We start from the raw sequence: 57,671 nt of genomic DNA on the forward strand, positions 1-57,671 counted from the left end.
CTATGTGCATCAGATCTTCTCCATAGGTAGGAAAGCGTGAGTATGCTGTTTTCGCTGAAATAGTAATCCAAACCTCCTCTGATGTTGTTATTCATGCTTTTGACTACTCCTTCATTGCTTTGGTTGAGAATAAAGGTGGTGTCTTCGCCGTAAGTTTCCTGGTACAGTTCGCCCACATTTGGCGAGTGCCTGTAGGTAAGCCCGTAGTTGATGAACCAATTGATTCGCTTATGTCGATAATTGAGGTTGGCTGTAAAACCAAGATTGGTAGGAGTTCCTCCCACTACTTCAAAGGATCCATTGAAGCCTTGGTTGTTGTCTTTTTTCAGGATAATATTGATCACGCCGGCCATACCCTCTGCCTCGTAACGCGCTGATGGATTGGTGATGACTTCTACCCGTTCGATCATATTGGCGGGCAATTGGCGGAGCCCAGCGCTACCCTTGAAACTGACCAGTCCGGAAGGTTTTCCATCGATCAGGATACGGACATTTTGCGATCCTCTCAGGCGTACATTTCCCTCGGGATCCACGGCGATAGAGGGCAGGTTCATCAGGATATCACTGGCATTTCCGCCGGCATTTGCCAGGTCTTTTCCCACATTGAATATTCGCTTGTCCAGCGAAAGTTCCATGGTTGTTTTTTCGCCTTGTACTAAAACTTCATCCAGATTTTCGGCAGAGATTTTCATTGGGAGCAAGCCTAATTCGTGGGTGGGAGATGCCTTTGAAATCGTGAAAGTGGCCGTTTTATGCGGCTCATAGCCCATGAATTCCACCAAGGCATAGAACTCACCATTGGGAATATCTATTCGAAATTTGCCGTTGTCATCGGATAACCCACCTGAAACCAAACTGTCTGCCGCAGTGTAAATGCCTATGGAGGCAAAGGGTAGGGGTGTTTCCGAACCTTCTTCCAGCACAGTTCCATTGATAGTTCCCTTGGGGTTCTGCTGCGCAACTAAAGGAAGGCACAGTAAAAAGCTCAAGAATTGGAGAAGTAGGAATTTACCGTTTTGGGGCGGAAATGGGAGAGACATCAGGAGCCGGTTTAGGTATTGGGTTAAGCCGATTTCTTCCAAAGCAAATGTGGTTTGGTTAGAAAATTATGGGAAGATATTTTGATTTATCTTTAAATACATTGGAAAAATGACTAAAGGTCTAAATTGCCTGATGAAAGTTTGCGGTACGTTGGTACATTGTTCAATTTTTTTGGGGAAGGAGGCCTACTTTTATTCCTACCGAAATATGAGGGATGTAATCTCTTCCATTGAATCTGTATCGGTCACTGCTCAAAAAATACTCCTCTTCCTTCTCTTGAATTGGAGAGAGTTCCAGCATAGTTATTTTTCTATTTCTAGATCGAAATCCTATTCCAATGAAAGTGTCTAAGAGTAAATTTTGAGAGATAAATTTCTGCTTCCCGAATTTCAATCCCGACCCTAAAACCTGAAAGTCAATATGCGCTTTGTTATACCAGATTTTAGTATTTGAGGAAAAAAAGTAATCATCTGTTCGAATAAACTCCTTGTTCACAAAAAATAATTCTAGTCCCCAATAATGGTTATTGGTATGAAATTTCAGTTCGTTTTTGCTTCTCCATAAGTTGAAATCTTCGTTTTTGCCTCTGCCTGAAGGAATTTTAAAAATTCCACCGTTAACTCCTAACTCTGTTTGAATACTAAATTTGGGACTGAAAAAGTATTCGATTCCTCCTTGAATCACAATGGTTTCAGGATCCAATAATGCGAGGGGAGAAGTTTTTAGTAAAAGTGTTTGGTCGAGCTCCAAAGACTGCTGTGCGTAGTTTCTGAAGGGTAATATCCCGAAAAATAGACTGATTAAAATGCTAAGCCAGAACCTCTCTTTCATTACAGGTCTAAGTTAACTAACTGTCTCATTTTTCTTAAATATGTATCTCTTATTTCCTTCGAAAAAGGCTGCTTATTAATTTACTCGTATAGTCTAGCCTTTCAATAGGTCCAATCAGCGACCCGTGGATCATTTCCATTCCATCCATTCCTCCGGCTTTGGGTTGGTTAGGATAGATTAAAATAAAGCTATTATTCTGTAACCATGTATTAATCAGACTTGGGACTTGCTCCAGTTTTGGATGGTAGGAAACAGTGCCCTTTCTGCTTAGCACCATAATTAAATTGTCATCTGGCTTCAAATGAATGTTCAGATTAGAGACTTCGTCCCATTCAGGAAATGTCCTGAAATTGACTCTAATGGGATGTTTTTTTAGAATGTCTGCAAGGTATTCCCGAGTTTCTGGAGCTGCATAGAATATGATTCGTGCTCCTGTATTTCTGGCAATGTTCCAGATTTTCACTAACCAAAAAGGAAACCCTAATTCCTTTTCTGCATGAGGAGGTACAAAGATTAAATGCCTTTTATGCGTATCAAAAGGCTGATGTGATTTGTAGATAAAAGTAGTTGTATTTGATTTGCTCAGCAGTCCTTCGGTAAGATTTCCCAAAAAACTATCGTTCATGCCTTGTTTTTCATGAAACCCCAAAACCAAATCAGTTATTTTGTTTTCATGAATAACCCCGCTAATCCCTTGTTCCACATTGGTGTCATACCGTAGGAGTTCTATCAGAAAGTGATCCGTAGATGCAGCTGTTTCACTGGCTTTGTTTAAGATTTTTTGCGCTTTCATTTCAGCAGCAGAATCCTGCAGATCAGGGTTGATAATGCTCAGCGCATACATGCTACTTTTCTTTGTAGGAGACTGAATCAGAATACTTAGTTTGATGAGTTCGTCTGAAGTCTCTTGGGATCTTATTGGGATGAGGATCCTTTCTTGAATTTCTTTCTCACCTGATCCATCATCAAATGCCGATTCCGCGAGCGCTATATTTTTTGCTCCTTTTTGGGCTGCCAAAGAGGCTATGGTACAAGTGACCAAAATCATGATAATTGTACCATTCAAGATAGATTCTGACAAAAGTCTGATAGGTTCACCAGAGCTGTTTAGACCTATATTGGTGTTGTAGCCAATAATAACAGCAGCTAAAGTGGCTGCAGCCTGAGCATTGCTAAGACCAAAAATAATTCTACGCTCATCTAAGGTGAATTTGTATGTTTTTTGGGTGGCAAATGCTGCGAGCCATTTTGCTGCGATTGCAACAGTAGTCATCACAAAGGCTACCCAGATTGTCTCCCAGCTTTCTAAGAAAATTCTAAAATCTACTAGCATTCCCACCCCTATCAGAAAGAATGGGATGAAAATCGAATTGCCTACAAATTCCACCCGATTCATCAGCGGGGAGGTATGAGGTATGAGTGAGTTGATGGACAGCCCTACTAGAAAGGCTCCGATTATAGCTTCGATTCCGGCGATTTCTGCTAGGGTAGCTCCCGAGAAGACTAAGACCAGTACAAAAATATATTGAGAGGAATTATCTGAATATTTCTTGAAAAACCATCTTCCAAGTCTTGGGAATCCTACAATTATCAGCAAGGCAAAAGCAGAGATTGACAGGATGAGTTTTACCCAAAATAGCGCATTTACCTCTCCCTTGGTAGAACCAATGATTATAGCCAAAATCAACAATGCAAGCGTATCTGTGATCAGCGTTCCACCGATAGTGATATTGACAGCTCTATTTTTTCCAATCCCTAATTTTGATATCAAAGGATAGGCGATCAGCGTATGGGAAGCAAACATGCTGGCCAGCAAGACAGAAGAAATTAAAGATAACTTTAGAAGTATTAGCCCAGCAATAATTCCTAGAATCATCGGAATCAAAAAAGTGTACATTCCAAAAACCAGGCTTTTATTTCTGTTTTTTTTAAAGTCTTGTAAATCAATTTCTAAGCCTGCAAGAAACATGATGTAGAGCAGTCCGGCAGTCCCTGAGAGTATTATGCCGCTATCTCTTTCGATTAGTCCTAAACCTTTCGGGCCAACTACCGCCCCGGCTAAAATCAAACCTAAGAGCGGGGGTGTTTTTATTCGATTAAATAGGATAGGAGCGAGAAGTATGATCAGTAGGATCAATAGGAATTTGATCACCGGATTGGTAAGTGGCAATTCGGAGGAAAAAATTGATTCTAGGATCATATTCGATGATTTTCAAAAGTTCAAATCTCCATACTTACCAAGTAGGTGGTATATCCTATGTATGCCAGCAAAAGAATTGCAGCCTCCCATCTGTCCAGACTTTTTCTTTTGCCTGTGAACATGGCAATAAAAAGAGCTAGTGTGCCTCCGAGGAGAATATAGATGTCGGTGTTAAAGGAGATTTGATAGGACAAGGGATTAATGATGGAACTAACGCCTAGGATCAGGAAAATATTGAAAATATTGGATCCTATAATGTTGCCTATAGCGATGTCATTGTTCTTTTTCATTGATGCTACTACAGAAGTAGCCAATTCTGGCAGGGAAGTTCCTGCTGCAATGATGGTCAGCCCAATGATTTTCTCACTTACGCCTAAGCTCTGAGCTATGCTTACAGCATTGTCAACTACCAATTTTCCACCAATGACCAGTGCAGCTAATCCACCCAAAATCAGGATCCCTATTTTTAGATTAGAATAGACTTTTAGTTCTATTTCTGTAGATGCAGGCTCCGATTTTAACTGTGTAAAAACGTAGTAAAGAAAAGCTCCGAAACAGATCAATAAGCCTATGCCTTCGATCATCGATAAACCAGACTCTGTTCCAAGGAAAAAATTATTGACCATGAACAATAGGATGATCGCAGCTATAAATGAAAAAGGAATCTCTTTCCATACCGAACTGGATTGAACGGATAAAGGGGTAATGATCCCGGCTATACCCAAAATGACAAAAAGATTAAAATTGTTGGAACCGATTATATTTCCAAAAACTATATCCGGATATCCTCCTGAGGAAGCTACTGCATTTACCACAAGCTCTGGAGCAGAAGTACCAAAAGCCACGATTGTTAGTCCAATGGCAAGATCTGAGACCTTATGTTTTTTTGCGAGCACCGAGGCTCCATCTACTAACCAATCTGCTCCTTTAACTAAAAGTAAGAGGCCCGCAATTAGAATTATACTCTGAATAATCATATGGTGTTTGATTTCCTTTAAAAACGTAATGCATCCAAAAATCAATCAAAAGTAGATTGAAAACTGTGGGTAATTTCATGAAGTGGCTATAAATATTTTTTGCTGGAACCTGGATTGATTTTATTCACTTGAAAGTTTTTGATTGCTTTGTTGTTTTAATTGCATAAATTTCATAACACGCTAAATAATAAAGGTTTATGAAACTGTTTCACATATCATTTTTCCTCATTTTCTCTGTTTCCTGGTCTTCTTCTTTCGCTCAAGAATCCTTGCCGCCTCATATCAAAGACAATATTATTTATCCTGTTTTGGATTTTCATCCGTGGGTTGGTGTGATGCCAGTTGCAAATCCGGCAATGGCATATGATCCTAGTCTAGATTATAAAGTTGCTTTAGATTTATATGGGAAGGTAAAAGACTCTACGGCTATTCACCCTGCGATTTTGGAAGTTGCCAGGACTTATAATCTTACGATTGCTAATGGAGTACCTGCGGGAAAAATTCAAATTGCAGCCGTTATCCACGGTGGCTTAGTTCAAGCAATTCTTTCAGAAGAAGAATATCACCAAAAATACCAGACTAGTAATCCCAATCTAGTTGCATTAAAGAAATTGGAGGAGGTGGGCGTTAAATTCTATGTCTGCGGTCAAAGTCTGGGGTTTAACAATATTGAGGTAGAAAAAATTACGCCGATTGTTAAAGTTGCGATTTCTGCGAAAACATCTTTTGTGACTTTGGACCAAAGAGGATATTCTTACTTGAACGTGAGTGAGGATTGATTTCTTTTACCTATTGCGAAGGAATTGATTTGAATAGTTGAATTCTTACCAATTGCATAGTGATGCTCAGCTATAATTTCAGTCAAGTCGGAGACTGTGGTCTGCTTTAATAGGATTTGACACGAAATCATTTTCAGTAGTTTTCTAAAGCTTTGCTGACGCAAAACTTTGTCTTATGTGCCTGTTCTTAAACCATGGGCCTGTGGTAATCTTTTCGGGATCAGAAAGGAAGTTTTCTTCCTTCACGTTTACCTGATTTAGGAAAAAGTTTTTATCGAAAGAATTACTACGTTATTTAAAAAACGAAAAGGGCTCGAAATTCATCGAGCCCTTTCAATATTTGCGTGCTTAAGTGCTAATTACTTCACTTCGAAGCTAGCTCTTCTAGCCATTTGTCTTGCATCAGCAGAAGACTTATCTACGCTAGTATCTTCGCCATAACCTTTGTAAGAAAGTCTTGAAGCGTCAACTCCAGAAGCTACCAAGATGTCATAAACAGCCTTAGCTCTTCTTTCAGAAAGTTTCATGTTGTAATCTTCTGGGCCTAATTCGTCGGCATATCCTTTGATCTCAACACTTACACCTGGATTCTTTTTCAAGAAGTTAGATACATAGTTAGCTGAGCTAGTAGAGTATCCAAGTGGCTTATCGCTATCAAATGCATAGTAAACATTTACATAACCATCGTTGATCGCTTTCTTGAAGAAATCAAGTTGCTCTACTACTTCTTCAACTGGACATCCATTAGTGGATGCTGGACCAGGAAGGAATGGACACTTATCCATGTGATCAGGAGTGCCATCACCGTCAGAATCCAAAGTCATACCTGCAGAGTTAACTCTTGCTCCAGCTGGAGTATTAGGCTCTTTATCCAAGTAATCAGGAACGCCATCACCATCTGAGTCTTTCAACATGTCTTTAATACCGTTGATCTGAGTAGCAAGTTCTTCTTTAGTGGCATACTTATCAGCTGCGATGAACCAGTCAGCGTGCTCTTCATTTTTACCTAGATAGAATTGAAGACCGATTGTACCAGTCCACCAAACACTGTTAGCGCCAAAGAAACCGTTGTCGATAGCAGGCCCGATTGGAGTAGAACCGTCCCAAGTTACGGTTTGACGACCATTGATGATAGTACTGATATCACCGTACAAGGCAATACCCTTACCTAATTTCAGCTGAGGAGTAACACCTACAATAAAGTTGTACACGTCATCTGTTTCACCAGCATACAGGTTCTCTTGTGGTTTAACGTTTCCGATACCTCCACCGAAGTGACCCAATAAACCTAGAGATCTAGTGAATGATTCGAAGTTCATAATTCTACCAAGATTCGAAATCATCTGAAGATCTAAGCGGTAATATTTGGTGTCAAATGAACCGGTGATGGCATCTTCATTACCAGCTTCTTTCATAGATCCAAATCCGTAATCCAGTTTCAAACCGAATTTTTCATTGAACATATACCTTGCGCCTAGGTCAACGTGACCTAAATTCAATGTAGGTGAAAGGAAACCTGGAGCAATTGGCGCCATTGGTTTATTAAAACCTCCGCCAACCTCGAGAGAGAATTTGTCGAATTCTTGTGCATTTGCCCCGAATGCCAGAGCGCCTGCGATAACTGTTGATAGTATTAGTTTTTTCATAACAAAAAATTTTTGTTCAAATTTTAAGTGTTGATTGATGTGAATACAAATTTATAAACTTTTAATTTACTACAAATCTAGCTGAATTATTTAAAACCCATGGTGGATAAAAAAATAATTCGTGTCTTTTTTCAAATATAACATCGAAATATTAACATAATTTATGCCATAATGAAATTTTTATTCGAAATCCTCAAACAAAATAGTGTTTCGGGAGATGAATCCAAAACGTCTGAATTCATTTTAAAGTATATAGCCCAACGAAAGAAAAGGTGGAAAGTTTTGCCTGAGATCTATTCTGGAGAAGATTTTCATGACTGTATCTTATTGAAATTTGGTGAACCCAGAACTGCTGTCTTTGCACATATAGATACCATTGGATTCATGTCAAGGTATAATAATCAGTTGATTAGCATCGGCGGTCCGGAGATTATTGAAGGCACCTCGTTGGTTGGGGAAGACTCGTTGGGCGAGATTTCATGTAAATTGGCAGGCGATGAAAATAATATTTCTCATGATTTTCCTAGAGGAATTGATCCAGGGACTCGGCTTTCTTTCGCTCAGAATATTCGTATAGATGAGGAGTTCATTCAGGCAGCTTACCTGGATAATAGATTGGGTGTATATTCAGCTTTGGAACTATGTGAAAATATTTCCGATGGTTGGGTGGTTTTTACCACATATGAGGAACATGGAGGAGGCAGTATGCCTTTTTTACTCAAATTCATCCAAGAAACTGCTCCGGTTAAGCAAGCTTTGATCTCTGACATCACTTGGATTACCGAAGGAGTCCAGTTTCATCAAGGAGTGGTGATCTCTATTCGAGACAAATTTATCCCCAGAAAAAAGTTTATTGATAAAATTATTAGGCTTGCTAAAGAAAGCGGAATTCCATTTCAATTAGAAGTAGAAGAATATGGAGGAAGTGATGGTAGAGAAGTTCAGTTTTCACCTTATGCGATAGATTGGTGCTTTATAGGTGCGGCAGAAGAAAATGTACATTCGCCAGATGAAAAGGTTTCCTTGTCCGATTTTGAAGCTATGCTGAAGATTTACCCCTATCTGTTAGAAAGATTATAAAATATTGATATGAGTATTACAGTAAAAGACAAAGAATTTGAAGTTTACCTCAGTGCTAAGCAGATTGAGCTAAGGAATGCCGAGCTCGGCAAAGCAATTACTCTGGATTTTGCCAGTGAGGAGCTGGTTGTTATTGGGATTTTAAATGGCTCCTTTGTTTTTATGGCAGATCTTTGCCGGTACATAGACTTGCCAATTTCCACGTCGTTTATAAAACTGAGTAGTTATTCAGGGACAGAATCTACCGGGAAGGTGCATTCTATTTTAGGTTTGGAAGAAAAAATTGAAGGAAAGAGTGTGCTTATAGTTGAGGATATAGTTGATACAGGAATCAGCATGGATTATTTATTAAAGGCACTTTCTGAGTTCAATCCCGCTAAAGTTTCCATCGTTACTTTGCTTCACAAACCTGAGGCTTTTCAGTTTAATTACAGTTTAGATTATGTGGGTTTTGAAATTCCCAATAAATTTGTGGTTGGTTACGGCCTTGATTACGATGGTTTGGGTAGGAACCTACCTGATATTTACCAACTCAGTACTCCTTAAATAATAGACTTACGAATGTATAATATTGTATTATTTGGTCCTCCGGGTGCAGGCAAAGGCACTCAAAGTGAAAAACTTATTGAGAGATACGGACTTACTCATTTATCCACCGGAGATCTTTTCCGAAAGCATCTTGGAGAAGGTACAGAACTTGGCCAACTCGCAAAAAAATACATGAATGAAGGTCGCTTGGTTCCTGATGAAGTAGTCATAGGAATGGTGGAGGATAAGATAAATGAGACGAATAACGCTAAAGGGTTTATTTTTGATGGGTTCCCCCGCACTACTGCACAGGCAGAAGCTTTGGATGAAATGCTTTCGAAGCATGGAATTTCAATCAGTGGCATGATTGCACTTGATGTGCCAGAAGAAGTGCTTAGACTAAGAATCAAAGAACGCGGTAAGACTTCCAATCGAGTAGATGATCAGGACGATGAGAAAATCAGTACACGTATTAAGGTGTATCTAGATGAGACGCTTCCAGTGGCGGATTACTATGCTTCTCAAGGGAAACTTCAGAAAATCAATGGAGTAGGTGAGATCGAACAGATCTTCTCAGACATCACTTCGGTGATTGATAGCTACTGATTGCCTTTATTTTCCTAATTTTGCAATTCATATTTGGCTAGGCTAGTAAGCTTAGCCTTTTTCTTTATCAAAAAATGGCTGATTCAAATTTCATAGATTACGTAAAGTTCTGTTCCCGATCAGGGGCAGGAGGACCAGGATCGACACATTTTCGAAGAGAAAAGCATGTTCCCAAGGGAGGGCCTGATGGTGGCGACGGAGGTAGAGGTGGACACATTATAGTAAGAGGTACTACCCAAGTTTGGACATTGCTCCATCTAAAATATAAGAAACATGTAATCGCCGAGGCGGGCAAAAGTGGAGAAGGAGGGAGAAGAACTGGTGCCGACGGCAAGGATATTATTTTGGAAGTGCCGTTGGGTACCATTGCAAAAGATGCTGAGACTGGTGAGAAGCGCTTTGAAATCACTGAAGATGGGCAAGAGGTAGTCCTGACCAAAGGTGGAAGGGGTGGACTGGGCAATGACCATTTTAAATCTGCAACTAACCAAGCGCCTCACTACTCACAACCTGGTGAAGAGGGAATCGAGGAATGGATAATCCTTGAGTTAAAGCTTTTGGCAGATGTGGGCTTGGTAGGCTTTCCAAATGCTGGTAAGTCAACGTTGTTATCTTCTATTTCTGCAGCTAGACCGGAGATTGGAGATTATCCTTTCACTACCCTTGTCCCTAATCTAGGCGTGGTAGCTTATAGAGGAGATCAATCTTTTGTCATGGCAGATATTCCCGGGATTATCGAAGGTGCTGCAGAAGGGAAAGGACTAGGGATTCGATTCCTTCGTCACATAGAAAGAAATTCGATTTTACTTTTTATGGTTCCTGCTGATGCTGCTGACATCGGTGAGCAATACCGGATTTTGCTCGGAGAGCTGGAAAAGTATAATCCAGAACTTTTGGATAAACGCAGGCTCCTTGCGATCTCTAAAGCGGATATGCTAGATGAAGAACTGGTCAGGGAAATGGAAAAGGAAGTTCCCGAAGGAATTCCCCATGTATTTATCTCATCTGTCTCCCAATACAATCTTGACAGGCTCAAAGATCTAATCTGGCAGGCTATTCACCAGGGGTAAGGTGTCAGTTTGTCAGAGAAAGCGCTATGGCAACAATATTGTTGAAGCCTGTGCGCCAACTATTGTCTATTTCAATTATGAATAATAAAGAACAAGTGGATCAAGAAATGAATCTCAAAGACGAGAATATCAATGAGGAAACAGTAGAAAACACTTCCGCTGAAGTGGATTTTGAAGGTGCAGAACCTCAAGCTGAATCAGAAGAAAATAAATTGGAATACGAAGTAGCCGATCTGAAGGATAAATACCTTCGTCTTTATTCGGATTTTGAAAACTACAGAAAGAGAACTGCCAAGGAGCGATTGGACTTAATATCCACAGCTTCAGAAGAGGTATTGAAGGATTTGATTCCTGTAGTGGATGATTTTGAGCGAGCTTTCAAAGCAAGTGAGAATGAAGTAGAAGGATCAAAAGTGAGAGAGGGTAACCTTCTTATTTTTCAAAAATTGGTAAAAATTCTAGGTTCTAAAGGTTTGAAACCAATGGATGACCTTGTAGGTAAGCCATTTGATCCAGAGACGCAGGAAGCAATTACGCAGATACCTGCACCAAGCGAAGAATTGAAAGGGAAAGTAGTAGATGTAATCGAGAAAGGTTACGTATTAGGAGATAAAGTAGTACGCTACGCGAAAGTGGTGACAGGAGCATAATATTATGGCGAAAAGAGATTATTACGAAGTACTTGGAGTAACGAAGTCCGCATCTGCCGATGAAATAAAAAAGGCATATAGGAAACTAGCGATTCAATATCATCCGGATAAAAACCCTGACAATCCAGAAGCTGAAGACAAATTCAAAGAAGCAGCTGAGGCCTATGAGGTGTTAAGTAACCCGGAGAAAAAGCAACGTTATGATCAATTTGGTCATCAGGGTGTAGGTGGTGCCGGAGGATTTGGCGGTGGCGGAATGAATATGGATGACATCTTTTCCCAATTCGGCGATATTTTCGGCGGCGGTGGCGGAGGTGGTTTCGGCTCGTTCTTCGGCGGCGGTGGCGGCGGAAGACGTACCAAAAAAGGAACGAACCTTCGCGTGAAGATGAAACTGACTCTCGCTGAGATCGCAAATGGCGTAGAGAAGAAGATTAAAGTGAAGCGTCATCTAATAGCAGATGGGGTTACTTTCAAATCTTGTTCTGCCTGTCAGGGATCTGGACAAGTGAAGAAAGTAGTCAATACCATGCTTGGTCAGATGGTTTCGGCAAGTACTTGTGGTGTTTGTGGTGGCAGCGGTCAGATCGTTGATAAAAAACCTGCAGATGCTGATGCAAGAGGTCTAATCGTAAAAGAGGAAGTTATTTCTATCAATATCCCAGGCGGTGTGGCAGAAGGAATGCAGCTTAGCATGTCTGGAAAAGGAAATGAAATTCCAGGCGGAATTGCCGGAGACTTGCTTATCGTTATTGAAGAGATCGAAGATAAAGTTCTTCAGCGTGATGGAAACAATGTGATCTATGATCTATACGTTTCCTTTATCGATGCTGCACTTGGAGCTTCTATAGAAGTGCCAACTATCGAGGGTAAAGTAAAGATCAAAATTGATCAGGGAACCCAAAGTGGGAAAATGCTTCGCCTTAAAGGGAAAGGCATCAAAGATATCAATGGGTATTCTAAAGGTGATCAGCTGATCATGGTGAATGTGTGGACTCCAACTCATTTATCCAGAGAGGAAAAAGAAGCCTTAGAAGGCTTAAGGGAATCTGATAATTTCAAACCTGATCCAGGAAACAGCGAGAAATCCTTTTTCGACAAGATGAAAGAGTTCTTCTAATATAAAAATAGCCAGATTTAATTCTGGCTTTTTTTATATTTTTAAAAAACCTTTTTAAAGTCGCCTCGTAACCTAACCGTATGCTTAGAAAATTGTGTCTGCTTTTTCTGATGATGATTGGATGGGTGGCTGTGGGTAAGGCGCAACTCGTCAAAGAGTTCAAGGCGACAGAAAGAGACGGTTTTGACATGGTTGCTCTGGAGTTCACTTCCTATAAAAGTGCTACTCAACTTAAGAGAACAAAATCTTCCGACCCTGTCTATATTCATGGACACCTCAATCAAACGAACATCCTTCCTGTATTTTCCCAGAAAGTATCTAATAATGTGCTTCAGACTTCTCTGATCCATAAAAATGTGGAGTCTGAAAACTTGGGGAAAAGCATTACTTCAAAACTCTTTTCGGGTTCTTCTGATGATTTCGATCATAGCTGGAATGTAGGATTAAGCACAAACTTTCTTTATCATCTCGATTTTAATTTGGGCATGGGCAAGTCAGACTTTGATCTGTCCAATCTCACCATCAGTCAGCTGAAAGTAAAAAGTGCCAGCGCTGATGTGGCGATCCATTATGGAAGTGATTCTCCAAATCAAGTTCAGATGGATACCCTTTTGGTCACGCTGAATATGGGTTCCGTGGTGATAAATGACGCCAACTTCTCGAATGCAAAGAAAATGATTTTCGAAGTGAACTATGGCAAAATCGATTTGAACTTTTCCGACGGTATGCATAATGCCAGTCATATCATTGCAGCTGTTGGTGCAGGTACACTTCATGTGCAATTGCCCTCGGACTCTTTTCCCATCAAAATAAAAATGAGAACAACGGCAATGTGTAAAACCTCCTTGCCAAAATATTTAAAAACCTTAGAGAAAGGCACTTACATTACCAAAGGCTATAAAGCTAATGACCCGAGATTGATGGAATTAATCGTTGATGTAGGAGTTGGTTCATTAACTGTAGAATAATCCCTATTTTTTGGAATATGCTGAAAATCAAAAAGCTTAATAAATCCTACGGAGCCAATAAAGCGCTCAGCGATGTGGATTTGAATGTATCGGAAGGAGTGGTCTTTGGGCTTCTCGGGCCAAATGGAGCAGGAAAAACCACCTTGATCCGGATTATTAATCAGATTATCGATAGTGATAGTGGGGAAGTTTACATAGGAGGAGAACTGCTGGCACCAAAGCATATCGGGTTGATCGGATATTTGCCTGAGGAGCGAGGCTTGTATAAGAAAATGAAAGTCTGGGATCAGATGCTTTATTTCGCCAGACTCAAAGGACTTTCTCCGCAGGAAGCCAAAATCAAGATTAAATACTGGCTGGAAAAGCTGGAAATGGAAACTTGGAGAGATAAGAAAATCGAGGATCTCTCGAAAGGGATGGCGCAGAAAGTGCAATTCATTTCTACTATTATTCATAATCCTCCTTTGTTGATTCTCGATGAACCATTTTCTGGTTTTGATCCAGTAAATGCCGAAATCATCAAAAATGAGATTTTGGAACTCAAGGAGAAAGGCACCACAGTGATCCTCAGTACTCACAGAATGGAGTCTGTAGAGCTGCTTTGTGATCAGGTCGCAATGATCAATCGCTCCAAAAAAATTCTTGACGGTACCATTAAACAAGTGAAATCCATCTATAGACCAGAAGTGTATTCTATTACTTTAGATCATCTGAAAATGGATTTACCAATTGAATGGATATCCAAGGAAGATGAGGGAAGTCACAGTTTTACGCTCCCTCTTAGTGGTAAAACGCCAAACGAGCTTCTCAATGAATTAATGCAATATGGCGAAGTGAACCGGTTTCAGGAACTGATTCCGAGTATGGAAGAAATTTTTATTCACCAGGTAAAATCAACAGAAAATGGGTAAGATCTGGTTAGTAATTCAGCGGGAATATGTCGCCCGTGTCAAAAAGAAATCCTTTTTGCTCGTCACTTTATTGACTCCTTTGATTTTTCCTGCCATCATGGGGGTTTTCGTTTGGATTGCTTTGGAAGAGGAAGACAATCAGGCACTTCGTATCATAGAAGTGGTGGATGATAATAAGCTGTTCTTCTTGGAAAGTTCTGAGCAATATGCTTTTTCATTTTCGGATGCAAGTCCCGAGGAAGCCAAGAAACTGGTGCAGGATGGAGACCGCTATGGCTTTCTTCATATCCCAAAGTTTGATATCAAGGATCCAAATGGGATTTCCTTTTATGGAGAGGATAACCCAAGTATGAGTTTGATCAGCTATTTGGAAAATAACCTTCGGAAGAAAATCGAAGAACAACGACTTTTTGAAAGTGGAATAGATCCAAAAATTATCAATGAAGTTCGCACGAAAGTGGGGATTAAATCCATCACGCTAGATGATGAGGGGACAGAAACGGTAAGTGATGCCACGGTGAATTATGCGATTGGATTTGTTGCCGGTATTTTGATTTACATGTTTATTTTCATCTATGGCAATCAAATCATGCAGGGCGTCATTGAGGAAAAGTCCAGCCGAATTGTAGAGATATTGGTTTCTTCACTGAAGCCGTTCCAGCTGATGCTTGGGAAAATAATAGGTATTGCAGGAGTTGGACTTACTCAACTTCTTATTTGGATCGTACTTATCGGAACCTTGACCACGATTGTGACTGGTTTCCTTGGCATGCAAATGCCACAGCAGCAAGCCATGGAATTGGCTAATCCCGAATTAGCTGAAGGTCTAGCCCAAAACACTGAAATGGGTGAGATCCTCCAAGTAATCGCAGGGATTAATTATGTTCAGATTGCCTTAAGTTTCGTGTTTTACTTTTTAGGCGGATACTTATTGTATGGAGCTTTGTTTGCAGCTATTGGATCGGCTGTAGATGCACCTTCAGATGCGCAGCAGTTTATGTTGCCAGTGACTATTCCTTTGATTGTTGCTTACATGGGCTTGTTTGTTTTTGTGTTGAATGACCCGAATAGTACCACCTCATTCTGGTTGTCCATTGTTCCGCTGACATCGCCGATTGCTATGATGGGAAGGGTGAGTTATGGTGTCCCTTTTTGGGAGCTAGCTTTATCCATGGGCTTATTGATCGCTGGTTTTCTCTTCACTACTTGGGTAGCGGGAAAAATCTACCGAATCGGGATTCTTATGCATGGGACAAAGCCGAGCTATAAGACACTTTGGAAATGGATCAAGACGAATAATTGAGAAGATGAATATTAGTATCAAGTAGCAATACATAAGTATTTAGATGATAGAGCCAAGAATCAAGAAGTTTGAATCAAGGCTATAAAAAAAAATCCCGATCGGTAGCTGATCGGGATTTTTGTTTCTTGCTAGAAAAGCCTTTATCTCAAATAGGCAGAAAGCATCCAAACCACTTTTTCTTTGGCCGTGATGTAATCACTCATTAAAGATGCTGTTCCTTCATCGCCAGATGCTCCTGCCGCTTCCAGGGTTTCTCTTTCAAGTTGCAAAAGTGTGTTCATATTGGATCTGACAGTTTCTACCATTTTCAATGGATCTTTGATCTCCTTTGCTTCCTTGATAGATGCGGTGTCGATGTATTCTTGGTAGGAAGAAAGAGGTCTAGCTCCCAAGGTCAAGATTCGTTCTGCAGTTTCATCCACAGCTAGATTTGCAGCATTGTAAAGCTCTTCGAATTTGGCATGTAGCTCAAAGAAATTTAAACCGGAAACGTTCCAATGAAAATTTCTCAAATTCTGATAGTAAATCTGGTAATTGGCGAGCAGATCATTTAGCTTTTCCACCAAAACCTTACTTTCTGTGATTTCTAATCCGATGTCGTTCGTTTTCATGTGTATATAATTTGATTTTTTATGGACTTATGCCAGCCCGGCTTCCGCCAGTCGGACGGGGAATCTCGCAAGTTGGATAAACATCCATCTGTTTGTCGATTGAGACATGCCTGTCTGCCTCAGGCAGGCTCGATTTCATATTTCAGTTATTAAATTTTCTCTGCTTGAATTAAAGTATAAATTTACTCAATAGAGCGATGTCTTCCCAACTGATAAATTCTATCCTCAAGTCATACTATCTATGTGATTAGGAAGTTAGTAACGGTAGTAATTGAAGTTTAATTAATGAAAAAAAGATTTCAGGATCTTACTTCTTTGGATTTTTATACCAATAAGAAGCAGGTCAAATGGATTGTAGTTGCAGCTTCCCTGATCATAGGGGCAGGATCAATTTGGTACACGAATAGCCTAGTGGAGGAATTGCGTGAGCGGGAAAGAAGACAGATTGAGCTGCTTTCCAGTGCGCTGGAGTATGCTGCTACTACGATGGAGAATCTCACTTTTATCAATCAGGAGATCATCCAGCAGAATTACTCTATTCCTATCATCATGGTGGATGATTCCGCCAATCCCATAGAATTCAGAAATATTCCTTTCAAAAATAATTCAAGTGCAGCAGATTCGGTAGAAACCCTTAAAAGGGAACTTGCCGAAATGCGTGCAGAATATGAACCTATTTTGCTTCCTGAGGCAGATATTCAGGTGTATTATAGAAATTCCGAGTTACTGATTAATCTCAAATATTATCCCTACGTGCAGCTGGGGATTATTATGATTTTTGGGGTATTGGCTTATGCGCTTTTCAATCAAAGTAAAATCGCCGAGCAAAACCGAGTGTGGGCTGGACTGACAAAAGAAACAGCGCATCAATTGGGTACCCCGATTGCTTCTTTGATGGCTTGGATAGATTACCTGAGAAATTCTCCTGTTTGGGATGAAAACAAGGAAATTATCACCGAGATGGATAAAGACGTGGTGAAACTTCGGATGGTAACAGAGCGCTTTAGCAGCATCGGTTCTAAGCCTGTGATCCAATCCGGAAATGTATATGAGTCAATAGAAGATACCATCAACTACCTACGACCTAGGATTTCTACCAAAGTTGATTTGAATATTCACGCAGATTCCAAGGATCTGGATGCGATGATGAACAAACCGCTATTTGAATGGGTGATTGAAAACATCTGTAAAAATGCTGTGGATGCGATGAAGGGGAAGGGTAAAATTGATATAGAAATTCTTCAGGACAGTGACAAATTTGTAATAATCGATATCACCGATACCGGCAAAGGAATGGAAAAGCGAATGTATAGACGTGTCTTCAATCCTGGATTCTCTACTCGCCAAAGAGGTTGGGGCTTGGGATTGACTTTAGCAAAAAGGATTGTCGAAGGATATCACGGAGGTAAAATTTTCGTCAAACATTCTGAAGTAGGGAAGGGAACCACTTTCCGGATTTTGCTTCATGGAAGCCATGAGGGAGCATCGCAGTTTATTACTGAAGGAATCCTTGAATACTGACGAATTACGATTTTGGATTTACGAGGTCAATTGGAACCTCGGCTATTTTGGATAATAGTTAGCTTTTTAATGATGAATGTAGAATGAGAAATAGTGAATGATGAAGTGTACCAAAGGAAGGCCTCAATTCTTAATTTTTCAATTTTAAATTCTTAAATCCCCTTCACCTATTTTTTCCCTACCTTTGCAGCCTTAATTTGATGTCTCCCATGAGTTTGAAAGAAGAAATCCAGAAGCGTAGAACCTTTGCAATTATTGCTCACCCCGATGCAGGAAAGACTACTTTGACTGAGAAGCTATTGCTTTTTGGTGGTGCAATCCAGACTGCCGGTGCAGTAAAATCGAATAAAATCGACACGGGAACGAAGTCGGATTGGATGGCGATTGAGAAGCAAAGAGGTATCTCTGTGGCTACTTCTGTCATGGGTTTTGAATACAAGGACATCAAAATCAACTTACTTGATACACCCGGTCACCAGGATTTTGCGGAAGATACTTATCGTACTTTAACGGCGGTCGATTCGGTGATTATGGTGATTGACTGCGTGAAAGGTGTGGAGATTCAGACGGAGAAACTCATGGAAGTTTGCCGGATGAGGAATACTCCTGTTATCTGTTTTATAAATAAACTCGATAGAGAAGGTCGTGATCCATACGAACTGATCGAAGAAGTGGAGCAAAAACTGAACATTCAGTGTCGCCCGCTTTCTTGGCCTATCGGGATGGGGAAGACATTCAAAGGAGTTTATAACCTGTTTGATCACAAGCTTAATCTTTTTACCCCATCTCAGCGAAAGCTGAGTGATGTTCGGCAGTCATTTGAAGACGTAAATGATCCAGAACTGGAAGAGTTGATCGGAAAAAGCTATGCAAATCAACTTCGGGATGACGTGGAATTGATCGAAGGTGTTTACCCGGATTTTGATCCTACGGAGTATTTGGAGGGAAAAGTTGCGCCAGTATTCTTTGGATCTGCAGTGAACAACTTCGGTATCAATGAGATGCTGGATACTTTTATTAAGATTGCGCCGGCACCTAAAAGCCGTAGAACGGAAGATCGGGAAGTGACCCCAGATGAGAAGAAGTTCTCAGGTTTTGTGTTTAAGATCCACGCCAATATGGATCCCAATCACCGAAATAGAATTGCTTTCTTGAGAATATGCTCGGGAACTTTTGAACGGAACAAACCATACAATCATGTCCGTGGGCCAAAGCCACTTCGCTTCTCCAATGTGACCCAGTTTATGGCGCAGGATAAGGAAATGATCGATGAGGCGTTTCCGGGTGATATAGTCGGGCTGTATGATACTGGAAACCTGAAAATCGGGGATACGCTGACCGATGGAGAGGATATGCAGTTTGTAGGTATTCCAAGTTTCTCTCCGGAAATTTTCCGGGAAGTAGTGAACAAGGATGCCATGAAGACCAAGCAACTCGAAAAAGGCTTGAAGCAACTCATGGAAGAAGGAGTAGCTCAGCTATTTACCTTCGATATGGGATCAAGGAAAGTAGTCGGTACGGTTGGTCAGCTTCAGTTTGAAGTGATTCAGTTTCGATTGAAAAACGAATACAATGCTACGGTAGAGTTTCATCCAATGAACCTGTACAAAGCCTGCTGGATCACCAGCAAGGACAAAAAGCAACTGGAAGAATTTGTCCGCTCAAAAAACCGCCACATCGCGCATGACAAAGATGGTAAGCTTGTCTTTATGGCCGAGTCAAAAGCCTGGCTTCAGATGGTAATGGATAACTATCCTGAGATAGAGTTTCATTTTACTTCGGATATTTAATCAAAAACCCTCCAGGTTTCCAAAGCCTGGAGGGTTTCGTTTTATATGAGTCTTGTTGTAATAATGGAAAAATTCGGAATTGGATTCCGGATTTTTCCTTAAATTACATAATGATTTCTCGAAAAGCGACCGAAAAACTTTTAGAACTATCCACTTTCTTCAAAGTAATTGCAGTAGTAGGGCCAAGACAATCTGGTAAAACCACTTTAGTTCGTGCTATTTTTCCTGAAAAACCGTATGTCACACTTGAAGATCCAGATCAGCGCAGATTTGCATTGGAGGACCCGAGAGGGTTTTTGTCTGCATTTCCCAAGGGAGCTATTCTGGATGAAGTTCAGCGTACTCCGGAGATCTTTTCCTATTTGCAGGGAATCGTAGATTTCAATCCCGCACCTGGGCAATTTATCCTTACTGGTTCCAATAATTTTCTATTGCAGCAATCAATTACGCAAAGTCTGGCAGGTAGAGTGGGTTATTTGCAGTTACTTCCGTTTGCCATAAATGAAATTTACCCATCGGGAGATGATATTCCAGCTGAAAATATTCTATTGCTCAAAGGAGGGTATCCACCTTTGTACGAACCTGGAATTCCTTCTTCAGATTGGTTTCCTAATTACCTCCGGACCTATATTGAGCGTGATGTAAGGCAGATCAAAAATATTAGTGACCTAATAGTTTTTGAGCGGTTTGTACGCTTGTTAGCGGGGAGAGTCGGGCAGGAGCTGAATATGACTTCTCTGGGAAATGAAGTAGGAGTAGATAGCAAGACAATCCAATCTTGGATAGGAGTTTTGGAAAGTAGTTTTGTGATTTATCTATTACGGCCGCATTTTAAAAATTTCAATAAAATGATTGTCAAACGCCCAAAAGTATATTTTCTTGATACGGGCTTGGTAAGCTTTCTACTTGGAATAAATACTTCAGAACAGCTCAGTCAGCATCCTCTTCGGGGTTCACTATTCGAAAACTTGGTGGTATCCGAAATGATAAAGCTCCGAACAAACCGTGGAGAGGAAATTAATCTTTATTTCTGGAGGGATAAGACTGGGCATGAGATTGATTTACTGGTTGATCGTGGACTTGAATTGCTACCTATTGAGATTAAATCTGGTATGACCATTAATTCAGACTATTTCAAAAACTTGAAATTTTGGCTCCAACTTAGCGGTCAAGAAAAGGGGGTGGTCTTATATGCAGGCAACCAAAGACAAACTAGGTCAAATGGTGTTCAGGTAATGAATTGGAAGGAGATTTTAGAAAAGGATTCCTAGTTTCAGAAGTAGGAGTTATTACTTTTATGGCTGAGTCAAAAGCTTGGCTTCAGATGGTGGTGGATATTTATACTGAGATAGAGTTTCGTTTTACTTCGGATGTTTGATGATAGCCCCTCCTGGTTTCCAAAACCTGGAGGGGTTTTGCTTTATTGTCCACCTAGGTCGTAGCGAGTCAAGTTGGGCTTCCCATCGTCATGATAGGATATTAGAAATTCATCATTTGAAGAAACTGCGATCTGATTTACCTCCTGATCAAGTAGAAATTTTTTAATTAAATTCCCATCCCAGTCAAATACCCAAATTTCATTAGCGTAATTTTCATTTTCTTGAATTCGTGTTTTTCCAGAGTACAAAAGATAAATGAAATCATCTGTAGTGCTGCTTCCGACAAAACCGTATTTGTTTTCATCAGTCATTACTGCGCTCATTGATTTCGGACTGTCTGAGCCTATGAAATCTGGTGCTTCTCCTTCCATTCGAAATTTTAAAGTGATGTTGTTATTCTCTATTTCCAGAATGTCAAAAAATGGATTTGAACTGTGTGTAAATAATAGGCTTGTCCCATCAGGCTTGATTCTAAATTTCCCTTGCTGAGACATAGGGATTGAATTGGGTATAGATTTCATCTCTGGAGACAAGTAAGGATAATCAATAGCTAGTTCTTCATAACTCTGTTCACCTATTTTGAATGAGGCATATTTTTTTTGAAAAATACCTGTTCCTACAAATAATGAGTCAGCTACTTTGACATAATTCATGAAATCGAATGCGATCTTTTCTATCCCATTTTTGCAATTTGTTTCCTCTGATTCATCAAATGACAATAACGACATCTCTTGATATCCGAAATTTGATTTGAGTACAAGCCCAATGTCTTCAAGATTATTTGGAATTGCTTGTATGAAAGTTGGAAACCCTATTTCACATGGTCCTTCTCCTATTTTCCCGAGATTCCCTTCGAATTTTTCTTCCATGACATTGAAGACCTTAAAATAATATTCATCATCCTTATCACCTATGACCAATTTGTCCTTGATAATGATCATGTCCGACGATCTATTTATTTCATCAGATAGGGATAGGCGCTTTCCATTGTTTAGGGTAATGCTTTTATCAAAACCTAAATCTGATTTCTCTTCAACTGTCTTTTGAGAACAGGAACAAGTGAAATACCGAAAAGACTATAATGTTTCTATTGGACATGCGAATCTGTTAAGTCAACTCAATAGATGGATAGTGTCAATGTATAGATAAATTCTGAATCCAATTCCGGATTTTGCCACTTAATGCAAATTGACCTTTTTAAATCACCATAAGCAGAAGCAGCACAACGTTAATGACAATTCTGATTACGAAAGCAGTTATATTTTTATGCGAATTCTCAATTTCTTCCTTGTGCTTTATCGTCTGTAAAAGGAAGTAAGCTGAACCTATAATCGTCAAGGAAATGAGGATGAGCAAGGGAATGATCAGAAATTCCAACGCCCTGATTCTACTTACAAAGACATTTAAGACAAAGGATATCAAGGTCACTATAGATCCAATGGACTGGGCTTTTTGGATTTGATCTAGACTATTGACGTTCGTGTTTTTCACTGTTTTTATATGAAATTGCTGTTTTTGAAAAGAAAAGGAAGCGCCTTAGGATAAACTTTATACTAGGTTTTAAGCTTCATCGGTCACCCAGCATCGGGTATCGGGCTATTCAAAAAACACCTCCTCAAACTCAAATCGCTGCCCATTAAACAATCCCTTATCGCTCAACTTTAGATCTGGAATCACCAGCAAGGCCATAAAGCTCAAGGTCATAAATGGAGAATTTAACGTGGCTCCCATTTCTTTGGCTAGTTTATCGATTCGCGTGTAAGCAGCGGCCACTTCATAGCCATCCGATGCTGACATAATTCCTCCTACAGGAAGCGGGAGTATTTCTTCCTGATCTCCAGACACAGCCGAAACTCCTCCTTTTGCTTCTATGATCAGATTAACTGCTTTGCAGATTGATTCGTCGTCGATTCCTACTGAGATGATATTATGTGAGTCATGACCTACGGAGGAAGCAATGGCTCCGGTTTTTAGTCCAAAGTTTTTAATAAAAGCCACAGCTGGCCGAGCATCTTCGTAGCGATTGACCACGGTGATTTTTAAGATGTCTTCGTCAGGATTTGATTCAGCAAAGCCATCTTTGAGGAGTATTTCACCTGAGATTTCCGGAGTGATCAATTGTCCATCCAGAGCCTCGATGACTCTAACTTTGGATCCGCTTGCTTTGAGCTGAAAGTCTTCTGGCTTTTTCAGAGAAGTATGGAAATTATTGATGATCTCGTTTTTAATTGATTGGATCAGCGTTTTTCCATTTTCAGCTACTTTCGCTCCATTTATATAGGTGCTAATGACTTGGAACTCTTTCAAGTCTTTTACTAAAATAAAATCAGCGGGATCGCCTTCCCTGAGTTGGCCTAAATTCATGGAGTAGTGTGCGATAGGATTTAGGCAAGCAGCCTGAAGTACATGAAAAATATCTTTCCCTCTTGCGACAGCCCTTGCTGCCAATTCATTGATATGGGAAACCGCAAGATTATCGGGATGCTTGTCATCCGAGCAAAACATAATCATCTCAGGGTAGTCATCGATCAGATCGATCAGCGCCTCAAAGTTTTTGGCAGCGGAGCCTTCCCGGATGGCAATTTTCATTCCCAACTTTAATTTCCCTAATGCCTCTTCTGCTGTGAAGCATTCATGATCGGTACTTGGGCCAGCACTCACATATTTCTCAGCCAGTTCTCCCTTCAGTCCAGGTGCGTGTCCATCGATCGGTTTGCCGTATTTCTTTGAGATTCGGATTTTCTCCATTACCAGCTCATCCCGATTCACCGTACCTGGCCAGTTCATCATTTCTGCCAAGTAATGAATTTCAGGTCGGGACATCAGGTTTTCAATATCTGCCGAATTGATTTCTCCGCCAGCGGTCTCGAAAGGTGTGGCAGGCACACATGAAGGCGCTCCAAAGTAAAACTTGAAAGGAACTTGTTTTCCATTTTCTATCATATATTCCACCCCTTCCATTCCGCATACGTTAGCAATTTCATGGGGATCAGAGACTGTGGCTACAGTGCCATGAACCACAGCTAGTCTTGCAAATTCGGAAGGAACCAGCATTGAACTCTCCACATGCACATGTGCATCGATAAAGCCCGGCATCAAAAAAGACAAGTAAGGATCCGTTTCGATTTTTTCCAGTTTGGTTATTTTTCCATCAGCTATACTGAGTGAAACGCAATAGATTTCACGGTTTGGGATATCTACAAATTGGCCTTGGATCTGCATAAAAAGGGGAGGTAAATTAATTGGAGTAAATCTGTATAAGCGATTCACCTTTGCGCTTTGGAGATTGGTTTAGATTAAAACTACTATATTTGCGCAGTAATAAAAAAACGAATTAAGCGGGTTTTTTGAATGAATAAAATCGTCATCGCCATCGATGGATATTCGGGATGTGGGAAGAGCTCCACTGCCAAAGCAGTTGCAAAGGATTTGGGATATACGTACATCGATTCCGGAGCCATGTATAGAGCGGCGACGCTACATTTTTTGAATCAATTTCTCTCTCCTGCCAATCCACATGATGTGGAAAAGGGCCTGAAATCACTTGATATTTCTTTTCATCTAAATCCTGAGACGCTCAAACAAGAGACCTATCTGAATGGTTTGAATGTAGAGGATGAGATCCGAACCATGCGTATTTCCAATAAAGTCTCTGAAATTGCGACGGTAGCCTCTATCAGAAAGGAATTGGTTGCTCAGCAGCAACGTCTTGGAAAGAAGAAAGGAGTGGTCATGGACGGACGTGATATTGGATCAGTGGTTTTTCCTGATGCAGATCTGAAGGTGTTTATGACTGCGGATTTGGATACCCGCGCGATAAGACGTCAGGAGGAGCTTTTGGAAAAGGGTGAAATGGTGGAGCTTGATGCCATAAAATCCAATTTGTCCGAACGGGATCGTGTGGATTCTTCCCGATCAGAAAGTCCGCTAAAGAAAATGCCAGATGCTGTGGAGGTAGATACGAGTAATAGTACCTTTGCGGAGCAAGTGGGGAAGATCGTTCATCTGGCCAGACAAATCATTGATAAACAAGAGAGCTATGCAGGTAAGCATTGATAAAAACTCTGGGTATTGCTTCGGTGTGGAATTTGCCATAAAAATGGCAGAGGATGAGATGGAGCAGAGTGACAAGCTGTATTGCCTAGGTGATATAGTCCATAATTCTATGGAAGTCACTCGTCTGAGCGAAAAGGGTCTGGTGGTCATAGATCATGAGCAGCTTTCAGAGTTGCATGACTGCAAAGTGCTGATTCGGGCACATGGAGAGCCCCCTGAGACCTATAAAATAGCCATTGAAAACAACATCGAATTGATTGATGCTTCTTGCCCGGTGGTATTGAAGCTTCAGCATCGTGTGAAAAGTGCCTTCGATAAAATGGAGCGTGAAGAGGGGCAGATTGTCATATATGGCAAGAAAGGTCACGCAGAAGTAATCGGGCTGACTGGTCAGACCTTGGAAAAAGCCATTGTAGTGATGGAAGATGCTGATTTGGAGAAGATTGATTTTTCCAGACCTGTGACGCTGTTCAGCCAGACGACCAAAAGCACAAAAGGTTTTTACGAGATTTCGCAGAAAATAGAAGATCGCATCCAGGCGGCGAAGCAAGAAATAACACGTGAAACCTTCAATACAAATGATTCTATTTGTCGTCAGGTATCAAACAGGGAGCCTCAATTGCAGCGGTTTTCTCAGGAGAACGATGTGATCTTATTCGTGTCAGGGAAGAAAAGCTCCAATGGCAAAGCACTTCATCAGGTTTGCCTTGCGCAAAACGAAAGAAGCTATTTCATAGAAAATGAGACAGAGATTGATCCTGACTGGTTTCAAAAAGACGAAAAGGTTGGGATTTGCGGAGCTACTTCCACGCCGATGTGGCTGATGGAGCAGGTTAAATCTTATGTGGAGTCACTCGAAGAAGGGGTGCTCTCCGTATAAAACAGAGTTATTTAAAAACATAGGAAGCCATTCTTCCAAAAGTTCAAACATTAAAGTTCATATACCCTCAAATTAAAAAGGTTATTTATTAGATTTGGGGCGTTTTTCAAAAGCTCATAGTTCAAAAACAGATATGTCTAAAATAGTGAAGCTTAAGAAAGGTTTTGACATCAACATGGTGGGAAAGGCTAAGCAAGAGCTGGCTGATTTCGCCCAGGCGCAAACCTTCGCAATTAAGCCGACAGACTTTATTGGGCTCCAGCGCCCTAAAGTTCTTGTCAATGAAGGAGATACCGTAAAGGCAGGTACTCCAATCCTGATCGACAAAGCACTGGATCAAGTGATGTATGCGGCTCCTGTTTCCGGCAAAATTGTCGAGATTAAAAGGGGTGATCGGCGTAAATTGCTTGAAATCAGTATTTTGGCTGATTCTACCATCACACAAGAGCAATTTGATATAGTTGGTCTTGCTTCTCTAGATAGAGAGGCTTTGGCAGCTAAATTGGCTGCTAGTGGTGTTTGGCCAAACATCATCCAACGACCTTTCGGTATAGTCGCAAATCCTGCAGATACTCCCAAGAGTATCTTCATTTCTGCTTTTGATACACATCCTTTAGCTCCGGATTATGCTTTTGCATTGCAGGGTCAGGAGAAATATCTTCAGGCTGGAATCGAAGCGCTGGCAAAACTGACAAGCGGCAAGGTTCATCTGAATGTAGATGGATCTAAAGCTATTCCTGCTGTTTTTGCAAATTTGAAAGGAGCTCAGGTAAACAAGTTTTCTGGCCCACACCCTGCCGGAAACGTAGGTGTACAGATTCATCACCTGGATCCAATCAACAAAGGCGAAATTGCTTGGACAACGACTCCTTATGGAGTTGCACAGATCGGTAAATTTGTTTTGGAAGGGGTATATGACGCTTCTAGAATTATCGCGATAACTGGTTCGGAATTGACAAAAGCTGCTTATGTAAAGACTTACATGGGAGCATCTGTATCCACTTTTGTGAAAGGAAATCTTAACTCTGGTCATGTAAGAGTGGTGTCCGGAAATGTATTAACCGGAGAGAAAATTTCTTTGGACGGGTTCTTAGGATTCTACCACAACCAGATTACCGTAATTCCTGAGGGCGATTACTATGAGTTTATGGGTTGGGCAAAGCCTACCACCAGATTGAGCTACCACAGAGCTTTAGGCTTGCTTTCTTTCCTTACTCCAAACAAAGAGTTTGTTCTGGATTCTAACGGAAGAGGAGAAGAAAGAGCATTTGTGCAAACCGGTGTTTTTGAATCAGTCACTCCGATGGACATACTTCCAGTTTATCTTTTAAAAGCCATCATGGCTGAGGATTTTGATGAAATCGAGGAATTGGGGATCTATGAGATCGTAGAAGAAGATTTGGCTCTTTGCGAGTTTGTGGATGTGTCAAAGCATCCGGTGCAGGAGTTGGTGAGAAAAGGAATTGAATTAATCCAATACAGTTAATCCATATGAAGTTTCTAAGAGATTTATTGGACAAGCAGAAGCCACTTTTCGAAAAAGGTGGAAAGCTTGAAAGTCTATATTACGCGTTTGAGGCAGGGGAGACATTTATGTTCAGCCCTAAGCATACTACCGGTATCAAAGGTGCTCAGGTAAAGGATGCTATCGATTTGAAGCGAATGATGATCACCGTGGTAATCGCGATGATCCCTTGTTTGCTTTTTGGTATGTACAATACAGGTCATCAGCATTTGCTTGCAACTGGCGGAACCGCTGGGTTGTGGGAGAACTTTGGTGAGAAATTAGGTATTGGAGCAATGCTTGTCCTTCCACTGGTTTTGGTAGCCTATACTGCCGGAGGGGTAGTAGAGGCCGTTTTTGCAATAGTGCGGAAGCACCCAATCAACGAAGGCTTCTTGGTAACGGGTATGCTAATTCCATTGGTTGTTCCTGCTACTACGCCATTATGGCAAGTTGCTTTGGCTACTGTTTTTGCGGTAGTGATAGCGAAGGAAGTATTTGGTGGTACTGGTATGAACGTGCTGAACGTAGCCATGACAGCAAGAGCTTTCTTGTATTTCGCTTATCCAGCGCAGATTTCAGGTGACCAAGTTTGGACGTACTTAGGAGATAAAATGCCCGTAGATGGTTTCTCTGGAGCTACTGCTCTTTCTGTAGTTTACAATGCTGGCGTAGAAGGTACACAGTCAGCCGTCGAAGCTTTAGCTGCTCACAACACGGTGTTAGGATCTGGCTTATACGAATTTGCAAACCTTTTTATGGGTTGGATTCCAGGTTCTATTGGCGAGACTTCTACGTTGATGGCTCTGGTAGGAGCATTGATCCTAGTGGCTACTGGAGTAGCAAGTTGGAAGATTATCGTTTCAGGTTTTGCGGGAGCATATATCATGGGGTTTGTAATGAACCTTTTCGCTGTAAATGAGTACATGGCACTTCCTCCACAGTATCACTGGGTGATGGGTGGCTTGGCATTTGGTATTGTCTTCATGGCAACTGATCCTGTATCGGCAGCGCAGACAGAAACAGGCAAGTGGATATACGGTTTATTGATCGGATTCCTGACAGTGATCATTCGAGTGACTAACCCTGCCTACCCGGAAGGGATTATGCTTGCAGTTCTATTTATGAACGTGTTTGCTCCATTGATCGATTATTATGTAGTTAAGGCAAATAAAACAAGGAGGTTACAACGTGCAACAGTCTAATACTTATATTATTACGTTTTCCGTCATCTTGACGGTAGTTCTAGGCCTACTTCTTTCAGGCACTTCTCAAGTTTTGGGGCCTTTGCAAAAAGAAGCCGTTGCTTTAGATAATAAAAAGCAAATCTTAGGTGCTGTTATTTCCGGTGAAGAAATCGCCGCTATGACTCCTCAGGAAGTGAATGAGTACTATAGCAATAGAATAGCTTCTGTAGTAGTGGATATCAATGGTCAAGAGGTTACTGAACGCGAAGGTGTAGCTGTGACAGCTGAAACTGTAGATATCGCAAAGAATTATAAGAAGCCAGCAGAAGAAAGATTATACCCTGTGTATATTTTTCATGCAGAAGGAAAACCTGAAGCAGCTGAAAATTATATCCTGCCTCTTTATGGAGCGGGTCTTTGGGATGCTATTTGGGGATACGTTGCGCTGGAAACAGATATGAATACGGTAGGAGGAATTACGCTGGCGCATGCCGGAGAAACTCCAGGCCTAGGTGCTAGAATCACAGAACCTGGTGTACAACAGAGATATGAAGGTAAAAGTATCTATAATGAGTCAGGGGAATTAGTGGCCGTAGAAATGCAGAAGGGCGAAGGCAAAGATTATTCGGGTGATCCTCACCAAGTGGATGGTATGTCTGGAGCTACGATTACTGCTAAAGGAGTCAATAATATGCTTAAGAACTACCTGAGCTACTATGAAGCATACATTGAGAGTAAGAAATCTTCCTCCTCTGTAGCTACACTTTAATCGAACTATACAACTCAATAATTATTCAATATGAGTGCTGAAACTATAGAAAAAAAACCTGCAGAAGCCCTATTATCCAAGCGTAGGAAAAAACTGGTAACTGATCCGCTGATCGATGACAATCCAGTTACCATACAGGTACTTGGGATCTGTTCAGCTTTGGCAGTTACCACACAAATGAAACCAACATTGGTTATGGCTATAGCCGTAATCTTTGTAGTTGTAATGTCCAATTTGCTGATTTCATTGCTGAGAAATACCATTCCTAGCCGTGTCAGAATTATTGTACAATTGGCTGTTGTTGCCACGTTGGTGACCTTGGTAAATGAAGTGTTGAAAGCTTTTGCTTATGATATGTACAAGGAGCTTTCAGTATTCGTTGGCTTGATTATTACCAATTGTATTGTAATGGGACGTCTTGAAGCATTCGCTTTGGGTAATAAACCATACGATTCTATTCTAGATGGATTTGGATCTGCACTTGGGTATTCCTGGATTATCCTTACCGTAGCATTCTTCAGAGAATTGTTAGGATCAGGTGCTGTATTTGGTATCCCTGTTTATGACTATGTGTCTGGCTTATTTGGTCCGGATTTCCAGTTGGCTACCAATGGCCTGATGGTTTCTCCTGTAGGGGCATTTATGGTATTGGGATTATTGATTTGGGTACAGCGTACCAAAACAGGATATGTTGAACACTAAAAACCTACTGAAGAAATGGATTTATTTAATTTAGGTATTCGGTCGATCTTTATCGACAACATGATTTTCGCTTACTTCCTTGGGATGTGTTCTTTCTTGGCCGTTTCCAAAAAAGTAAGTACAGCTATCGGTCTTGGTGCAGCAGTAATCTTTGTATTAACTGTTACTGTTCCTGTGAACTGGCTATTGAATGAGTATGTACTGAAAGAAGGTGCTTTGTCTTGGGTTAATGCAGGTCTTGCAGATATTGACCTTACGTTCCTAAGATTTATCATGTTCATCGCCATCATTGCAGCTATGGTTCAGTTGGTGGAGATGGTAGTTGAAAAGTTCGCACCTGCACTTTACGGAGCTTTGGGTATATTTCTTCCTTTGATCGCTGTAAACTGCGCGATTCTTGGTGGATCACTCTTCATGGCTCAGAGAGATTATACGCTTGCAGAATCTACGGTGTATGGTTTCGGATCGGGAACAGGTTTTTGTCTTGCAATTGTTGCGTTAGCTGCGATTCGTGAGAAATTGAAATACTCTCATGTTCCTAATGGCTTGAAAGGCTTGGGCATTACCATGCTTTTGACAGGTTTGATGGGCATTGCATTTATGTCTTTTATGGGAATTGATTTATAATCAGTTTCTTAGCTATAATCTGAAAGCTCTGGGATTTATTCTCAGAGCTTTTGTTTTTAGCGGTAATTGATTTTTGTCAATTTGCTAGTAACTTTTCGGCTGAAAATTTATTGAATTAATAACCCTTATTCTTATGAAAACCCTATTAACGCTTTGTTGCCTCATCGCCCTTACCTCTTCTGTCTCCGCCCAAAGTGGTGAGTGGATTGAACTTTTCAATGGAAAAAATATGGATGGCTGGAAAATCTCCGAAAACTCTCAATCTTTCCAAGTGGAGGATGGTGTGATCAAAGTGGCTGGACCACGTGGACATGCTTTTTATAATGGTGAAGTTGCCAATCATGACTTCAACAATTTTGAAGTGATCGCGGAAGTGAAGACAATGCCAGGAGCCAATTCCGGTATTTTTATTCACACCCAATACCAGGAAGATGGCTGGCCGAATGTAGGCTATGAAATCCAAGTGAACCAAAGCCATGGAGATTGGAGAAAAACTGGCAGTGTCTATTCATTCCAAGACGTAAGAGATGTCTATGTGGAGGATGGAGAATGGTACACCGAGCACATCATTGTACAAGGTGACGTAGTGACAGTGAAAATCAACGGAGAAACTGTTAATGTCTATGACCAATCTAAAGACGAAAATCGCAAAGGTGAGCTAGGTACTAAGAAAGTTGATCATGGGACGATTGCTCTTCAAGCTCACGATCCCAAGTCTGTGATCTATTACAAAAGTGTAAAAGTGAAAGTCCTACCGGATTAATCGGATAGAAAAATAGACAGAAAATACCTTCAAATACAAATCCTGATTATTATTGATGAGTAGTAATCAGGATTTTCAATTTCTAGCCATGGCATTTACATACAAGCGCATTATTTCCTATTTTCTCAGAGGGTTGCTATTCATCACTCCAGTAGCAGTGACACTTTACATCATTTTCCAAACCATCCTATTTCTGGACAATCTAATCCCGGTACCATTACCTGGGATCGGAATTTTGATGGTGTTGGCTTTGATTACTTTTGTAGGCTATCTGGCAAGTCTATTCTTTGCCAAACCTATATTTGATTGGTTCGAGAGAGGTTTGATCAAAATCCCTTTAGTGAATCTGATCTACACCAGTATCAAGGATCTGATGGGAGCTTTTGTAGGGGATAAGAAGAAATTTTCCTCACCTGTCAAAGTACAGCTGAGTGACACGTTTATTCGGTTGGGATTTATCACCCAAGAAGATATGTCCATCGTTGGTGAACCTGATATGGTGGCGGTTTATTTTCCCCACAGCTATAATGTCTCGGGTAATGTATTCTTGGTTCCCAAAGATAAAGTAACTCCCTTGCTAGATGTGAAAAGCTCTGATGTAATGAAATTTATGGTTTCTGGAGGGGTTTCACCTTTAAGCTAATTTAGAGTTTTGAATTCACCTCTACCACAAACTCTCCTTTATCAGTGAATTTTCCGATTTCCCAAACCACTTGATTTTCCAACTTCATTGCCTTTTCAAACCAAGACTTATTTTCAGGATCTACAGCGAGCATTAGACCGCCACTTGTTTGTGGATCACAAAGTTTGACCAACTCCATGCCCACCACTCCCATGGTTTTGGCACTGTAAGCATTCCAGTTACGATAGGTATTGTCAGGGAAAATAAATTGATTAATGTATTCTTGGACACCTTCAATCATTGGGAGCTTATAGAGATCGATTTCAGCTGAAACTCCAGAACCCTCACACATTTCTATCAAGTGACCTAGCAGTCCAAATCCTGTCACATCCGTCATGGCATGAACCTCTTCGTGGTTGCCTATAATTTCTCCTATGCTATTCAATCTACAGGCTGTATCTAGTAAACTCAGATAATCTTTGTCAGATATCTTTTGACGTTTCAGTGCTGTCGCCAACACGCCCACACCAAGTGGTTTGGTGAGGTAAATGATATCTCCTGCTTTTGCACCTTGATTCTTTTTGATTTTATGGGGATGGACAATTCCATTTACGGAAAGGCCAAAAATCGGATCTTTTGCAGCGATGGAGTGTCCTCCAGCCAATTCTATTCCCGCAACTTTGCAAATGCTTTTTGCCCCTTCCATGACTTTGGCAGCAAGTTCTGGAGCTAGCTTTTCCACTGGCCAACTGAGAATAGCATTGGCAAAAATAGGCTTGCCGCCCATCGCATAGACATCCGAGAGGGCATTGGCTGCTGCTATTCTTCCAAAGTCAAAAGGATCATCGACGATAGGAGTGAAAAAGTCCACTGTATTGATTACCGCTAGATCTTCTGAGACTTGATAAACTGCTGCATCATCTTTACCTGAATTTCCCACCAATAGTTTTGGGTCAGATTGGGAAAATGAGCCACTTGAACTTAGGATTTGATCTAATATGGCTGGGGCGATTTTACAGCCGCAGCCAGAGCCTTCACTCCATTCAGTGAGTCTAGTTGGTTTATTTTCCATGAAATTGAGATTTTGCTTCAAGTAGTTTTTTTGTGGAAGTTTCTTCGTCGATCCCAGAAAGGTCTAACTGGATAGTTTTTCCGGCTTCATGCTTCTCCAAATCAAACGTATAAGCCTTGTCATAGTAGATCAGCAGGTTTGCGATCCAGTCAGAATGTTTTTCTTCTACGATTGCTTCTATTGCCTGGGAAGTTCTTAAGCCGCCCAAGCGCTTTTTCAAGCGTAAAACGGCAAGGATTAATTCGTCTGTAGGCAAGCACGCATATTCTTCTGCGATCAAAGCGATACGTTCTTGCTCTGATTTCTGAATGTCGATCAAAGGAGCCGCCAACATTTGCTTATAAAATTTGTCCGGGAGTATTAGTCGTCCGATTTTTCGGCTTTCATTTTCCACCCAAATTTGTTTTGCTGGATCTTGCTTACGGAGCCCTTCGGCGAAAAGGTTTTCAAATTGTTCTACTGTGGGTTGCGCAGGTTGGCCAATAGCCCCAAATGAAGAACCTTTGTGATTTGCAAGTCCTTCCAGATCGATGATTTGCTCGCCTGATTCATGGAGTTTTTGAAGCAACCTGGTTTTTCCGGTTCCTGTTTTTCCTCCCAAAATAAGGAGGTTCCAATCATTTCTAACCAAGTCAAAACTATAGGTTCTGTAAGTTTTGTAACCTCCTTTGAGACGGAAAACTTCAAAACCCACCATGGTCAATAGCCAGGAAAGAATCTGACTTCGCATGCCACCACGCCAGCAATAAACAATGACTTTTTTTTCAGGAAAGTGTTTTAGTACTTCTTTTAGAATTTGGTGGAAGCGTGGGCCAACCAATTCAAAACCTTTGATTGTCGCTTCTTCGGAGCCTTTTTCTTTGTATAGCGTGCCGACTACTATCCTTTCCGAGTTATTCAGTATCGGGATGTTAAAAGCTCCGGGAATATGACTTTGCTCAAATTCCCCTTCGCTTCTGGCGTCGATCATAGGGAACTGTTCTCGCAAACTCCAAAATTCATCTAAGGAAATTAATTGCTCGGCCATAATCGAATATAGAAAACATTCATGAATTGAGACTTCCTATTTCGAGTATCCAGGATATAAATGGAAATGAAATGACTCACCAAGTGCTGCATCTCCAGAAGCTGGACAACCGCAACTGTGTCCTCTGCAAAAAAAACTCTGTGTCCACTGTGGTAATAAACAAAAAAAGCCGCAAGGAATTCCTCGCAGCTCTGATTGTAATATAGTCAACTAATTAAAGTTGAGCATCTAGTTTTTGAGATAAAACAGATTTTGGAACTGCCCCAACTTGCTTATCTACAATTTCACCACCTTTGAAGAACAGTAAAGTAGGGATAGATCTGATTCCGAATGCTTGCGCTACACCTGGATTTGCATCCACATCCACTTTACCGATCACTGCTTTGCCATCATAATCTCCAGCTAGTTCTTCCACCACTGGACCGATCATTTTACAAGGCCCACACCATTCAGCCCAAAAATCCACTAGGATTGGCTGCTCAGATTTGATGATTTCTTCAAAGTTTGCGTCAGTAATTTCTATTGCTTTTGACATTGTATGTTTGGTTTTTGATTTCGAGATTTCAAATATATGTGCAAAAGCCAATAGCCTAGTAATAAGTTCCGAGGGATTTGATTTTTTTGTCTATCGGAAATTGACAGAAACTATAAATCATTCATAACGGCATTGAAGGTTAGAAAAGGAATGTTTAAACCACCTTGTACATTACCTCAGGAATTTGCTTCAGTTCAGTTATCATTTCTGCACTTGGATCGATGGAGAATCTTTTTGAGAAAAGCTCGAGTGCTATATTCTCTTTTCGGTCAATCACATCAAAATAGAGCTTAGCATCTCCCTTATATTTTTCGGTAATTTCCTGTAGTTTTTCCATCAAGTCTAGCGTGAGATCATCCAAATTAATGTTGATACGAAGGCCTTTTACCATTTTTCCTCGGATTTCATCCAAAAGTGTAATGTTACTGATCTTGAATTCCAATTCATTCTCCGCCCAGCGCTTACCTGCCACCGTTCCACTAATGAACAAAAACCAACCCGGCATGAAATACTCTTTAAACCTTACGTAATCATCCCCAAACAAGAAGAAGGTAAATGCACCTTGGTAATCTTCCAAAGTCAGTGTTCCGAATGGTTTTCCATTTTTGGTGGTTCGGTGCGCAAACGTAGAAACAGATCCTGCTAGTTTGATATCTGTGCGATTTCTTAGGCTTTCTAGGTCATTCAGGTCAGGCAAAGAAGCATTGGTAAAGGACTCTATTTCCAACTTAAACTGATCCAGTGGATGACCGGAAATGTAAAGGCCAACAACTTCCTTCTCAATGTTAAGTTGCTGCAATTGTGTGAAAGGCTCCATTGGAGCAATGGTAGGAAGCGGAACTTCCATGTTGCCGGCACCTCCGCCGAAAAGACTCACCTGATTACTCTCCTCTTCCTGCTGTACTTTCTGCGCGTATTTGGTAGCTTTTTCGATCAGATTCATATCTCCGTCTGCTGCTTCCAAGTATTGTCTTCTGTGATGCTGCGGGAAGCAATCAAATCCTCCAGCCATCGCCAACGCTTCCATAGTTTTCTTATTCAGCGCCTTAGAGCTTACTCGCTTCGCAAAGTCAAAGATGTTTTTGTACGGTCCATTTTTCTCACGCTCCGTGATGATTGCATCCACTGCAGCGGAACCAGCACCTTTGATCGCGGCCATGCCAAAACGGATTTCTCCGGCAGCATTTACTGTGAAACCATTCTTAGATTCATTCACGTCAGGTCCTAAAACTGGGATTCCAGCCCGCTTACATTCTTCCATGAAAAACGTCACCTGCGTGATGTCATTCATGTTATTACTCAATACGGAAGCAAGGTATTCGGCAGGATAATGCGCTTTTAGATAAGCTGTCTGATAAGCAATCCAAGCGTAGCAAGTGGAGTGAGACTTGTTGAAGGCGTAGGATGCAAATGCTTCCCAGTCAGTCCAGATCTTCGAAAGTTTCTTCGCATCGTGACCTTTGGCAGAAGCCTGTTCGACGAATTTTGGCTTCATCTTATCCAATACATCCTTCTGTTTTTTACCCATCGCCTTACGCAAAACATCCGCCTCGCCTTTGGTGAATCCGGCTAGTTTTTGCGACAAAAGCATCACTTGCTCTTGGTAAACCGTAATTCCGTAGGTTTCCTCTAAGTATTCCTGCATGTCATCCAGATCATACTCGATAGGTTCTGTCCCGTGCTTTCTCTTGATAAAGGAAGGAATATATGCCAATGGTCCTGGTCTATACAAGGCGTTCATGGCGATCAAATCTGCAAAAACCGTCGGTTTCAATTCCCGCATGTATTTCTGCATCCCGGCAGATTCATATTGAAAAATGCCGACGGTTTCACCACGTTGGAAAAGTTCGTAAGTCTTTACATCGTCAATTGGGAAATGATCCGCATCGAGTTCGATGCCATGTCGTTCTTTTACAATTCTGATTGCAGTTTTGATCAGTGTTAGGGTCTTTAAGCCCAAAAAGTCCATTTTTAGCAGACCTGCTGATTCTACGACTGAGTTGTCAAACTGCGTACAAACCATGTCGGAATCTTTCGCCAATGCAACTGGGACAAAATTGGTGATGTCGGCGGGCGTAATAATCACGCCACAGGCATGAATCCCAAGGTTACGGACCGATCCCTCCAGCATTGTGGCTTGATTGATCGTTTTGGCAGATTCATCCTGCCCTTTGGAAATCCTAATCAGTTCATCTGCTTTGGCGATCATTTCACCCTGACCTTTTAGTTTGTCAGAAAGTGCAGCTCTATTTCCGGCAAGCCCAAAAAGCGCTTTTAATTTGATGTCAGGAACTAAATTGGCTAATCTACCAGCTTCTGCAAGTGGAAGATTTAGCACCCTCGCAGTATCACGAATAGCAGACTTGGCAGCCATCGTACCATAAGTGATGATTTGGGCTACCTGATTGGAACCGTATTTTTTGATTACATAGTCAATCACACTTTGACGGCCTTCATCGTCAAAGTCAATATCAATATCGGGAAGTGACACCCGGTCAGGATTTAGGAATCTCTCAAAAAGGAGATTGTATGCGATAGGGTCAATGTTGGTGATGCCCGTACAATAAGCTACTGCTGACCCAGCAGCAGAACCACGGCCAGGTCCTACCGAAACGCCCATTTTCCTTGCTTCTACGATAAAGTCCTGAACGATCAGGAAGTATCCCGGATAACCTGTATTCTCAATTGTCGCCAGCTCAAAATCTAAGCGCTCCTGGATTTCTGGGGTGATTTCAGGATAGCGCCTTTTCGCTCCTTCATAAGTCAAGTGTCTTAGAAAAGCATTTTCTCCGCGCTTTCCTCCATCGACTTCGTCCTCTGGATGCTTGAATTCATCAGGAATCTCAAAAGCTGGAAGAAGTACTTCTCGGGCCAGTTTATAGGTCTCGATTTTCTCGGTAATCTCATTCGTGCACTCTATAGCTTCTGGTATATCGGCAAAGAGCTTTTTCATTTCGTCCGGAGTCTTGATATAAAACTCATCATTTGGCAAGCCATAGCGGAATTCCCGTCCGCGCTTTCCGATGTACTTTTTCGGCTTGTCGTAAAGCTCTCCATCCTTCACACAAAGCAAAACATCATGAGCTTTGGCATCGGACTTTTCATTGTAATACGCGTTGTTGGCGGCGAAATACTTCACCTCATATTTCTTGGCAAATTCCAACAGCACTTCATTGACCTTCTCTTCCTCAGGAACTCCGTGACGGTTTAGCTCCACATAAAAATCCTCTCCAAATTGCTCTTTCCACCAGACAAAAGCTTCTTCAGCTTGCGTCTCACCCACGTTCAAAATCAAAAATGGAATCTCTCCCCAAAGTCCTCCCGTGGTGGCGATTAGGTCACCTTTGTATTGAACCAGCACTTCCTTATCAATACGGGGGACATAATAAAAACCTTCGATATTGGCGTAGGAGGCTAGTTTTGCCAGATTGTGATATCCTGCTTTATTTTTGGCTAAAAGAACAGTTTGGTACCCATCGTCTTTGTTCGCTTTATTTTTTCTGTCTCGACAAAGGTTAAATTCGCAGCCCAAAATAGGTTTGATGTCCTTGGCGATTGCTTCTTTAACGAAGTGGAAAGCCCCCATCATATTCCCATGATCTGTCATGGCTATGGCAGGCATTCCCAGCTCTTTTGCGCGAGCGATCATCGCAGGAATCTCACAGGTAGCCTGAAGTACAGAGTACTGGCTATGCACATGAAGGTGGGTGAATGGAATGTCTGTGAGATCTGAAATATCAGCTTTACCAGCTTGCTTTAGCACATCTTTGGCGGCAGCTTTTTGAGCATCTTTGGCTTGCGCAAAGTTCGCCTCCTCCAGTTTTGGAGCTTCGTAGATTACTTCGGAAAGTGAAACTCCTGCCTCCGGCGGCTGAACGCCCTGAGTAATTAACCCAAAGAAACAGCGAGCGGTAGCATCCACATCGTAAGCTGCATCGTGGGCATCACCGAAGTCTTTCCCAAAAAGTTTTTGGTGGAGTTCGGTAAGCGTAGGCCATTTGTATTTGCCTCCCCGACCTCCAGGGAGTGCGCAGAAATCTGTGGAAATGTCTTTCGTGTCCAACTGCTGTGCAGTTAAGGGCATCGTAGCTTCTGCTCGGTAATATTCCGATCCAGTGACATTAATATCAAATTCCACATTGTGACCAACCAAGTACTTGGCTTGCTTCACATCGCCTTCGAAGATCCCAAGGATCTGCTTTAGATCGTGGCCTTCGGCTAGCGCACGTTTGGTGGAAATCCCATGGACTTTTTCCGCATTATAAGGAATGGTAAACCCTTCAGGTCGGATGATGTAATTGTGATTCGAGATCAGATTTCCCTTAGCATCATGCAGTTGCCATGCGAGTTGGACGAGACGTGGCCAGTTGTCCACATCGGACATGGGGGCATTATAATCGCGGGGAAGACCGGTGGTTTCGGTATCAAAAATTAAGTACATACAGCTTGGGGAATTGAGACTTCAAATTAGGGCTAATCTCCGAAAGGAGGCAAGTGAAGTGGGGGTAATTGTCGGGGAATTTTGTGGAAAGTCTTTTAACCGCAAAGGAGTTTGCAAAAGTCGAAGCCCTCTTGATCCCCCAGAAGTGTGATTTGTTAGGATAAGAAGATTAGGAGAACTCTGGAAAATCTTTCCACGATATCACTTTTCCGTAGGAGCGCTTTTGGTTCAAACTTCCAGCATTTACCAAACTTTTGGAGGAGATAGGAAAAGTAGCGATTGATTCGAATTTTTCCATACCTTTGAAATTTTCCGTCATAACAGTCTCGCTAGCCTTAATTTCAAATATATCAAGGCTAGAACCTTGATCCAGCAATAAATCTACCTCGTCTCCATGATTGTCCCGCCAAAACCAAGGGCTTTGATTTTGATAGGTATGATGCATTTGTTTGAAGAATTCTGCGATCATCATGTTTTCGAAAAGCGCTCCTTTCACGGGATGGGTAAGCAACATTTCTCTTTTGGTGATTTTCAGAAGATGGCAAAGTAATCCCGTGTCATAGAAATAAAGCTTGGGAGTTTTTACTACACGTTTACTGAAATTCTTGTAAAACGGATACAATTGAAAGGTGATGTAACTAGATTCCAAAGCAGACAGCCATGATTTGGCGGTCGGCTGGCTGATTCCGGCTTCATTTGCTAAAGCACTTAGATTCAATAGTTGCCCTGCCCGAGCTGCACAAAGACCTAGGAAGTTTTGAAATTGCCTCAAATCTCTGACGACCATGAATTCTGTCACATCCCGGTTGACATAGGTTTGAACATAATTTGAATAGAATACACTTGGAGAAATCTTCCGATCATACATGGCAGGATAAAACCCGTGAATCAACTGGTCAAATGGATCTTCTGCAAGCAAATTTGCGGCGAAAAGTTCTTTCGTGTCTAGAGGCAGAAGCTTGAAAATAGCTACACGACCAGCTAAACTCTGAGTAATTCGCTCCATCAAATGAAAGTTCTGCGAACCTGAAAGTATAAATCCGCCCATTCGATCAGGGCGACTGTCAACAAGGGTTTGCAAGTAAGAAAATAAAGCAGGAGCCTGCTGCACCTCATCAAAGATCACCTGATCGTCATATTCCGCCAAAAAGCCATTTGGATCTTTTAAAGCAAAATCACGATTATCTGGATTCTCCAAGCTCACATAGCGATAATCTGGAAAAAGAGTCTTTAAAAGCGTGGTCTTTCCTGACTGTCTTGGGCCTGTGATGGCAAGTATGGGGTATTTGCTTTGATATTCTCTTATCGAGCTATATATCTGTCGATTAATTACATTCATTTGCTACAAATGAACATCATAATTTGAAATTGTACAAGTATTATTTTGAAATTGTACAAGTTTTATTTTGAATTTGCACAGATTGATGTTAGAGATTGTATCTTGTAAAATACGATTTTAGGCTAAGAGTGTATTTATTAAAATACACTCTTGGATGTTAAAAACTACCTCTTATCCTCCCAAGGCATGTAAATGACCTTTTTGGTCTCAAAAAAATCTTCTTTGAAGTAGTCTTCTAAGTGGTACACCACATAGGACTTTCCTAATTCCTCCATTTCCTCATCGACTTCTCCACCTTTTAGGTATAGGATGCCGTTTGGGTATTCGTTGATGTCTTCCTTGCGGATCTTGTTTTTCACCCAAGGATAAAAATTAACCATGCGAGTAACTGCCCGACTGATCACAAAATCGTATTTTCTCACCAACTGTTCAGCTCTTGCTTGCTGGGCTTCCACATTAGTCAGTTTGAGTTGCTTCACTACATCTTTTACGACAGTGATTTTTTTTCCAATAGAATCCACCAAATGAAAATGCGTTTCTGGAAACATAATCGCCAGGGGGATTCCAGGAAATCCACCACCAGTGCCAATGTCTAAAATCTTAGATCCCGGTTCAAAAGGCATCACTTTTATGATGCCCAGAGAATGCAGCACATGATGTACGTAGAATTGCTCCATGTCTTTGCGGGAAATCACATTAATCTTGGAATTCCAGTCTTCATATAGTTCTTGAAGTTTATCGAACTGCGCAAGCTGAGTTTCTGTAAGATCTGGAAAATAGGACTGGATAAGGTGAGTGCCAGAATTCATTAAATATGCTTTTGTTTGCCAGCGGCAATTTCGTAAAGTAATTCTCTGGATCTGTGTAGTTGAGCCTTCACAGTTCCTAAAGGTTTTTCAAGTTCCTGTGCAATCTCTTCGTAAGAAAGCTCATCGAAATACCGAAGCTGTACTAGTTTTCTGTATTTCGCAGGTAGCTTGTCGACAAATATTCTCACCATTTCGATCCGTTGGGTACGGATGAATTCATCCTGTGGATTATTGTCATCATCTTCCACGTCAATTGTCACCGAGTTTCCTCCGTCATCAGACATAGTCGTATTGAGACTCATGGTTTTGAGTTTTTTCTTGCGGATAAAATCTATGGTGTTATTGGTGGCGATTCTAAATAGCCAGGTGGAAAATGTGTAATCTTTCTTAAATCGGTGCAGGTTTTTGAAAGCTTTGGCAAAAGCTTCCATAGTCAAATCCTCAGCATCGTCGGCATCACGGATCATTTTCAAGATCATGTAATAAACGGCCTTTTTGTAACGCTTCATTAAGGAGGCGAAGGCTTGCTGATCTTTTTGTTCTACAGCCTGATCGATCAACTCAAAGTCTTCGAGTGCTTTTTTAGAAAAACCGCGTTCATTTATTTCCATTGAATGTCTTTTGCCTGATGGGAGATAGTCCCTAAAATCCAAAAATAACCTAAATACAAGAAATCGAGCATCCAGATTTTTTTTGGTGGTTTAGTGTTTTGGATCTTTTTTTCTGCTGCTTTGAAAATTAGCGTAACGAGAATAGATCTCAATAGGATAATACCGAAAACAGCCGAAAATTGTTCCCAGCTTTGGGCTAAACCGAAATAAATAAGCAAACCTATCCCTCCAAGCCAGAATAATGCATGAGAAAAGGAGTAAAGTCCAATCTTTCTTTTGTCTGTGCCGTCGTAGTATTTGCCCGCATGCAGATGTCTTTTCTTTTGAATTAAATATTCTTTACGGGTTTCTTTTGGTTTGGAAATCGTATTTGCTTCTGGATCCAAGACGATAGATGTGTTCCGTCCATTGGTGTAGAGATTGACGAATAAGTCGTCATCGCCACCTTCGATATGCCATAATTTTTTGAAAGCTTTGACCTCCATGAAGAAGCTTTTGCGGTAGCATAGATTTCTACCGACTCCCATAAAGGGACGATTCCAAAGGCCAAATGACATGTAATACAGTGCGGTAAGTAACGTTTCGAACTGGATCCAATTGTTTAGAAAACCGGGTTTTTGCTCATAGCCTGAGAATCCTACAGCAAAAGTTTTGTCTTGGTTTCGCACAGGTGCTGTCATTTTTCTGATCCACTGATTGGTTTCCGGAATGCAATCTGCATCGGTCAGAAGAATAACGTCATTTTTGGCGACTTTGATACCAAGGGTCAGTGCATACTTTTTGGCAGTGACGTGTGGAGGTGTGTACTTGATGGTGACGGATCGGAGCTTGGGATAGATTTCCATCATTTGCTCCAGCAGACGCTTGGTTCTGTCGGAAGATCGGTCATTGACGATCATCACATCTAAAGTTGGATAATCTTGTTCGAAAAGCTTAGGAATGAGGGTTTTGAGGTTTGTGAACTCGTTGTGAGCGCAAATCACCACTGTCACGCCTTCTTCATTTCCAGCTGTACCTTGAGATTTGTTGCCAGCGTAAAAGGCTGATTTTCCAAAAATAAACAAGAGGTAAACTGCTTGGACAAGTATTCCAATACCGAAGAAAAACCAAAGTAAAAATAGGCCCATAGGTCGCTTTTGCTGGGCAAATATAAAATCAAATTCAGCAAACCATTTAAGAATAAGCGTATATTTTTGTAGGCTGAATGAGACAATGTGTAGAATGTCTCTACAGCAACCCATTAGCGATATGAAGTTTACCTTAGAATACAGTGATTCCAAAAGCAAAGCCAGAGCAGGTGTAGTAAAAACCGATCACGGGGAGATTCAGACTCCGATTTTTATGCCCGTAGGTACTGCTGGTTCTGTGAAGGCAGTTCATCAACGGGAACTTGATCAGGATATCAAAGCACAAATAATTCTCGGCAACACCTACCATTTGTATTTGCGTCCAGGACTGGAGGTGCTGGAAAAGGCTGGAGGACTTCACAAATTCAACGGTTGGGGAAAGCCGATTCTGACGGATAGTGGGGGATATCAGGTTTTTTCACTTTCGGGAACGCGTAAAATCAAGGAAGACGGAGTGATGTTCAAGTCTCACATCGATGGCTCCAAGCACCATTTCACCCCTGAGAATGTCATGGATATCCAGCGAACTATAGGTGCAGATATTATCATGGCTTTTGACGAGTGTACCCCGTATCCATGTGAGTATGGCTATGCGAGAAATTCCATGGAGATGACTCACCGTTGGTTGACGCGTTGTATAGATCGCTTTGAAGCTACTGAAGGAAAATACGGCTACAATCAGACGCTTTTTCCGATCGTGCAAGGCTCTGTCTATAAGGATTTGCGCAAGCAAAGTGCAGAATTCATAGCTTCTACCAATCAGCAAGGAAATGCAATCGGTGGACTTTCTGTAGGAGAACCTGCGGAAATGATGTATGAAATGACAGAACTGGTCACTGACATTTTGCCGCAGGATAAACCACGCTACTTGATGGGCGTTGGGACACCTGCTAATATTCTAGAGTGCATTGCTTTGGGGGTGGATATGTTTGATTGTGTGATGCCAACCCGTAATGCACGAAATGGCATGCTCTTCACCTCTGAAGGATTTATCAATATCAGAAACGAAAAGTGGAAAGATGATTTCACTGGGATCGATCCAGCGATAGGAGGCTACGTAAGTACTTTCTATACCAAAGCTTATTTAAGACATTTAACAATCAGTAAGGAGATTTTGGCTGCGCAAATTGCGAGTATTCATAACCTAAGTTTTTATCTTTGGCTCGTTGGCCAGGCAAGGGAACATATCCTTGCTGGAGATTTTGCCGTTTGGAAAGATCAAATGGTGAAAAAAGTGAGCACCAGACTCTAACTATGAAGCTACTCGACAAACTGATCATCAAGGATTTTCTCAAGACCTACTTTTTTGTAGTGGTCATGCTGATTTTGGTGGTGCTGGTTTTGGATTTTACAGAAAAGAATGATGCCTACATCAGAAATGATGTGCCCTCTGCCGAGATTTTCAAATACATGGCGAACTATGGCTTGTATTTGAATAATCTTTTGACACCCATCACTGTTTTCATTTCAGTCATATTTATCACCTCAAAAATGGCCGGAAGAACAGAAATTATAGCGATTCTGAGCAGTGGGGTTAGTTTTATGAGGATGCTTCGTCCATTTTTATTTGCGGCCATTATGATCGGTGGGGCTAGCTTTTTATTGAACGGATGGGTTTTGCCGGGAGCTACAGCAGGTGTCACAGAATTCCGGATAAATTATCTGGAGAAGGAGAAAACCAGCTCAGAGGGGAATGTTCATATTCGAGTAGGAGAGGAATCTTACGCCTATATAGGTCGCTTTTACAATAGCTCGCTGACAGGTTTTTCATTTACGCTAGAGACCATAAAAGATGGAGAGCTTTTGGCAAAACTTTCTGCAGATAACATAGAGTGGGATACAGCCAAAAACACCTGGACTATTCACAATTGGAGATTGCGAGAGTTAAAGGAAATGAAGGAGGATTATTCTTATGGTGATGAACTCGACACGATGCTTTCTATACGTCCAGAGGATTTTGACTTACCTCCAAATCACCATGAGACACTCAAGCTTCCCGAATTAGGAAAGCAAATTAAGGTTTTGGAAGCGCGAGGAGCAGACAATGTGGGATTCTATAAGATTGAGCGCTATGTGCGGTTTATGTCTCCCTTTGCAGCAATAATTTTGACTTTTATAGGCGTGATCATGTCCGCCAAGAAAACTCGGGGTGGTTCTGGTTTTCAGATTGCAATGGGTTTTTTACTCGCATTCATCTATATCATCCTATTTATACTCTCCAGGACTTTTGCGGAAAACGGAGCTGCTTATCCGATTTTAGCCGTTTGGATGCCCAATATTATTTTTGCTGTGACAGGTCTTTTACTTTACAAAACCGTCCCTCGCTAGATGAACTCAACAATCAAGGATTACTTGATGCTCCATCTGATTGTACTCATTTGGGGATTCACCGCCATTCTTGGCTTGCTAATCAGTTTGCCTGCCATAGAGTTGGTTTTTTATAGAACACTGATTGCCGCAGTCGGAGTCGCTGGTCTATTCTTATTGAAAAAGAAAAACTTACTTATGCCCTTCCCTTCTATGATCAGAGTCACGGGAGTGGGATTTGTCATCGCAATGCATTGGATTTTGTTTTTCTGGTCTGCCCGTGTTTCCACAGCTTCAGTTTGTTTGGCTGGAATGGCAACGACCTCACTTTGGACAGCTTTCGTAGAGCCCTTATTCAATCGCACGAAGATCAAATGGTATGAAGTCGGACTTGGCCTAATGGTGATTACAGGGCTCTTGGTGATTTTCAGCTTTGAATCAGGGTATTGGCTTGGGCTGAGTATGGCGCTTGCTTCTTCTTTTTTAGCGGCAGTTTTTTCCGTTCTGAATGGAAAGCTTGCACACAAACATAATCCTTATCAGATCACCTTTTATGAAATGGCCGGTGCATGTCTGTTTACCATACTCTTTATGCCGATTTATACCAATTTCATGACTGTAGATGGTCTTCAGCTCTCTTGGGTTGGCTATGATTGGTTTTGGCTTTTTATCCTCGGCGGGATTTGTACAGTATATGCATTTTCGGTTTCGGTGGAATTGATGAAACGACTTTCGGTCTTTTCAATCAATTTAACAGTGAACCTTGAGCCGGTTTATGGGATCATTTTGGCCGTATTGATATTTGGAGAAAGCGAAAAAATGACTCCACAGTTTTATTTGGGGACAGCAATAATCCTGGTATCGGTTCTCACTTATCCTGTGTTGAATTATCTGAATAAGCGGAGAAAGCCAGTGAGGCCGCTTGGGTAAACTGTCTAAAGAGTCGTAATATCTTTCAATGTAGCAAGTGCCATTTGTAGCTCATCGTTTGAGATCTCTCCGATTTTTTCTGTCAATCGATTTTTTGAAATCGATCTGATATGAAAAACTAGCAATTCGAATTCCAGTTTCAGCCCGTTTCTAGTTGATGGTTCCAAAATTGGATTTCCCTGATAGTTTTTGATTTTGGACGTTAGGGGAGCAGTGATCACTACCTGCAAGAATTTGTTCATCAAGTTCCCGCTTAGGATCACTACCGGCCTTCTACCAGCTTGCTCCGATCCTATCACAGGATTCAGATCAGACATCCAGATCTCACCCTGCCTCATCTTCGATCTGCTTTAGATAATAATCCATTCCTTCTTCAGCGACCATAAGTATGTCATCATCCTGAGAAGCTTGTCTATAGGATTTGACATATTCAGCTCTTTTCAGGTGATCCAAATAGAGAATAAGTGCATTTTCTACCAACTTGTTCTTTGGTAGAGAAAGCTTCTTTGCATAGTCAGCAAGCCTTTGTAGTAGATCGTCTGGAAGTGTACTAGTGTAAGTTGCCATTGTGTTTTATATTTATGAATTACAAATATAAAAAACCAATGTTTGTTTTACAATGAGTCTAAGTAATTTATTTTGAGCATTTTAAAATATCGCCTCAAATTTAAAATAGCCCTCGTTCCAGTCCATGTTTTCAGGTTTCCCCTCAAATAACCCAAAAACCGAAGACCCTGAACCTGACATGGCGGCATAGTAAGCACCATGTTCATAAAGCTTGTTTTTAATAGCTGCGATCTTCGGGTGATTAGGAAAAATGCTGGTTTCGAAGTCATTTACCAATTCATCTTTCCATCGACTTTTATCAGCCAGAATGTCTTTGAGTTTTACTTTTGGAGCACCGGGCGTCACTCCTGCATAGGCTTCTTTAGTCCCTATGTGAATCCCTGGATTAATCAAAATCAGACGAGTTCCTTTCAAGTCCAACTCCAATGGTTCTAAGATCTCTCCTCTACCAGTGGCTATTTTCGGGGTATTTTCAATGAAAAAGGCACAATCACTACCGAGCTGGGCTGCATATTCCTCCAAAAAGAAATCATCTAAAATCAGATCAAAAAGATTGTTCATCAGATTCAGTGCAAATGCAGCATCGGCAGAACCTCCGCCCAGACCTGCTCCCATGGGGATGTTTTTGTGAAGATGAATATTCAGGTGTGGTAAGTTTGGGAAGTCTTTTTTCAAAAGCTGATAAGCTTTCAATATGAGGTTGTCCTTAGCATCTCCAGGAACTTCGAGCCCAGTAGCAGTAAAACTGGTTTTTTTGCCATCCACGATCATTTCCAACGCATCATACAGCGGAATCGGCACCATACAGCTCTCTATATCGTGGAATCCGTCTTTTCTTTTGGCAGTGATGTGAAGTCCTAAGTTGATCTTAGCGTTTGGAAATGAAATCATTGGATTTAGAATTTGGCCAAAAATAGGGGAAAATCTCAGGGAACTGAAGCTTTTTCAAATTGATAAATCGGTAAAAAATCTAGTATTTATTGAAGTAAATGTGGTATATCATTTTTCTTATTAAAAAAAAGAGAATAACTTTTGGATTAATTTGAAAAAAACAGAAATCAGTACAAAATTTTGAGAATCGAAAAATTCAACAAATCATTTGCTGAAAAACAGGTGTAATTTGAGGCTATTGTAAATTTATATTTCGAAAAAAATTATTTCACATACATTTTTTATCTGGGATATATGAAAAATGTAAAATTAAATATTGTAAGTCTGAGAATTCGGTTTTAAGTTTGTCTCACACTTCGGTATAGAGTCGGAGAAAATCTAGAAAAACAGTATGTATAAAGTGGTCATTTTGCTAAGCGTAATTATTCTCATTGGAATTTGAATGTGAGGCACTAGACTATTCTTTATAATGAAATAAAAATAAATCTGAAGTGCCTCACTAACCTGAGGCACTTTTTTTATACCCCCATAAATATGACCCTGAAGAAACACAGTTGGGAAATAAGTGAAAATGACGAGCATCCAGCAGGTAAAGCAATGCTTTACGCTACTGGTATGAGCGATAAAAAAATGAAACAGCCGTTTGTAGGGGTAGCCAGTTGTGGCTATGAAAGTAACCCCTGCAATATGCACCTGAATGACTTTGCCGGTCTGATCAAAGCCTCCTCACAAGAGTATGATCTGACCGGTTTAGTTTTTAACACCATTGGGATTTCTGATGGTACAACGATGGGTACCCTAGGAATGCGTTACTCATTGGTTTCCAGAGAGATAATTGCAGACTCTATTGAGTCTTTTATTATTGGACATTCATTTGACGGTTGTGTTTCCGTAGCTGGATGTGACAAGAATATGCCAGGAGCATTGATGGGAATGATCCGAACTGACAGACCTTCTATTTTAGTATATGGAGGAACTATTGCTTCCGGCAATTATAAAGGTGAGAAACTGAACATCGTTTCGGCTTTTGAGGCCTTCGGCAAAAGAGTGAATGGTAATATATCTGACGAGGATTACGATGGTGTGATGCGGAATGCCTGTCCAGGAAAAGGTGCCTGCGGAGGCATGTACACTGCAAATACCATGTCATCTGCGATAGAAGCAATGGGGATGTCTCTCCCTTATTCTTCTTCCTATCCAGCTAATTCACCAGAGAAACTCAGAGAATGCCGCGAGGTAAATAAGTACATGAGAATCCTTTTGGAAAAGGACATCAAGCCAAGTGATATCATTACGAAAAAAAGTATTGAGAATGCAGTAACTGTAGCAATTGCTCTTGGCGGAAGTACGAATGCAGTAATGCATATCATTGCGATAGCTAGAACAGCAGGAGTAGAATTCAACATTGAAGACTTCAAAGCGATTAATGCGAAAACTCCTATGCTTGGCGATTTTAAACCATCTGGTAAATTCATGATGGAAGACCTGCATGAACAAGGTGGAGTTCCGGCATTTATGAAATACATGCTTCAAAACGGTTTCCTTCACGGTGATTGTATGACTGTGACAGGTCAAACTTTGGAAGAAAATCTAAAAGATATTGAGCCAGTGACCGTTTCTATGGTCAATGTAATTCACCCCTTAGAAAATCCAATCAAAGCGACCGGACATTTATGTATCCTTGATGGAAATTTGGCACCAGAAGGAGCTGTAGCTAAAATAACAGGGAAGGAAGGTAGTTCATTTACTGGTCCAGCTCATGTGTTTGACTCTGAGCAAGAAGCCAATGACGCGATCCGCGATCATAAAGTACAAAAGGGCGAAGTGCTCGTCATTAGAAACATAGGTCCAAAAGGTGGTCCGGGAATGCCGGAAATGCTGAAGCCAACTTCCATGATTATTGGAGCAGGGTTGGGCTCGGATGTGGCATTGATCACAGATGGAAGATTCTCAGGTGGTACACACGGCTTCGTAGTGGGTCATGTTACTCCGGAAGCCTGGAGTGGTGGACCGATTGGATTAGTGAAGAATGGAGATATCATTACTATTGATGCTGACGGATTGAAACTATCTGTGGCAGTCTCCGATGAGGAATTGGCAGAAAGAAAGAAATCCTGGAAACAGAAAGAAATGCCCGAATTGCAAGGGACATTAAAGAAATATAACAAATTAGTATCTACCGCATCCGAAGGTTGCGTAACAGACAAATTCTAAGCCCATGAAGGACTCAATGATAAGAGGAGCTGATATCGTAGTCAGATCACTCATCGCCGAGAATGCGGAAATAATCTTCGGGTATCCCGGAGGGGCAATCATGCCCGTTTACGATGCATTACATGACTATCATGATGAGCTGAGGCATGTGCTCACGCGCCATGAACAAGGTGCGATCCATGCAGCTCAGGGATATGCCAGAGTCTCTGGCAAAGTAGGTGTCTGCATCGCCACTTCAGGTCCTGGTGCTACAAATTTGATTACAGGTTTGGCTGATGCTCAAATCGACAGTACTCCTTTGGTTTGTATCACTGGACAAGTTGCATCACATCTATTGGGCACGGATGCCTTCCAGGAAACAGATGTGGTGGGTATTTCTATGCCGGGTACCAAATGGAATATTCAGGTCAGAAAAGTAGAAGATATAGCTCCTGCTATCGCAAAGGGCTTTTTTATTGCCAGATCAGGCAGGCCAGGGCCAGTTTTGATCGATATCACCAAAGATGCACAGACTAATTTCGGTGACTTCAACTACAGCAAGTGTCTGGGATTCAGATCTTATAGAACACATATTCCTGTTGAAAAAACTGCGATCCAGGAGGCTGCCTTTTTAATCAACATGGCCAAGAGACCTTATCTGCTTTTTGGACAGGGCGTAGTATTGGGGCAAGCCGAAGAGGAGTTGAAAGCATTCTTGGAAAAATCAGGGATTCCTGCAGCATGCACATTATTGGGATCAGGCGCTTTGTCTGAAGATCACCCAAACTATGTGGGCAAGCTGGGTATGCACGGAAACTATGCTCCGAATATGCTAACTAACCAGTGTGATATTTTGATTGCTGTGGGGATGAGATTTGATGATCGGGTAACAGGGGATTTGAAGCGCTATGCCAAGCAGGCGAAAGTCATTCATCTGGAACTGGATCCTGCCGAGATAAATAAAAATGTGAAGTGTGAAGTTGCTGTGCTAGGAAGCTGTAAGGATAGCTTGGCACTATTGACTGCCGCCGTAAAAGAGAACTCCTATCCAGATTGGATGGCAAGGTTCAAGGAATTGGCAGATCAGGAAAGGGCTACAGTGATTGAGCCGGATTTGACTCCTACCAAGCCAGGTTTGACTATGGGTGAAGTTATTTTCCAAATCAATAAATACAAAGCGGATGATGCAATACTCGTGACAGACGTAGGGCAGCACCAGATGATATCCTGGAGATATTTCAACTACAAAAAACCAAGAACACAGGTCACTTCCGGCGGACTGGGTACTATGGGTTTTGCACTTCCGGCAGCTCTTGGAGCACAGATGTATGATTTCTCAAGGCAAGTAGTTTGTGTAGTAGGAGATGGCGGGATTCAGATGACTATTCAGGAATTGGGAACTATCATGCAGACCAAAGCTCCTGTGAAAATTGTATTGCTCAACAATAATTTTCTTGGAATGGTAAGACAGTGGCAGCAGATGTTCTTTGACAAGCGCTATTCTTTTACTGAACTTGATAATCCTGATTTCATCAAAATAGCTGAGGCATATAACATTCAAGCACAGAAGGTGTCCGTCAGGGATGACCTGCAAGAAGCTATAGAGGATATGCTGATCCACGATGGACCTTATTTCCTCGAAGTGGTAGTGGAAAAAGAAGACAATGTATTCCCAATGATTGCCACTGGCTGTTCAGTGGAAGAGGTTAGACTTAGCTAAACCACCCCTTATGAAACGATATACTATATTCGTTATTACCGAAAATTTCATCGGTATTCTTAATCGCATCACCATTATTTTTACCCGTAGAGGTATCAATATCGATGCACTCACAGCTTCAGAGAGCCGCCTGGAAGGGATCCATCGGATTACCATTGAGGTGACAGCGTCTGAAGATACAGTCATACAGCTAGTCAATCAGATTGAGAAAATCATCGATGTGATCAAGGCATTTTATCATGAGGACGAAAGTGTGGTCTATCAGGAAATCGCCTTATACAAAATCCCTGTTTCCAGACTGGATGGAGGGCTTGAGAAAATTATCAGGCAGCATAATGCGAAGATTATCGCAGCAGAACCTGACTTTGTGGTCTTGGAACTATCCGGTCACAAGGAGCAGACACAAGAACTTCTTGAAATCCTAAAAGGATATGGCCTACTGGAGTTTGCTAGATCAGGCCGAGTGGCTGTCGCAAAGAGAATGTTAACCATTGACAGTTTTGTCAAATAATAATAAACCAAAAAGGATTCTACGGAACCTATTAAACACTAGTAATAAATTTTAAAAAAAGATGAAATTAAAATTCGGCTCAACAGAAGAAAACGTAGTAACTAGGGAAGAATTTCCACTGGAGAAAGCAAGAGAAGTACTCAAGGACGAAGTGATCGCAGTACTAGGTTATGGTGTACAAGGTCCAGGTCAGGCACTTAACTTGAAAGACAACGGATTCAACGTGATCGTAGGTCAGCGTAAAGGCTCCAAAACTTGGGACAAAGCCGTAGCGGATGGCTGGGTTCCTGGCGAGACACTATTCGAGTTGGAAGAAGCTTGTGAAAAAGGTACCATACTTCAGTTCCTACTTTCTGATGCAGGGCAGATTGCTCTTTGGCCAACAGTAAAAAAACACTTGACTCCAGGTAAGGCGTTGTATTTCTCTCATGGTTTCGGTGTGACTTATAAAGAAAAAACAGGGATCATTCCTCCAGCTGACGTAGATGTAATCTTGGTAGCGCCTAAGGGTTCTGGAACCTCATTGAGAAGAATGTTTGTAGAAGGTAGAGGCTTGAACTCTTCTTACGCAATCTATCAGGATGGAACTGGCAAAGCGAAAGATCGCGTTGTAGCTCTTGGTATAGGAGTAGGTTCAGGTTATTTGTTCGAAACAGATTTCTACCGTGAAGTGACTTCCGATTTGACTGGCGAAAGAGGTACGTTGATGGGTGCTATTCAGGGTATTTTTGCGGCTCAGTACGAAGTTTTGAGAGCAAACGGTCATACTCCTTCTGAAGCTTTCAACGAAACCGTGGAAGAATTGACGCAGTCATTGATGCCGTTGGTAGCTGAAAATGGAATGGACTGGATGTATGCTAACTGCTCTACTACTGCACAAAGAGGTGCTTTGGATTGGTGGAAGCCATTCAGAGATGCTACTAAACCAGTATTTGAAGAATTATATAACAGCGTAAAAACTGGACAAGAGGCTCAGAAGTCTATTGACTCTAACTCTAAAGAAGATTACCGAGTGAAACTGGAAGCTGAATTGAAAGAATTGAGAGATTCTGAAATGTGGCAGGCAGGTGCTGTCGTCCGTCAGTTGAGACCAGAAAATAATTAACACAAAACCCCCAAGAACTATGAGTGATAAGCTATGGATATTTGACACTACCCTGAGAGATGGGGAGCAAGTACCCGGGTGTCAGCTGAATACCCAGGAGAAAATTGTGGTAGCAAAAGCGCTGGAAGAACTAGGTGTAGATATTATCGAAGCCGGCTTTCCAATTTCTAGTCCAGGAGATTTCAATTCTGTTCTCGAGATTTCAAAGGCAGTTTCCAACCCAATTATCTGCGCCCTCTCCAGAGCTGTAGAAAAAGATATCGAAGTAGCGGCTCAATCCCTCAAATTCGCAAAAAAGGGTCGTATTCATACTGGAATTGGTGTTTCACCATATCACATTCAATACAAACTGCGCTCCACTCCCGAGGATATTATTGCTCGGGGTGTAGCTGCAGTGAAGTTTGCACGGCGATTTGTGGATGACGTTGAGTTTTACGCTGAAGATGCAGGTCGTGCAGAAGCAGATTTCCTGAATAAAATTATTGAGGAAGTGATCAAGGCGGGAGCGACAGTAGTGAATATTCCTGATACCACGGGATATACTCTTCCAGAGCAATACGGTGCTATCATCGCTAGTTTGAAGAATAATGTGCCAAATATTGACAAAGCAATCATCGCTACTCATTGCCACAATGATCTAGGAATGGCGACTGCAAATACGGTATCCGGCGTTCAGCACGGTGCCCGTCAAGTGGAAGTTACCATCAATGGAATTGGAGAAAGAGCTGGAAATACCTCTCTGGAAGAAGTAGTGATGGCGATCAAATGTCATAAAACTATTGATGTCCATACCGATATTGTCACTCCTAGAATTTACAATACAAGTCGTTTGGTTTCCAAATTGATGAATATGCCTGTGCAGCCAAACAAAGCTATTGTGGGTAGAAATGCATTTGCACACTCATCAGGAATTCACCAAGACGGTGTGCTGAAGCATAGAGAAAATTATGAAATAATCGATCCTAAAGACGTGGGGGTTGGTGAGTCAACAATCGTTTTGACAGCAAGATCCGGAAGAGCTGCCTTGAAACATCACTTGGATGCTTTAGGTGTAGAATTGGAAGGGGAAGCGCTAAAAGATGTGTACGAAGAATTCTTGATTTTGGCAGATAGCAAGCGTGATATCGGTCGCAAAGATCTGATGGGCTTGGTGGGTAAGTTTGTGACTGATTCGAATTTCATTGAATTGGGAAAAGTCACTTATTCATCCAATGGTACCATTCAGGCTCAGGTAGAAATGAAAATCGGTGACGAATCTCATACTTCTACAGCACATGGAAATGGCCCGGTGGACGCAGTTTTGAAAGCGATCGATAAGATTGCCAAGCCAGCTGTGGAACTGGAGGAATTTCTAATTCAAGCCATTACACACGGTAGTGATGATGTGGCGAAAGTTCACATGAGATTAATCAAAGGAGACAAGCCTTATTATGGCTTTGCCTCACATACAGACATCGTATTGGCTTCAGCTCAGGCCTTTGTAGATGCACTCAATAAAATCCCGGTCAAAGAATACGCGACCGCATAATTATGGAAAAGACAACATTATTTGATAAAATCTGGGATTCTCACGTAGTGAAATCAGTTCCTGCTGGACCAGACGTATTCTTCATCGATAAGCATTTTATCCATGAAGTAACTTCTCCGGTAGCTTTTCTAAACTTGGAAAAGCGTGGAATCGGAGTTAAAAACCCAAGCAGAACAGTAGCTACGCCTGATCACAATGTGCCAACGGTAGATCAGGACAAAACGATCAAAGACAAGCTTTCCCGCATGCAGGTAGAAAGACTTCGTGAGAACTGTGCCAAATATGGCATCGAGCTTCACGATTTGGGATCTGCTCACCATGGGATTGTTCACGTAATCGGTCCAGAGCTTGGCATCACTCAGCCAGGAATGACGATCGTTTGTGGAGATAGCCACACTTCTACGCATGGTGCTTTCGGAGCTATTGCGTTCGGAATTGGTACTTCTGAAGTAGAAATGGTTTTAGCGACTCAGTGTATCATGCAGTCCAAGGCCAAGAAAATGAGAATCACCATCGATGGAGTAGCCGGACCAGGCGTGACTTCCAAAGATTTGATTCTTTATGTAATTGCCCAAATTTCTGCAGCAGGTGCTACAGGATACTTTGTAGAATATGCAGGATCTGCGATCCAAAGTCTCTCCATGGAAGCTAGAATGACCGTGTGTAACATGTCCATTGAGATGGGTGCACGTGGAGGTTTGATTGCTCCGGATGAAACCACATTCGAATACCTGAAAGGGAAACAATATTCTCCAAAAGGTGAAGAATGGGACAAAGCAGTTGCGCATTGGAAAACGTTGAAAACAGACGAAGGTGCTGTTTTTGACAAAGAATACCACTTCGACGCTGCAGATATTGAGCCGATGATCACTTACGGTACCAATCCTGGTATGGGCATCAAGGTGAAAGGAAATATCCCTACTACAGAAGGTATGGAAGGAAGCAATAAATCTTCGTACCTGAAATCCTTGGCTTACATGGGCTTTGAGCCCGGTGAGGCAATTAAGGGGAAAAAGGTTGATTTCGTATTTGTTGGTTCTTGTACCAATGGTCGTATAGAAGATATTCGTTCTGTGGCATCTTATGTAAAAGGTCACAAAAAAGCGGATAACATCACTGCTTGGATTGTACCAGGATCTCGGGAGGTTGAGAAAATGGCGCATGAAGAGGGGTTGGTGAAAATCTTGGAAGAAGCTGGATTCGAACTACGTCAGCCAGGCTGTTCTGCATGTCTAGCGATGAACGACGACAAAATTCCTTCTGGAAAATACGCCGTATCTACTTCCAATAGAAACTTCGAAGGACGTCAGGGACCAGGAGCTAGAACGATGCTCGCATCTCCTTTGACTGTAGCAGCAGTAGCCATTGCCGGCGAAATCTGCGACCCAAGAGAAGTATTCCAAAACTAGATATTAGACTTTAGATTCAAGACACAAGACTTTTGTCCGGTTGATTCTTAAAGCTCAACTAAAAAACAAAGCTTTTGTCAAATGATACTTTAGAGGTCTTTTACCAAAAAAAATAAAAAAATGGCTTACGATAAATTTACTGTCCTCACGAGCACTGCGGTTCCTTTACCGACGGACAATGTGGATACAGATCAGATCATCCCAGCGAGATTCCTGAAGGCTACTGAGCGCGAAGGTTTCGGCGACAATCTTTTCCGTGACTGGAGATATGATGTGGAAGGAAATCCTAAAAAGGACTTTGTCTTGAACGACCCAACATACAGTGGTAAAATCTTGGTTTCAGGAAGAAATTTCGGTTCTGGATCCAGCAGGGAGCACGCAGTTTGGGCTCTTTATGATTACGGCTTCCGATGTGTAGTTTCCAGCTTTTTCGCAGATATCTTCAAAAATAACTGCTTAAATATTGGAGTACTTCCTGTGACTGTTTCACCTGAGTTTGCAGATAAATTACTTGACACGATCACTGCAAATCCTGAAACTACAATTACGGTAGATATTCCAAACCAGAAGATTACGCTGGACTCCACTGGGGAATCCGAATCTTTTGACATCAATGAATACAAAAAAGACAATATGCAAAATGGCTTCGACGACATCGACTATTTACTGAATATGTCTGACGAAATCGATGCTTTTGCTGCAGATAAATAAGTGAAAATGACCGCAGGGAAGCGCATTGAAATAATGGATACAACGCTGAGGGATGGAGAACAGACCTCAAGCGTTTCCTTCTTGCCTTCTGAAAAGCTGCAGATCGCCAAACTTTTGCTGGATGAATTGAAAGTAGATCGAATTGAGGTGGCTTCAGCGAGAGTATCAGATGGGGAATTAGAAGGAGTACAGAAAATCACCCATTGGGCGGCTGAGAAAGGCTACTTGGATCGGGTGGAGGTATTGGGTTTTGTGGATACCCCGGCTTCGGTGGATTGGTTGTTGAAAGCCGGTGCCAAAGTCATGAATCTATTGACTAAAGGCTCACATAATCATTTGACTCATCAGCTCAAAAAAACTCAGGAAGAGCATTTCGCGGATATTCAAAAGAGTATAGCATACGCTCAAGAGAATGGGATTGATGTAAATGTATATTTGGAAGACTGGTCAAATGGCATGCGTAATTCTCCGGAATACACCCTTGCGCTGATAGATTTTCTGACTACGCTTCCCGTGAAAAGAATTATGCTCCCGGATACCTTGGGACTACTTTCTCCTGAAGAAACAAAGGCGTTTTTCATCCAGATTTCAGGGAAATTCCCAAATGCACATTTCGATTTCCATGCCCACAACGATTACGATCTTTCTGTAGCCAATGTCATGGAAGCGATCATGTATGGCGCTTCTGGAATCCACACTACGATCAATGGACTTGGC

Annotated in this window: 53 protein-coding genes (2 of these 53 cut by a window edge); 33 read left to right on the plus strand and 20 right to left on the minus strand. The window is 41.5% G+C overall.

Annotated elements, in window-relative coordinates:
• The 4 genes from BM386_RS15645 to BM386_RS15660 form a co-directional block, all read right to left on the minus strand.
• A protein-coding gene (locus BM386_RS15645; RefSeq protein WP_091696147.1) for a TonB-dependent receptor crosses the window boundary here: on the minus strand, window positions 1-1,040 show its beginning. It extends 1,360 nt beyond the left edge of the window; the window shows 1,040 of its 2,400 coding nt (coding positions 1-1,040); its start codon is at window positions 1,038-1,040; the stop codon falls past the left edge of the window.
• A 163-nt stretch (window positions 1,041-1,203) separates the two neighbouring features.
• Window positions 1,204-1,872, minus strand: coding sequence for a DUF3575 domain-containing protein (locus BM386_RS15650; RefSeq protein WP_091696012.1), 669 nt, complete (start codon window positions 1,870-1,872; stop codon window positions 1,204-1,206).
• Window positions 1,873-1,921: 49 nt separating this feature from the next.
• On the minus strand, window positions 1,922-4,072 hold the full coding sequence (locus tag BM386_RS15655; RefSeq protein WP_091696014.1) for a cation:proton antiporter: 2,151 nt from the start codon (window positions 4,070-4,072) through the stop codon (window positions 1,922-1,924).
• Between the two features lie 20 nt (window positions 4,073-4,092).
• Window positions 4,093-5,049, minus strand: coding sequence for a calcium/sodium antiporter (locus tag BM386_RS15660; protein ID WP_091696015.1), 957 nt, complete (start codon window positions 5,047-5,049; stop codon window positions 4,093-4,095).
• 197 nt (window positions 5,050-5,246) lie between these two features.
• Between BM386_RS15660 and BM386_RS15665 the strand changes: the two genes are divergently transcribed.
• The gene (locus BM386_RS15665; RefSeq protein ID WP_091696017.1) at window positions 5,247-5,828 is read left to right on the plus strand and encodes a DsrE family protein; all 582 of its coding nucleotides are present in this window, start codon (window positions 5,247-5,249) and stop codon (window positions 5,826-5,828) included.
• Window positions 5,829-6,187: 359 nt separating this feature from the next.
• Here BM386_RS15665 and BM386_RS15670 read toward each other — a convergent pair whose 3' ends face one another.
• Window positions 6,188-7,474 (minus strand): OmpA family protein, encoded by a 1,287-nt coding sequence (locus BM386_RS15670; RefSeq protein ID WP_091696018.1) that lies wholly within the window; start codon window positions 7,472-7,474, stop codon window positions 6,188-6,190.
• Window positions 7,475-7,645: 171 nt separating this feature from the next.
• Here BM386_RS15670 and BM386_RS15675 point away from each other — a divergent pair, with 171 nt between their 5' ends.
• The 9 genes from BM386_RS15675 to BM386_RS15715 all read left to right on the plus strand — a co-directional run bounded on the left by BM386_RS15675 (window position 7,646) and on the right by BM386_RS15715 (window position 15,710).
• On the plus strand, window positions 7,646-8,554 hold the full coding sequence (locus BM386_RS15675) for a M20/M25/M40 family metallo-hydrolase (RefSeq protein ID WP_091696020.1): 909 nt from the start codon (window positions 7,646-7,648) through the stop codon (window positions 8,552-8,554).
• A gap of 9 nt (window positions 8,555-8,563) precedes the next feature.
• A complete protein-coding gene (gene hpt, locus BM386_RS15680) occupies window positions 8,564-9,100 on the plus strand; it encodes a hypoxanthine phosphoribosyltransferase (protein ID WP_091696022.1) in 537 nt (178 codons plus the stop codon).
• A gap of 15 nt (window positions 9,101-9,115) precedes the next feature.
• Window positions 9,116-9,688: an adenylate kinase gene (locus tag BM386_RS15685; RefSeq protein WP_091696024.1), complete on the plus strand. Its 573-nt coding sequence runs from the start codon at window positions 9,116-9,118 to the stop codon at window positions 9,686-9,688.
• Between the two features lie 74 nt (window positions 9,689-9,762).
• Window positions 9,763-10,758 (plus strand): GTPase ObgE, encoded by a 996-nt coding sequence (obgE, locus tag BM386_RS15690; RefSeq protein WP_091696026.1) that lies wholly within the window; start codon window positions 9,763-9,765, stop codon window positions 10,756-10,758.
• 77 nt (window positions 10,759-10,835) lie between these two features.
• Window positions 10,836-11,408: a nucleotide exchange factor GrpE gene (locus BM386_RS15695; protein WP_091696028.1), complete on the plus strand. Its 573-nt coding sequence runs from the start codon at window positions 10,836-10,838 to the stop codon at window positions 11,406-11,408.
• A 4-nt stretch (window positions 11,409-11,412) separates the two neighbouring features.
• Complete coding sequence (gene dnaJ, locus BM386_RS15700) at window positions 11,413-12,528, plus strand: molecular chaperone DnaJ (protein ID WP_091696030.1); 1,116 nt, start codon at window positions 11,413-11,415, stop codon at window positions 12,526-12,528.
• Window positions 12,529-12,608: 80 nt separating this feature from the next.
• Entirely contained in the window at window positions 12,609-13,496 is an 888-nt protein-coding gene (locus BM386_RS15705; RefSeq protein ID WP_244545543.1) for a hypothetical protein, read from the plus strand.
• A gap of 17 nt (window positions 13,497-13,513) precedes the next feature.
• On the plus strand, window positions 13,514-14,407 hold the full coding sequence (locus BM386_RS15710) for an ABC transporter ATP-binding protein (protein ID WP_091696032.1): 894 nt from the start codon (window positions 13,514-13,516) through the stop codon (window positions 14,405-14,407).
• The gene (locus BM386_RS15715) at window positions 14,400-15,710 is read left to right on the plus strand and encodes an ABC transporter permease (RefSeq protein ID WP_091696034.1); all 1,311 of its coding nucleotides are present in this window, start codon (window positions 14,400-14,402) and stop codon (window positions 15,708-15,710) included. The genes BM386_RS15710 and BM386_RS15715 overlap by 8 nt, the downstream gene beginning before the upstream one ends.
• 140 nt (window positions 15,711-15,850) lie before the next feature.
• On the opposite strand, the gene BM386_RS15720 is transcribed toward BM386_RS15715, so the two are convergent.
• Window positions 15,851-16,321 (minus strand): Dps family protein, encoded by a 471-nt coding sequence (locus BM386_RS15720; RefSeq protein WP_091696035.1) that lies wholly within the window; start codon window positions 16,319-16,321, stop codon window positions 15,851-15,853.
• A gap of 285 nt (window positions 16,322-16,606) precedes the next feature.
• Here BM386_RS15720 and BM386_RS15725 point away from each other — a divergent pair, with 285 nt between their 5' ends.
• From BM386_RS15725 to BM386_RS15735, 3 genes are all read left to right on the plus strand, one after another.
• The gene (locus BM386_RS15725; RefSeq protein ID WP_091696037.1) at window positions 16,607-17,842 is read left to right on the plus strand and encodes a sensor histidine kinase; all 1,236 of its coding nucleotides are present in this window, start codon (window positions 16,607-16,609) and stop codon (window positions 17,840-17,842) included.
• Window positions 17,843-18,051: 209 nt separating this feature from the next.
• Entirely contained in the window at window positions 18,052-19,632 is a 1,581-nt protein-coding gene (locus BM386_RS15730; protein WP_091696150.1) for a peptide chain release factor 3, read from the plus strand.
• Window positions 19,633-19,742: 110 nt separating this feature from the next.
• Complete coding sequence (locus BM386_RS15735) at window positions 19,743-20,903, plus strand: ATP-binding protein (RefSeq protein WP_091696039.1); 1,161 nt, start codon at window positions 19,743-19,745, stop codon at window positions 20,901-20,903.
• A gap of 149 nt (window positions 20,904-21,052) precedes the next feature.
• Here the strand turns inward: BM386_RS15735 and BM386_RS15740 are convergent, their stop codons facing one another.
• The 3 genes from BM386_RS15740 to ade all read right to left on the minus strand — a co-directional run bounded on the left by BM386_RS15740 (window position 21,053) and on the right by ade (window position 24,233).
• Window positions 21,053-21,952: a BF3164 family lipoprotein gene (locus BM386_RS15740; protein WP_091696041.1), complete on the minus strand. Its 900-nt coding sequence runs from the start codon at window positions 21,950-21,952 to the stop codon at window positions 21,053-21,055.
• A gap of 256 nt (window positions 21,953-22,208) precedes the next feature.
• Complete coding sequence (locus tag BM386_RS15745; RefSeq protein WP_091696042.1) at window positions 22,209-22,502, minus strand: hypothetical protein; 294 nt, start codon at window positions 22,500-22,502, stop codon at window positions 22,209-22,211.
• Between the two features lie 105 nt (window positions 22,503-22,607).
• Complete coding sequence (ade, locus tag BM386_RS15750) at window positions 22,608-24,233, minus strand: adenine deaminase (RefSeq protein WP_091696044.1); 1,626 nt, start codon at window positions 24,231-24,233, stop codon at window positions 22,608-22,610.
• 129 nt (window positions 24,234-24,362) lie between these two features.
• Here ade and cmk point away from each other — a divergent pair, with 129 nt between their 5' ends.
• The 9 genes from cmk to BM386_RS15795 all read left to right on the plus strand — a co-directional run bounded on the left by cmk (window position 24,363) and on the right by BM386_RS15795 (window position 32,142).
• Window positions 24,363-25,067, plus strand: coding sequence for a (d)CMP kinase (gene cmk, locus BM386_RS15755; protein ID WP_091696045.1), 705 nt, complete (start codon window positions 24,363-24,365; stop codon window positions 25,065-25,067).
• Window positions 25,051-25,947 carry a 4-hydroxy-3-methylbut-2-enyl diphosphate reductase gene (locus BM386_RS15760; protein ID WP_091696047.1) on the plus strand — a complete coding sequence of 299 codons (897 nt, stop codon included), beginning with the start codon at window positions 25,051-25,053 and terminating at the stop codon, window positions 25,945-25,947. The genes cmk and BM386_RS15760 overlap by 17 nt, the downstream gene beginning before the upstream one ends.
• Window positions 25,948-26,080: 133 nt before the next feature.
• Window positions 26,081-27,433: a Na(+)-translocating NADH-quinone reductase subunit A gene (locus BM386_RS15765; RefSeq protein WP_091696049.1), complete on the plus strand. Its 1,353-nt coding sequence runs from the start codon at window positions 26,081-26,083 to the stop codon at window positions 27,431-27,433.
• 5 nt (window positions 27,434-27,438) lie between these two features.
• Window positions 27,439-28,656, plus strand: a complete 1,218-nt coding sequence (locus tag BM386_RS15770; protein ID WP_091696051.1) for an NADH:ubiquinone reductase (Na(+)-transporting) subunit B — start codon at window positions 27,439-27,441, stop codon at window positions 28,654-28,656.
• On the plus strand, window positions 28,643-29,407 hold the full coding sequence (nqrC, locus tag BM386_RS15775; RefSeq protein WP_091696052.1) for an NADH:ubiquinone reductase (Na(+)-transporting) subunit C: 765 nt from the start codon (window positions 28,643-28,645) through the stop codon (window positions 29,405-29,407). Before BM386_RS15770 ends, nqrC begins: the two co-directional genes overlap by 14 nt.
• Before the next feature lie 30 nt (window positions 29,408-29,437).
• Window positions 29,438-30,109, plus strand: coding sequence for an NADH:ubiquinone reductase (Na(+)-transporting) subunit D (locus BM386_RS15780; RefSeq protein WP_091696054.1), 672 nt, complete (start codon window positions 29,438-29,440; stop codon window positions 30,107-30,109).
• A 15-nt stretch (window positions 30,110-30,124) separates the two neighbouring features.
• Window positions 30,125-30,736, plus strand: coding sequence for an NADH:ubiquinone reductase (Na(+)-transporting) subunit E (gene nqrE, locus BM386_RS15785; protein WP_091696056.1), 612 nt, complete (start codon window positions 30,125-30,127; stop codon window positions 30,734-30,736).
• 133 nt (window positions 30,737-30,869) lie between these two features.
• Window positions 30,870-31,499 carry a 3-keto-disaccharide hydrolase gene (locus BM386_RS15790; RefSeq protein WP_091696058.1) on the plus strand — a complete coding sequence of 210 codons (630 nt, stop codon included), beginning with the start codon at window positions 30,870-30,872 and terminating at the stop codon, window positions 31,497-31,499.
• A 55-nt stretch (window positions 31,500-31,554) separates the two neighbouring features.
• On the plus strand, window positions 31,555-32,142 hold the full coding sequence (locus BM386_RS15795) for a DUF502 domain-containing protein (protein ID WP_091696061.1): 588 nt from the start codon (window positions 31,555-31,557) through the stop codon (window positions 32,140-32,142).
• Window position 32,143: 1 nt separating this feature from the next.
• On the opposite strand, the gene selD is transcribed toward BM386_RS15795, so the two are convergent.
• From selD to BM386_RS15835, 8 genes are all read right to left on the minus strand, one after another.
• Window positions 32,144-33,193 (minus strand): selenide, water dikinase SelD, encoded by a 1,050-nt coding sequence (selD, locus tag BM386_RS15800; protein ID WP_091696063.1) that lies wholly within the window; start codon window positions 33,191-33,193, stop codon window positions 32,144-32,146.
• The gene (gene mnmH / locus BM386_RS15805) at window positions 33,183-34,220 is read right to left on the minus strand and encodes a tRNA 2-selenouridine(34) synthase MnmH (protein ID WP_091696064.1); all 1,038 of its coding nucleotides are present in this window, start codon (window positions 34,218-34,220) and stop codon (window positions 33,183-33,185) included. Before mnmH ends, selD begins: the two co-directional genes overlap by 11 nt.
• 214 nt (window positions 34,221-34,434) lie before the next feature.
• On the minus strand, window positions 34,435-34,755 hold the full coding sequence (gene trxA / locus BM386_RS15810) for a thioredoxin (RefSeq protein WP_091696066.1): 321 nt from the start codon (window positions 34,753-34,755) through the stop codon (window positions 34,435-34,437).
• Between the two features lie 154 nt (window positions 34,756-34,909).
• Window positions 34,910-39,196, minus strand: coding sequence for a DNA polymerase III subunit alpha (gene dnaE / locus BM386_RS15815; protein WP_091696068.1), 4,287 nt, complete (start codon window positions 39,194-39,196; stop codon window positions 34,910-34,912).
• Window positions 39,197-39,365: 169 nt separating this feature from the next.
• Complete coding sequence (locus tag BM386_RS15820) at window positions 39,366-40,535, minus strand: ATP-binding protein (RefSeq protein ID WP_091696070.1); 1,170 nt, start codon at window positions 40,533-40,535, stop codon at window positions 39,366-39,368.
• 164 nt (window positions 40,536-40,699) lie between these two features.
• Window positions 40,700-41,344 (minus strand): 16S rRNA (guanine(527)-N(7))-methyltransferase RsmG, encoded by a 645-nt coding sequence (rsmG, locus tag BM386_RS15825; protein ID WP_091696071.1) that lies wholly within the window; start codon window positions 41,342-41,344, stop codon window positions 40,700-40,702.
• Window positions 41,344-41,955 carry an RNA polymerase sigma factor gene (locus BM386_RS15830; protein ID WP_091696073.1) on the minus strand — a complete coding sequence of 204 codons (612 nt, stop codon included), beginning with the start codon at window positions 41,953-41,955 and terminating at the stop codon, window positions 41,344-41,346. Before BM386_RS15830 ends, rsmG begins: the two co-directional genes overlap by 1 nt.
• Window positions 41,946-43,196, minus strand: a complete 1,251-nt coding sequence (locus BM386_RS15835) for a glycosyltransferase (RefSeq protein WP_342029147.1) — start codon at window positions 43,194-43,196, stop codon at window positions 41,946-41,948. Before BM386_RS15835 ends, BM386_RS15830 begins: the two co-directional genes overlap by 10 nt.
• A 7-nt stretch (window positions 43,197-43,203) precedes the next feature.
• Here BM386_RS15835 and tgt point away from each other — a divergent pair, with 7 nt between their 5' ends.
• Genes tgt through BM386_RS15850 form a run of 3 tightly spaced genes read left to right on the plus strand, consistent with a single transcriptional unit; the run spans window position 43,204 to window position 46,319 of the window.
• Complete coding sequence (tgt, locus tag BM386_RS15840; RefSeq protein ID WP_091696152.1) at window positions 43,204-44,334, plus strand: tRNA guanosine(34) transglycosylase Tgt; 1,131 nt, start codon at window positions 43,204-43,206, stop codon at window positions 44,332-44,334.
• A gap of 2 nt (window positions 44,335-44,336) precedes the next feature.
• On the plus strand, window positions 44,337-45,410 hold the full coding sequence (locus BM386_RS15845; protein ID WP_091696154.1) for an LptF/LptG family permease: 1,074 nt from the start codon (window positions 44,337-44,339) through the stop codon (window positions 45,408-45,410).
• On the plus strand, window positions 45,411-46,319 hold the full coding sequence (locus BM386_RS15850) for a DMT family transporter (RefSeq protein WP_091696076.1): 909 nt from the start codon (window positions 45,411-45,413) through the stop codon (window positions 46,317-46,319).
• Window positions 46,320-46,324: 5 nt separating this feature from the next.
• On the opposite strand, the gene BM386_RS15855 is transcribed toward BM386_RS15850, so the two are convergent.
• The 3 genes from BM386_RS15855 to ispE all read right to left on the minus strand — a co-directional run bounded on the left by BM386_RS15855 (window position 46,325) and on the right by ispE (window position 47,777).
• Window positions 46,325-46,657 carry a type II toxin-antitoxin system PemK/MazF family toxin gene (locus tag BM386_RS15855; RefSeq protein ID WP_091696078.1) on the minus strand — a complete coding sequence of 111 codons (333 nt, stop codon included), beginning with the start codon at window positions 46,655-46,657 and terminating at the stop codon, window positions 46,325-46,327.
• On the minus strand, window positions 46,644-46,886 hold the full coding sequence (locus BM386_RS15860) for a ribbon-helix-helix domain-containing protein (RefSeq protein ID WP_091696080.1): 243 nt from the start codon (window positions 46,884-46,886) through the stop codon (window positions 46,644-46,646). Before BM386_RS15860 ends, BM386_RS15855 begins: the two co-directional genes overlap by 14 nt.
• A gap of 81 nt (window positions 46,887-46,967) precedes the next feature.
• Window positions 46,968-47,777: a 4-(cytidine 5'-diphospho)-2-C-methyl-D-erythritol kinase gene (gene ispE / locus BM386_RS15865; protein WP_091696082.1), complete on the minus strand. Its 810-nt coding sequence runs from the start codon at window positions 47,775-47,777 to the stop codon at window positions 46,968-46,970.
• A gap of 534 nt (window positions 47,778-48,311) precedes the next feature.
• Between ispE and ilvD the strand changes: the two genes are divergently transcribed.
• From ilvD to BM386_RS15905, 8 genes are all read left to right on the plus strand, one after another.
• Window positions 48,312-49,991, plus strand: a complete 1,680-nt coding sequence (gene ilvD / locus BM386_RS15870; RefSeq protein ID WP_091696084.1) for a dihydroxy-acid dehydratase — start codon at window positions 48,312-48,314, stop codon at window positions 49,989-49,991.
• Window positions 49,992-49,995: 4 nt separating this feature from the next.
• Window positions 49,996-51,690: a biosynthetic-type acetolactate synthase large subunit gene (gene ilvB / locus BM386_RS15875; protein WP_244545545.1), complete on the plus strand. Its 1,695-nt coding sequence runs from the start codon at window positions 49,996-49,998 to the stop codon at window positions 51,688-51,690.
• Window positions 51,691-51,700: 10 nt separating this feature from the next.
• Window positions 51,701-52,201 (plus strand): acetolactate synthase small subunit, encoded by a 501-nt coding sequence (gene ilvN / locus BM386_RS15880; RefSeq protein WP_091696087.1) that lies wholly within the window; start codon window positions 51,701-51,703, stop codon window positions 52,199-52,201.
• Window positions 52,202-52,262: 61 nt separating this feature from the next.
• Entirely contained in the window at window positions 52,263-53,306 is a 1,044-nt protein-coding gene (ilvC, locus tag BM386_RS15885) for a ketol-acid reductoisomerase (protein ID WP_091696089.1), read from the plus strand.
• Between the two features lie 19 nt (window positions 53,307-53,325).
• A complete protein-coding gene (locus BM386_RS15890) occupies window positions 53,326-54,834 on the plus strand; it encodes a 2-isopropylmalate synthase (protein WP_091696091.1) in 1,509 nt (502 codons plus the stop codon).
• Between the two features lie 2 nt (window positions 54,835-54,836).
• Window positions 54,837-56,243 (plus strand): 3-isopropylmalate dehydratase large subunit, encoded by a 1,407-nt coding sequence (gene leuC, locus BM386_RS15895; protein ID WP_091696092.1) that lies wholly within the window; start codon window positions 54,837-54,839, stop codon window positions 56,241-56,243.
• 120 nt (window positions 56,244-56,363) lie between these two features.
• Window positions 56,364-56,954 (plus strand): 3-isopropylmalate dehydratase small subunit, encoded by a 591-nt coding sequence (leuD, locus tag BM386_RS15900; RefSeq protein WP_091696094.1) that lies wholly within the window; start codon window positions 56,364-56,366, stop codon window positions 56,952-56,954.
• A 6-nt stretch (window positions 56,955-56,960) separates the two neighbouring features.
• Window positions 56,961-57,671: the beginning of an alpha-isopropylmalate synthase regulatory domain-containing protein gene (locus tag BM386_RS15905; protein ID WP_091696095.1), read on the plus strand. 876 nt of this gene lie beyond the right edge of the window; only the first 711 of its 1,587 coding nucleotides appear in the window; its start codon is at window positions 56,961-56,963; its stop codon lies beyond the right edge, outside the window.

The sequence above is a fragment of the Algoriphagus locisalis genome (genome assembly GCF_900116615.1).
GTDB lineage: Bacteria > Bacteroidota > Bacteroidia > Cytophagales > Cyclobacteriaceae > Algoriphagus > Algoriphagus locisalis.

What these genes read in the sequence shown, in the direction of transcription:
- BM386_RS15765 (WP_091696049.1), top strand. Translation starts at nt 26,081, where the DNA reads ATGTCTAAAATAGTGAAGCTTAAGAAAGGTTTTGACATCAACATGGTG.
- leuD (WP_091696094.1), top strand. Translation starts at nt 56,364, where the DNA reads ATGGCTTACGATAAATTTACTGTCCTCACGAGCACTGCGGTTCCTTTA.
- BM386_RS15890 (WP_091696091.1), top strand. Translation starts at nt 53,326, where the DNA reads ATGAGTGATAAGCTATGGATATTTGACACTACCCTGAGAGATGGGGAG.
- BM386_RS15780 (WP_091696054.1), top strand. Translation starts at nt 29,438, where the DNA reads ATGAGTGCTGAAACTATAGAAAAAAAACCTGCAGAAGCCCTATTATCC.
- BM386_RS15795 (WP_091696061.1), top strand. Translation starts at nt 31,555, where the DNA reads ATGAGTAGTAATCAGGATTTTCAATTTCTAGCCATGGCATTTACATAC.
- BM386_RS15790 (WP_091696058.1), top strand. Translation starts at nt 30,870, where the DNA reads ATGAAAACCCTATTAACGCTTTGTTGCCTCATCGCCCTTACCTCTTCT.
- BM386_RS15655 (WP_091696014.1), bottom strand. Translation starts at nt 4,072, where the DNA reads ATGATCCTAGAATCAATTTTTTCCTCCGAATTGCCACTTACCAATCCG.
- BM386_RS15845 (WP_091696154.1), top strand. Translation starts at nt 44,337, where the DNA reads ATGAAGCTACTCGACAAACTGATCATCAAGGATTTTCTCAAGACCTAC.
- BM386_RS15760 (WP_091696047.1), top strand. Translation starts at nt 25,051, where the DNA reads ATGCAGGTAAGCATTGATAAAAACTCTGGGTATTGCTTCGGTGTGGAA.
- BM386_RS15710 (WP_091696032.1), top strand. Translation starts at nt 13,514, where the DNA reads ATGCTGAAAATCAAAAAGCTTAATAAATCCTACGGAGCCAATAAAGCG.
- BM386_RS15725 (WP_091696037.1), top strand. Translation starts at nt 16,607, where the DNA reads ATGAAAAAAAGATTTCAGGATCTTACTTCTTTGGATTTTTATACCAAT.
- BM386_RS15730 (WP_091696150.1), top strand. Translation starts at nt 18,052, where the DNA reads ATGAGTTTGAAAGAAGAAATCCAGAAGCGTAGAACCTTTGCAATTATT.
- BM386_RS15685 (WP_091696024.1), top strand. Translation starts at nt 9,116, where the DNA reads ATGTATAATATTGTATTATTTGGTCCTCCGGGTGCAGGCAAAGGCACT.
- BM386_RS15695 (WP_091696028.1), top strand. Translation starts at nt 10,836, where the DNA reads ATGAATAATAAAGAACAAGTGGATCAAGAAATGAATCTCAAAGACGAG.
- dnaJ (WP_091696030.1), top strand. Translation starts at nt 11,413, where the DNA reads ATGGCGAAAAGAGATTATTACGAAGTACTTGGAGTAACGAAGTCCGCA.
- ade (WP_091696044.1), bottom strand. Translation starts at nt 24,233, where the DNA reads ATGCAGATCCAAGGCCAATTTGTAGATATCCCAAACCGTGAAATCTAT.
- leuC (WP_091696092.1), top strand. Translation starts at nt 54,837, where the DNA reads ATGGAAAAGACAACATTATTTGATAAAATCTGGGATTCTCACGTAGTG.
- BM386_RS15850 (WP_091696076.1), top strand. Translation starts at nt 45,411, where the DNA reads ATGAACTCAACAATCAAGGATTACTTGATGCTCCATCTGATTGTACTC.
- BM386_RS15650 (WP_091696012.1), bottom strand. Translation starts at nt 1,872, where the DNA reads ATGAAAGAGAGGTTCTGGCTTAGCATTTTAATCAGTCTATTTTTCGGG.
- BM386_RS15735 (WP_091696039.1), top strand. Translation starts at nt 19,743, where the DNA reads ATGATTTCTCGAAAAGCGACCGAAAAACTTTTAGAACTATCCACTTTC.
- BM386_RS15660 (WP_091696015.1), bottom strand. Translation starts at nt 5,049, where the DNA reads ATGATTATTCAGAGTATAATTCTAATTGCGGGCCTCTTACTTTTAGTT.
- BM386_RS15665 (WP_091696017.1), top strand. Translation starts at nt 5,247, where the DNA reads ATGAAACTGTTTCACATATCATTTTTCCTCATTTTCTCTGTTTCCTGG.
- BM386_RS15860 (WP_091696080.1), bottom strand. Translation starts at nt 46,886, where the DNA reads ATGGCAACTTACACTAGTACACTTCCAGACGATCTACTACAAAGGCTT.
- cmk (WP_091696045.1), top strand. Translation starts at nt 24,363, where the DNA reads ATGAATAAAATCGTCATCGCCATCGATGGATATTCGGGATGTGGGAAG.
- BM386_RS15855 (WP_091696078.1), bottom strand. Translation starts at nt 46,657, where the DNA reads ATGAGGCAGGGTGAGATCTGGATGTCTGATCTGAATCCTGTGATAGGA.
- BM386_RS15675 (WP_091696020.1), top strand. Translation starts at nt 7,646, where the DNA reads ATGAAATTTTTATTCGAAATCCTCAAACAAAATAGTGTTTCGGGAGAT.
- nqrE (WP_091696056.1), top strand. Translation starts at nt 30,125, where the DNA reads ATGGATTTATTTAATTTAGGTATTCGGTCGATCTTTATCGACAACATG.
- BM386_RS15835 (WP_342029147.1), bottom strand. Translation starts at nt 43,196, where the DNA reads ATGGGTTGCTGTAGAGACATTCTACACATTGTCTCATTCAGCCTACAA.
- dnaE (WP_091696068.1), bottom strand. Translation starts at nt 39,196, where the DNA reads ATGTACTTAATTTTTGATACCGAAACCACCGGTCTTCCCCGCGATTAT.
- mnmH (WP_091696064.1), bottom strand. Translation starts at nt 34,220, where the DNA reads ATGGCCGAGCAATTAATTTCCTTAGATGAATTTTGGAGTTTGCGAGAA.
- ispE (WP_091696082.1), bottom strand. Translation starts at nt 47,777, where the DNA reads ATGATTTCATTTCCAAACGCTAAGATCAACTTAGGACTTCACATCACT.
- BM386_RS15770 (WP_091696051.1), top strand. Translation starts at nt 27,439, where the DNA reads ATGAAGTTTCTAAGAGATTTATTGGACAAGCAGAAGCCACTTTTCGAA.
- obgE (WP_091696026.1), top strand. Translation starts at nt 9,763, where the DNA reads ATGGCTGATTCAAATTTCATAGATTACGTAAAGTTCTGTTCCCGATCA.
- hpt (WP_091696022.1), top strand. Translation starts at nt 8,564, where the DNA reads ATGAGTATTACAGTAAAAGACAAAGAATTTGAAGTTTACCTCAGTGCT.
- selD (WP_091696063.1), bottom strand. Translation starts at nt 33,193, where the DNA reads ATGGAAAATAAACCAACTAGACTCACTGAATGGAGTGAAGGCTCTGGC.
- BM386_RS15720 (WP_091696035.1), bottom strand. Translation starts at nt 16,321, where the DNA reads ATGAAAACGAACGACATCGGATTAGAAATCACAGAAAGTAAGGTTTTG.
- ilvD (WP_091696084.1), top strand. Translation starts at nt 48,312, where the DNA reads ATGACCCTGAAGAAACACAGTTGGGAAATAAGTGAAAATGACGAGCAT.
- ilvC (WP_091696089.1), top strand. Translation starts at nt 52,263, where the DNA reads ATGAAATTAAAATTCGGCTCAACAGAAGAAAACGTAGTAACTAGGGAA.
- tgt (WP_091696152.1), top strand. Translation starts at nt 43,204, where the DNA reads ATGAAGTTTACCTTAGAATACAGTGATTCCAAAAGCAAAGCCAGAGCA.
- trxA (WP_091696066.1), bottom strand. Translation starts at nt 34,755, where the DNA reads ATGTCAAAAGCAATAGAAATTACTGACGCAAACTTTGAAGAAATCATC.
- BM386_RS15830 (WP_091696073.1), bottom strand. Translation starts at nt 41,955, where the DNA reads ATGGAAATAAATGAACGCGGTTTTTCTAAAAAAGCACTCGAAGACTTT.
- BM386_RS15715 (WP_091696034.1), top strand. Translation starts at nt 14,400, where the DNA reads ATGGGTAAGATCTGGTTAGTAATTCAGCGGGAATATGTCGCCCGTGTC.
- rsmG (WP_091696071.1), bottom strand. Translation starts at nt 41,344, where the DNA reads ATGAATTCTGGCACTCACCTTATCCAGTCCTATTTTCCAGATCTTACA.
- BM386_RS15740 (WP_091696041.1), bottom strand. Translation starts at nt 21,952, where the DNA reads ATGATCATTATCAAGGACAAATTGGTCATAGGTGATAAGGATGATGAA.
- BM386_RS15705 (WP_244545543.1), top strand. Translation starts at nt 12,609, where the DNA reads ATGCTTAGAAAATTGTGTCTGCTTTTTCTGATGATGATTGGATGGGTG.
- ilvN (WP_091696087.1), top strand. Translation starts at nt 51,701, where the DNA reads ATGAAACGATATACTATATTCGTTATTACCGAAAATTTCATCGGTATT.
- BM386_RS15670 (WP_091696018.1), bottom strand. Translation starts at nt 7,474, where the DNA reads ATGAAAAAACTAATACTATCAACAGTTATCGCAGGCGCTCTGGCATTC.
- BM386_RS15820 (WP_091696070.1), bottom strand. Translation starts at nt 40,535, where the DNA reads ATGAATGTAATTAATCGACAGATATATAGCTCGATAAGAGAATATCAA.
- ilvB (WP_244545545.1), top strand. Translation starts at nt 49,996, where the DNA reads ATGAAGGACTCAATGATAAGAGGAGCTGATATCGTAGTCAGATCACTC.